This window comes from Streptomyces sp. NPDC087270 (genome assembly GCF_044744625.1).
Taxonomy (GTDB): domain Bacteria; phylum Actinomycetota; class Actinomycetes; order Streptomycetales; family Streptomycetaceae; genus Actinacidiphila.
In genome coordinates this window covers 57,672-114,051 of record NZ_JBIUYR010000017.1, presented here as the reverse complement: position 1 = coordinate 114,051, position 56,380 = coordinate 57,672, and the positions used below count along the sequence as shown (strand labels likewise).

At 72.9% G+C, this 56,380-nt stretch carries 47 protein-coding genes and 2 pseudogenes (2 of these 49 only partly in view); 23 read left to right on the top strand and 26 right to left on the bottom strand.

Annotation, left to right across the window (positions count from 1 at the left end; all coding sequences use genetic code 11):
* A protein-coding gene (locus ACIPAE_RS29510) for a Xaa-Pro dipeptidyl-peptidase (protein ID WP_402449411.1) crosses the window boundary here: on the top strand, positions 1 to 1,952 show its 3' portion. Its footprint begins 7 nt before the window's first position; 1,952 of the gene's 1,959 nt are visible here — the last part of the coding sequence; its start codon lies beyond the left edge, outside the window; its stop codon occupies positions 1,950 to 1,952.
* 337 nt (positions 1,953 to 2,289) lie between these two features.
* Here ACIPAE_RS29510 and ACIPAE_RS29505 read toward each other — a convergent pair whose 3' ends face one another.
* The 6 genes from ACIPAE_RS29505 to ACIPAE_RS29480 form a co-directional block, all read right to left on the bottom strand.
* Complete coding sequence (locus tag ACIPAE_RS29505) at positions 2,290 to 4,050, bottom strand: MDR family MFS transporter (RefSeq protein WP_402449239.1); 1,761 nt, start codon at positions 4,048 to 4,050, stop codon at positions 2,290 to 2,292.
* Positions 4,047 to 4,658, bottom strand: a complete 612-nt coding sequence (locus tag ACIPAE_RS29500; RefSeq protein ID WP_329372469.1) for a MarR family transcriptional regulator — start codon at positions 4,656 to 4,658, stop codon at positions 4,047 to 4,049. The genes ACIPAE_RS29505 and ACIPAE_RS29500 overlap by 4 nt, the downstream gene beginning before the upstream one ends.
* Positions 4,659 to 4,786: 128 nt before the next feature.
* Positions 4,787 to 5,110, bottom strand: a complete 324-nt coding sequence (locus ACIPAE_RS29495) for a plasmid stabilization protein (RefSeq protein ID WP_329372470.1) — start codon at positions 5,108 to 5,110, stop codon at positions 4,787 to 4,789.
* 249 nt (positions 5,111 to 5,359) lie between these two features.
* Entirely contained in the window at positions 5,360 to 5,749 is a 390-nt protein-coding gene (locus ACIPAE_RS29490) for a Rid family detoxifying hydrolase (protein ID WP_328460556.1), read from the bottom strand.
* Entirely contained in the window at positions 5,746 to 6,873 is a 1,128-nt protein-coding gene (locus ACIPAE_RS29485; protein ID WP_329372473.1) for an enolase C-terminal domain-like protein, read from the bottom strand. Before ACIPAE_RS29485 ends, ACIPAE_RS29490 begins: the two co-directional genes overlap by 4 nt.
* A 181-nt stretch (positions 6,874 to 7,054) precedes the next feature.
* The gene (locus ACIPAE_RS29480) at positions 7,055 to 7,819 is read right to left on the bottom strand and encodes a creatininase family protein (protein WP_328460552.1); all 765 of its coding nucleotides are present in this window, start codon (positions 7,817 to 7,819) and stop codon (positions 7,055 to 7,057) included.
* A 41-nt stretch (positions 7,820 to 7,860) separates the two neighbouring features.
* Between ACIPAE_RS29480 and ACIPAE_RS29475 the strand changes: the two genes are divergently transcribed.
* Complete coding sequence (locus ACIPAE_RS29475) at positions 7,861 to 8,820, top strand: ROK family protein (RefSeq protein ID WP_402449237.1); 960 nt, start codon at positions 7,861 to 7,863, stop codon at positions 8,818 to 8,820.
* Positions 8,821 to 8,891: 71 nt separating this feature from the next.
* On the opposite strand, the gene ACIPAE_RS29470 is transcribed toward ACIPAE_RS29475, so the two are convergent.
* Genes ACIPAE_RS29470 through ACIPAE_RS29450 form a run of 5 tightly spaced genes read right to left on the bottom strand, consistent with a single transcriptional unit; the run spans position 8,892 to position 14,134 of the window.
* Positions 8,892 to 9,833 carry an ATP-binding cassette domain-containing protein gene (locus ACIPAE_RS29470; protein WP_402449235.1) on the bottom strand — a complete coding sequence of 314 codons (942 nt, stop codon included), beginning with the start codon at positions 9,831 to 9,833 and terminating at the stop codon, positions 8,892 to 8,894.
* Entirely contained in the window at positions 9,830 to 10,720 is an 891-nt protein-coding gene (locus ACIPAE_RS29465; protein WP_402449233.1) for an ATP-binding cassette domain-containing protein, read from the bottom strand. The genes ACIPAE_RS29470 and ACIPAE_RS29465 overlap by 4 nt, the downstream gene beginning before the upstream one ends.
* Positions 10,717 to 11,631, bottom strand: a complete 915-nt coding sequence (locus tag ACIPAE_RS29460) for an ABC transporter permease (protein WP_329372479.1) — start codon at positions 11,629 to 11,631, stop codon at positions 10,717 to 10,719. The genes ACIPAE_RS29465 and ACIPAE_RS29460 overlap by 4 nt, the downstream gene beginning before the upstream one ends.
* A complete protein-coding gene (locus tag ACIPAE_RS29455; RefSeq protein WP_402449231.1) occupies positions 11,628 to 12,620 on the bottom strand; it encodes an ABC transporter permease in 993 nt (330 codons plus the stop codon). The genes ACIPAE_RS29460 and ACIPAE_RS29455 overlap by 4 nt, the downstream gene beginning before the upstream one ends.
* Positions 12,617 to 14,134 (bottom strand): ABC transporter substrate-binding protein, encoded by a 1,518-nt coding sequence (locus ACIPAE_RS29450; protein WP_329374525.1) that lies wholly within the window; start codon positions 14,132 to 14,134, stop codon positions 12,617 to 12,619. Before ACIPAE_RS29450 ends, ACIPAE_RS29455 begins: the two co-directional genes overlap by 4 nt.
* A 108-nt stretch (positions 14,135 to 14,242) precedes the next feature.
* Between ACIPAE_RS29450 and ACIPAE_RS29445 the strand changes: the two genes are divergently transcribed.
* Together ACIPAE_RS29445 and ACIPAE_RS29440 are read left to right on the top strand one after the other, a co-directional pair.
* A complete protein-coding gene (locus ACIPAE_RS29445; RefSeq protein WP_402449228.1) occupies positions 14,243 to 15,103 on the top strand; it encodes an IclR family transcriptional regulator in 861 nt (286 codons plus the stop codon).
* Positions 15,100 to 16,158 carry a serine hydrolase domain-containing protein gene (locus tag ACIPAE_RS29440; protein WP_402449225.1) on the top strand — a complete coding sequence of 353 codons (1,059 nt, stop codon included), beginning with the start codon at positions 15,100 to 15,102 and terminating at the stop codon, positions 16,156 to 16,158. Before ACIPAE_RS29445 ends, ACIPAE_RS29440 begins: the two co-directional genes overlap by 4 nt.
* Positions 16,159 to 16,198: 40 nt before the next feature.
* Here the strand turns inward: ACIPAE_RS29440 and ACIPAE_RS29435 are convergent, their stop codons facing one another.
* Positions 16,199 to 17,146 carry a YhfZ family protein gene (locus ACIPAE_RS29435; protein ID WP_329372486.1) on the bottom strand — a complete coding sequence of 316 codons (948 nt, stop codon included), beginning with the start codon at positions 17,144 to 17,146 and terminating at the stop codon, positions 16,199 to 16,201.
* Positions 17,147 to 17,345: 199 nt separating this feature from the next.
* Between ACIPAE_RS29435 and ACIPAE_RS29430 the strand changes: the two genes are divergently transcribed.
* The 4 genes from ACIPAE_RS29430 (at position 17,346) to ACIPAE_RS29415 (ending at position 22,899) form a co-directional block, all read left to right on the top strand.
* On the top strand, positions 17,346 to 18,254 hold the full coding sequence (locus ACIPAE_RS29430; RefSeq protein WP_329372488.1) for a hypothetical protein: 909 nt from the start codon (positions 17,346 to 17,348) through the stop codon (positions 18,252 to 18,254).
* Between the two features lie 50 nt (positions 18,255 to 18,304).
* Positions 18,305 to 19,702, top strand: coding sequence for an FAD-binding oxidoreductase (locus ACIPAE_RS29425; protein ID WP_402449222.1), 1,398 nt, complete (start codon positions 18,305 to 18,307; stop codon positions 19,700 to 19,702).
* A gap of 69 nt (positions 19,703 to 19,771) precedes the next feature.
* On the top strand, positions 19,772 to 21,271 hold the full coding sequence (locus tag ACIPAE_RS29420; protein ID WP_329372492.1) for a glycerol kinase GlpK: 1,500 nt from the start codon (positions 19,772 to 19,774) through the stop codon (positions 21,269 to 21,271).
* Positions 21,268 to 22,899 carry an FAD-dependent oxidoreductase gene (locus ACIPAE_RS29415; protein ID WP_402449219.1) on the top strand — a complete coding sequence of 544 codons (1,632 nt, stop codon included), beginning with the start codon at positions 21,268 to 21,270 and terminating at the stop codon, positions 22,897 to 22,899. Before ACIPAE_RS29420 ends, ACIPAE_RS29415 begins: the two co-directional genes overlap by 4 nt.
* 7 nt (positions 22,900 to 22,906) lie before the next feature.
* Here ACIPAE_RS29415 and ACIPAE_RS29410 read toward each other — a convergent pair whose 3' ends face one another.
* On the bottom strand, positions 22,907 to 23,869 hold the full coding sequence (locus ACIPAE_RS29410; protein ID WP_366411210.1) for a LysR family transcriptional regulator: 963 nt from the start codon (positions 23,867 to 23,869) through the stop codon (positions 22,907 to 22,909).
* Positions 23,870 to 24,221: 352 nt separating this feature from the next.
* Here ACIPAE_RS29410 and ACIPAE_RS29405 point away from each other — a divergent pair, with 352 nt between their 5' ends.
* The gene (locus tag ACIPAE_RS29405) at positions 24,222 to 25,334 is read left to right on the top strand and encodes an ABC transporter substrate-binding protein (protein ID WP_402449217.1); all 1,113 of its coding nucleotides are present in this window, start codon (positions 24,222 to 24,224) and stop codon (positions 25,332 to 25,334) included.
* Between the two features lie 229 nt (positions 25,335 to 25,563).
* Entirely contained in the window at positions 25,564 to 27,012 is a 1,449-nt protein-coding gene (locus ACIPAE_RS29400) for a glycoside hydrolase family 43 protein (protein WP_402449214.1), read from the top strand.
* 273 nt (positions 27,013 to 27,285) lie between these two features.
* Here ACIPAE_RS29400 and ACIPAE_RS29395 read toward each other — a convergent pair whose 3' ends face one another.
* The 6 genes and pseudogenes from ACIPAE_RS29395 to ACIPAE_RS29370 form a co-directional block, all read right to left on the bottom strand.
* Complete coding sequence (locus ACIPAE_RS29395) at positions 27,286 to 27,792, bottom strand: hypothetical protein (RefSeq protein WP_366411208.1); 507 nt, start codon at positions 27,790 to 27,792, stop codon at positions 27,286 to 27,288.
* Positions 27,793 to 27,842: 50 nt separating this feature from the next.
* Positions 27,843 to 28,673 (bottom strand): heavy metal-binding domain-containing protein, encoded by an 831-nt coding sequence (locus tag ACIPAE_RS29390; RefSeq protein WP_366411207.1) that lies wholly within the window; start codon positions 28,671 to 28,673, stop codon positions 27,843 to 27,845.
* A 139-nt stretch (positions 28,674 to 28,812) separates the two neighbouring features.
* A complete protein-coding gene (locus ACIPAE_RS29385) occupies positions 28,813 to 29,823 on the bottom strand; it encodes a heavy metal-binding domain-containing protein (RefSeq protein WP_402449407.1) in 1,011 nt (336 codons plus the stop codon).
* 282 nt (positions 29,824 to 30,105) lie between these two features.
* Positions 30,106 to 30,315: pseudogene (locus tag ACIPAE_RS29380) on the bottom strand (IS1182 family transposase); the annotation flags it as partial.
* A 65-nt stretch (positions 30,316 to 30,380) separates the two neighbouring features.
* Positions 30,381 to 30,950, bottom strand: a complete 570-nt coding sequence (locus tag ACIPAE_RS29375; protein ID WP_329372504.1) for a GNAT family N-acetyltransferase — start codon at positions 30,948 to 30,950, stop codon at positions 30,381 to 30,383.
* A gap of 100 nt (positions 30,951 to 31,050) precedes the next feature.
* Positions 31,051 to 31,689: a helix-turn-helix domain-containing protein gene (locus tag ACIPAE_RS29370; protein WP_329372505.1), complete on the bottom strand. Its 639-nt coding sequence runs from the start codon at positions 31,687 to 31,689 to the stop codon at positions 31,051 to 31,053.
* Between the two features lie 66 nt (positions 31,690 to 31,755).
* Between ACIPAE_RS29370 and ACIPAE_RS29365 the strand changes: the two genes are divergently transcribed.
* Positions 31,756 to 32,691, top strand: a complete 936-nt coding sequence (locus ACIPAE_RS29365) for a zinc-binding dehydrogenase (protein WP_402449211.1) — start codon at positions 31,756 to 31,758, stop codon at positions 32,689 to 32,691.
* Here the strand turns inward: ACIPAE_RS29365 and ACIPAE_RS29360 are convergent.
* The 4 genes and pseudogenes from ACIPAE_RS29360 to ACIPAE_RS29345 all read right to left on the bottom strand — a co-directional run bounded on the left by ACIPAE_RS29360 (position 32,675) and on the right by ACIPAE_RS29345 (position 37,391).
* Positions 32,675 to 33,235 carry a hypothetical protein gene (locus ACIPAE_RS29360; RefSeq protein WP_402449209.1) on the bottom strand — a complete coding sequence of 187 codons (561 nt, stop codon included), beginning with the start codon at positions 33,233 to 33,235 and terminating at the stop codon, positions 32,675 to 32,677. The two genes, ACIPAE_RS29365 and ACIPAE_RS29360, sit on opposite strands and share 17 nt — an antisense overlap.
* Positions 33,232 to 33,613, bottom strand: a pseudogene (locus tag ACIPAE_RS29355) (TetR/AcrR family transcriptional regulator); the annotation flags it as partial. The gene ACIPAE_RS29360 and the pseudogene ACIPAE_RS29355, both read right to left, overlap by 4 nt.
* A gap of 623 nt (positions 33,614 to 34,236) precedes the next feature.
* Complete coding sequence (locus ACIPAE_RS29350; protein WP_402449207.1) at positions 34,237 to 35,238, bottom strand: acetylxylan esterase; 1,002 nt, start codon at positions 35,236 to 35,238, stop codon at positions 34,237 to 34,239.
* A 191-nt stretch (positions 35,239 to 35,429) separates the two neighbouring features.
* Complete coding sequence (locus tag ACIPAE_RS29345) at positions 35,430 to 37,391, bottom strand: heparinase II/III family protein (RefSeq protein ID WP_402449205.1); 1,962 nt, start codon at positions 37,389 to 37,391, stop codon at positions 35,430 to 35,432.
* A 1,093-nt stretch (positions 37,392 to 38,484) separates the two neighbouring features.
* Here ACIPAE_RS29345 and ACIPAE_RS29340 point away from each other — a divergent pair.
* From ACIPAE_RS29340 to ACIPAE_RS29305, 8 genes are all read left to right on the top strand, one after another.
* Complete coding sequence (locus ACIPAE_RS29340; protein ID WP_402449203.1) at positions 38,485 to 39,183, top strand: phosphonatase-like hydrolase; 699 nt, start codon at positions 38,485 to 38,487, stop codon at positions 39,181 to 39,183.
* Positions 39,184 to 39,312: 129 nt separating this feature from the next.
* Positions 39,313 to 40,344 carry an acetylxylan esterase gene (locus ACIPAE_RS29335; RefSeq protein WP_402449201.1) on the top strand — a complete coding sequence of 344 codons (1,032 nt, stop codon included), beginning with the start codon at positions 39,313 to 39,315 and terminating at the stop codon, positions 40,342 to 40,344.
* On the top strand, positions 40,341 to 41,762 hold the full coding sequence (locus tag ACIPAE_RS29330) for an alkaline phosphatase family protein (protein ID WP_402449199.1): 1,422 nt from the start codon (positions 40,341 to 40,343) through the stop codon (positions 41,760 to 41,762). Before ACIPAE_RS29335 ends, ACIPAE_RS29330 begins: the two co-directional genes overlap by 4 nt.
* A gap of 68 nt (positions 41,763 to 41,830) precedes the next feature.
* Entirely contained in the window at positions 41,831 to 43,159 is a 1,329-nt protein-coding gene (locus ACIPAE_RS29325) for an ABC transporter substrate-binding protein (protein ID WP_366411194.1), read from the top strand.
* Between the two features lie 62 nt (positions 43,160 to 43,221).
* Positions 43,222 to 44,214: a carbohydrate ABC transporter permease gene (locus ACIPAE_RS29320; RefSeq protein ID WP_402449196.1), complete on the top strand. Its 993-nt coding sequence runs from the start codon at positions 43,222 to 43,224 to the stop codon at positions 44,212 to 44,214.
* An 11-nt stretch (positions 44,215 to 44,225) separates the two neighbouring features.
* Complete coding sequence (locus ACIPAE_RS29315) at positions 44,226 to 45,152, top strand: carbohydrate ABC transporter permease (protein WP_402449193.1); 927 nt, start codon at positions 44,226 to 44,228, stop codon at positions 45,150 to 45,152.
* A 22-nt stretch (positions 45,153 to 45,174) separates the two neighbouring features.
* Entirely contained in the window at positions 45,175 to 46,899 is a 1,725-nt protein-coding gene (locus ACIPAE_RS29310) for a family 16 glycosylhydrolase (protein WP_402449191.1), read from the top strand.
* 475 nt (positions 46,900 to 47,374) lie between these two features.
* Positions 47,375 to 49,921 carry a CBM35 domain-containing protein gene (locus ACIPAE_RS29305; RefSeq protein ID WP_402449189.1) on the top strand — a complete coding sequence of 849 codons (2,547 nt, stop codon included), beginning with the start codon at positions 47,375 to 47,377 and terminating at the stop codon, positions 49,919 to 49,921.
* A 171-nt stretch (positions 49,922 to 50,092) separates the two neighbouring features.
* On the opposite strand, the gene ACIPAE_RS29300 is transcribed toward ACIPAE_RS29305, so the two are convergent.
* Together ACIPAE_RS29300 and ACIPAE_RS29295 are read right to left on the bottom strand one after the other, a co-directional pair.
* Entirely contained in the window at positions 50,093 to 50,530 is a 438-nt protein-coding gene (locus ACIPAE_RS29300) for a hypothetical protein (RefSeq protein WP_329372531.1), read from the bottom strand.
* A gap of 98 nt (positions 50,531 to 50,628) precedes the next feature.
* Positions 50,629 to 51,204: a TetR/AcrR family transcriptional regulator gene (locus tag ACIPAE_RS29295; RefSeq protein WP_402449186.1), complete on the bottom strand. Its 576-nt coding sequence runs from the start codon at positions 51,202 to 51,204 to the stop codon at positions 50,629 to 50,631.
* Positions 51,205 to 51,274: 70 nt separating this feature from the next.
* On the opposite strand from ACIPAE_RS29295, the gene ACIPAE_RS29290 reads away from it, so the two are divergent.
* The 4 genes from ACIPAE_RS29290 to ACIPAE_RS29275 all read left to right on the top strand — a co-directional run bounded on the left by ACIPAE_RS29290 (position 51,275) and on the right by ACIPAE_RS29275 (position 55,182).
* Positions 51,275 to 52,168, top strand: a complete 894-nt coding sequence (locus ACIPAE_RS29290; protein ID WP_402449184.1) for an NADP-dependent oxidoreductase — start codon at positions 51,275 to 51,277, stop codon at positions 52,166 to 52,168.
* A gap of 347 nt (positions 52,169 to 52,515) precedes the next feature.
* Complete coding sequence (locus tag ACIPAE_RS29285; protein WP_402449183.1) at positions 52,516 to 53,229, top strand: SDR family NAD(P)-dependent oxidoreductase; 714 nt, start codon at positions 52,516 to 52,518, stop codon at positions 53,227 to 53,229.
* A gap of 119 nt (positions 53,230 to 53,348) precedes the next feature.
* Positions 53,349 to 54,110, top strand: coding sequence for an isocitrate lyase/phosphoenolpyruvate mutase family protein (locus ACIPAE_RS29280; protein ID WP_402449182.1), 762 nt, complete (start codon positions 53,349 to 53,351; stop codon positions 54,108 to 54,110).
* Between the two features lie 64 nt (positions 54,111 to 54,174).
* On the top strand, positions 54,175 to 55,182 hold the full coding sequence (locus ACIPAE_RS29275) for an RNA polymerase subunit sigma-70 (RefSeq protein ID WP_402449180.1): 1,008 nt from the start codon (positions 54,175 to 54,177) through the stop codon (positions 55,180 to 55,182).
* A gap of 94 nt (positions 55,183 to 55,276) precedes the next feature.
* Here ACIPAE_RS29275 and ACIPAE_RS29270 read toward each other — a convergent pair whose 3' ends face one another.
* Positions 55,277 to 56,380, bottom strand: the 3' portion of a protein-coding gene (locus ACIPAE_RS29270; protein WP_329372543.1) for a PhlD. It continues 21 nt past the right edge of the window; only the last 1,104 of its 1,125 coding nucleotides appear in the window; its start codon lies beyond the right edge, outside the window; its stop codon occupies positions 55,277 to 55,279.

The following is a 56,380-nucleotide window of genomic DNA, read 5'->3' as shown; positions in this document are numbered from 1 at the left end:
TCGTGGCGGTGGTCCTCACCGCCCTGATGTTCGTCCTCCTCGGCCCGGTCGCCGCGCACGCCGGTGCCGGCCCGCGGGACACCGGCAGTCAACCGGTCGACTCCTACGCCAACGCCATCCGGCAGTCCGTCTGGGTCGACACCGGCCTCGACGGCGACCGCGACGGCAAGACCGACCGGGTGGCGGCGGACATCATCCGGCCCTCGGAACCCGCGGCGGCGGGCCGGCAGGTGCCGGTGATCATGGACGCCAGCCCGTACTACTCCTGCTGCGGCCGCGGCAACGAGAGCCAGGTCAAGACGTACGACCAGAGCGGCAACCCGGTGGGCTTCCCGCTCTACTACGACAACTACTTCGTACCGCGCGGCTACGCGGTCGTCCTCGTCGACCTCGCGGGCACCGACCGCTCCGACGGCTGCGTCGACGTCGGCGGCGCCTCCGACATCACCTCGGCCAAAGCCGTCATCGACTGGCTGAACGGCAGAGCCACCGCGTACACCACACGCACCGGAAGCACGACCGCGCAGGCGGGCTGGTCCAACGGGTCGGTCGGCATGATAGGCAAGAGCTGGGACGGCACCGTCGCCAACGGCGTCGCCGCGACGGGGGTCGAGGGCCTGAAGACCATCGTCGACATCAGCGGCATCAGCTCCTGGTACGACTACTACTTCGCGCAGGGCGCGGCCCTCTACGACGGCGGCCCCGACGAACTCGCCTCCGAGGTCGAGAGCTCCGGCGCGCAGTCGCACTGCTCCGCCGAGGAACAGGCGCTGCGTGACGGCGCACCGCGCAACGGCGACTGGACCAGCGCCTGGCAGGACCGCGACTACTACGCCAACGCGTCCAAGGTGAAGGCCAGCGTCTTCGTCGCGCAGGGCATGCAGGACCTCAACGTGCGCACCAAGAACTTCGGCCAGTGGTGGAACGCGCTCGCCGCGAACGGGGTGCAGCGCAAGATCTGGCTGTCGCAGACCGGCCACGTGGACCCGTTCGACTACCGGCGGTCCGACTGGGTCGACACCCTGCACCAGTGGTTCGACCACTACCTGATGGGCGTCGACAACGGCGTGCAGAGCCAGCCGATGGCCGACATCGAGCGCACCCCCGACCACTGGAGCACCGACCCGGTCTGGCCCGCGCCGGGCACCGCCGCGACCCAGGTCGGCCTGAAGGCGAGCGGCACCAACGGCCTCGGCTCGCTGAGCGCCGGGGCCCCGCCGGCGAGCGGCACCGAGCGCTACACCGACAACCCCGCGCAGGACGAGGACGACTGGGCGGCGCAGGCGGACCAGGCGACCGCGAGCAAGGTGTCGTTCACCACCGGCACTCTCGCCAGTGACCTGCGGCTGTCGGGCGGCGGCACGGTGACCCTCACCGCGACCCCGACCACCACCAGCGCCCACCTGTCGGCGGTCCTGGTCGACCTCGGTCCGGCGACCATCCGCAACTACGAGGACGGCGCCGAGGGCATCACCACGCTCAACACCCGGTCCTGCTGGGGCGACAGCACGTCGGGCGACAGTGCCTGCTACCTCGACACCGCGGCGGACACCGAGAACGTCCAGCAGACCGTCTTCAGCCGCGGCTGGGCCGACCTCGGGCACTACGACCCGTCGCTGCACGGCGTGTCGCTCACCCCGGGCAAGCCCTACACCATCACCATCCAACTCGCCTCCACCGACCACGTGGTGCCCGCCGGACACCGGCTCGCCCTGATCGTCGCCGGCACCGACAACGGCCTGATCGTCGCCCCCAGCACGAAGCCGACGATCAGCGTCGACCTCTCCCGGTCCAGCGCCGACCTGCCGCTGGTCGGCGGGCTGCCGGCCCTCGCGCACGCCCTGCGCGGCGGCTCCGGCCACCACCACCCCACGGCGACCACACCGGCCGCCACCCCGTCCCGCGGCCCGGCGGCCGCGCTGCCCACCTCCCAGGCGGCCCGCCTCCGCTGACCCCCCCACCCGCCACCACGGGGGCCCGACCGGCACACCCCGGTCGGGCCCCCGCTCTGCGTCAAGCCGTCCGCGCACCCCACGAGTTCGACGTCCCCGCCAACTCCCGCCCCAGGCTCTGCCCAAGAACCCGGGGACCGGTCCGGATACGTGGGACACCTCCTCGACCACCTCCGGTATGCCTCGGGGGGACGACGAACACCCGCGGAACGGCCGTGACAGGTGCGATCGGCGCCGGTGGACGGGGCGTGGACAGGCGTCCGCCCCGCGGCCCGGGGGTGGGCGGCGGGGCGGACGTTCGTGGAGAAGCGATTCTCCGGTGGGGTACGGGACCGGGTCAGTGCTCGGTCGCGGTGCCCGTACGCGGGGTGTCCGGGGAGGGCGCGGCCGGGGCCCCCTGCGCGGTGTCGTCGGCGGCCGGGGCCGGGGCCGGGGCCGTGGCGGTGCCCGCGGCGCTCGCCGTGGCGGCGGTCTCCGCTTCGGTGCGGGCCTGGTTGCCCGAGACCAGCCGCAGCGGGACCTCCTTGAGCTGGGTGGAGAGCACGATCGCCGCCAGCAGCAGCACGGCCACGATCGCGAAGACCACGTCGCCGGCCGCGGAGAAGCCCGCGAAGAACGGGTGGCTGAGCGGCTTGGCGAGCCCGTTGAGGAACGAGGTGTCGTCCAGCCCGCCGCCCAGGTGCTGGTGCAGCGCGGCGAGTTGGTCCGGGTGGGCCTTGCCCGCCGCGATGAACGCCGGGTCGGTGGCCGCCTTCGTGTACTCGTGGGCGATCTTGGTGCCGGCCTGCGAGAACAGCACGGACAGGAAGATCGCCGTGCCCAGGGTGCCGCCGATGGAGCGGAAGAACGTCGACGACGCGGAGGCGACGCCCATGTCCTTCGCGGGCACGGCGTTCTGCATCGCCAGCACCAGGCTCTGCATGTTCAGACCCAGGCCGATGCCGAAGACCGCCATGTAGATGTCGGTCTGCCACAGGGCCGTGTCGGCGCCTATCGTGATCATCAGGCCCATGCCGATGACCATGAGGAAGGACCCGACCACCGGCAGGATCTTGTAGCGGCCGGTGCGGGCGACGAACTGGCCCGAGCCGAGGGAGGCGAGCATCAGCCCGGCGACCATCGGCAGCAGCAGCAGGCCGGACTTGGTCGGCGAGGCGCCCTTGACGATCTGCAGGTAGAGCGGGATCACCGACATCCCGCCGAACATCGCCATACCGATGATCGTGACCTGGGCCGAGGCGACCGAGAAGGTGCTGCTGCGGAAGAGCCGCAGCGGGAGCAGCGCGTCGTCACCCATCTTGTGCTGGACCCAGACGAAGAGCGCGAGTCCCGCCGCACCGGTCAGGTAGCAGGCGAACGAGCCGGCCGAGGCCCAGCCCCAGCTCTGCCCCTGCTCCGCGACGACCAGCAACGGCACCAGGCCGATGGCCAGCAGCGCCGAGCCCCACCAGTCGATGCGCCGCTCGCGGCGGACGTGGTCGAGGTGGAGCACCTTGGCGATGACGACCAGCGCGAAGGCCGCGATGGGGACGTTGATGTAGAAGATCCAGCGCCAGCCCGCGGCGCCCAGGAAGCTGTCCGTGCCGGAGAGCAGACCGCCCAGCACCGGGCCGAGCACCGAGGCGCTGGCGAAGACGGCCATCATGTAGCCCTGGTAACGGGCGCGCTCGCGCGGCGGGATGATGTCGCCGATCACCGCGAGGGCGAGCGGCATGATGCCGCCGGCGCCTATGCCCTGGAACGCGCGGAACCCGGCCAGTTCGTACATCGACTGGGCCAGGCCGCACAGCGCCGAGCCGATCACGAAGATCACGATCGCGAGCATGAACAGCCGCTTGCGCCCGTAGATGTCCGACAGCTTGCCGAACAGCGGTGCGGCGATCGTCGAGGTGATCAGGAACGCGGTGGTGACCCACGCCTGCGCGGACAGGTCGTTGAGGTCGTTGCCTATGGTCTTGATCGCCGTCGAGACGATCGTCTGGTCCAGCGCGGCCAGGAACATGCCCAGGACGAGGCCGGACAGGATCGTCATGATCTGACGATGGGTCAGCGCGCCGTCCGGCGGCGAGCCTGTCTGACGGGTTGCGGTGGCGCTCATGCGGTACTGCCCTCTTTCAAGTCACTGGTGCAAGCGCCCTGTCGCGCCGCGTCGGTCGTCCAATGGGCGTGGGTCGTGTCATAGGCGGCGGTGAACCGCTCCAGGAGCCGTACGAACTGGCTGCGCTCCTCGGTGGACCAGCCGCTCACCACCTGCTCGAAGAAGGCCATCCGGGCCTGCTCGTGCTCGGCGATCACGGCCTGGCCGGCGTCGGTCACCACCAGCAGGCTGGCCCGGCCGTCCACCGGGTCCGCGCGGCGCTCCAGCAGCCCGCGGTTCACCAGCGCGGCCACCTGGCGGCTGACCGTCGACAGATCCGACTGGACGCTGGAGGCCAGCGCGCTCGCCCGCAGCGGGCCGTCGATCGCGCAGTGGCGCAGCAGGATCTGCGTCGCCGAGTCGACGTCGTCGCTCGCCGCGGCCAGCAGCCGGGCCTTGGAGCGCCGTACCGTCCGCAGGAGTTCGACCACCGCGTCCGCGACCGAGGCCACGCCGGCGCCGGGTGCGCCCCCGGCCCCCTGGTCCGCCCCGCCCTGGTCCGCGCCGCCCTCATCCCCGAGGCCCGCCCCGCCCTGCCCTGCGACGGACTCCGCGCCTGTCCGGTCCACCAAAAGTGCCCACCTCCACGTGTATCGTTACTTGTATAACACAAGCGCTTGGGGTGTACAAGTAACAGCATGGAGACGGCCCCGGGCCCGGACCGCCGCGTGGCGATCCGGGCCCGGGGGGAGCGTGCTCAGCGGCCGAGTGCCCTGTTGAGCTCGGCCTTGGTCATGGTCGAACGGCCCTCGATGCCGCGTTGCCGGGCCTCGTTGTAGAGCTGTTCCTTCGTGGGGCCGCCGGACCCGGAGTGCGAGCGCTGCCCGCCCCGCCTGGACGACGACATGTCCTCGGTCGAGCTGCGGCTGGCGGTGCGCGACTCGCCGGCGCGGGCCCGCTCCTTGTTCACGGTGCGCGCCGCGATCTCCTCGGCCCGCCGCTCGGACGTGCCGCGCTCCTTCGCGCTGTCCTTGATGTGCTCGTACTGGCGCTCGCGCTTGGCGTTCGATCCTCTGGGCATGGTGCTCGCCTTCCTGGTCGGCCGGACGGGGGTACGCGACCCGCGACCGGCACCGAGCCCGGCACCGCGCCCGGCGATCGGCCCGAGGGTCGCGGACCGCCGCCGTGCGCCTGCCCACCCGGAAGCGCGGTACGCACCGGCCGCGGGGTACCGGTGGTCCTTACCCGGTGCGGCCGGTGCGGGTCCGCGGCCGGACCGGGATGCGTCCTGATGGCCCCGGCGGGGACGATCCGCCCGCGGAACCGGGCGTCAGGCGGGGATCGCCGCCACCACGTCGATCTCCACCAGGATGTTCATCAGGTCGGAGCCGACCGTGGTGCGCACCGGGTAGGGCTCGGTGAAGAACTCCCGGTACACCGCGTCGTAGGCCGCGAAGTCCCGGCGCAGGTGCTGGAGGTGGACGGTCACCTTGACCACGTCGTCCATGGTCAGCCCGCGCGCCGCGAGCACCGCCCGCACGTTGCGCAGGACCTGCGCCGTCTGCTCCGCGACCGTCTCGGGCACCGCTCCCGTCGCCGGGTCCTGCGGGCCGAACCCGGCGGTGAACAGCAGCCCGCCGGCCACCACGCCCTGGCTGTACGCCCCCGCGGGGTTCGGCGCGTCCTTCGTGCGTACCGCCTGCTTGCCCTGTGCGCTCATCCGGTCAGGTCTCCCTCTCGCTCGTTGACGGCGGCGAAGTGCCGCAGTTTCCCCTCGTCCACGCTGACGCCGAGACCGGGCCCCTCCGGCACCCGCAGCCGCCCGTTCTCCAGGTGCAGCGGCTCGATGATGTCGTCGGCGTGCAGGTAGTACATGCTGTCGATGGCGCGGGAGAGCACCGGGGTGCTGGCCACGACCGCGAGGTGCGCCGCGGTCGCGATGCCCAGTTCCCCGCCGCTGTGCAGGTTCATGCCGAGCCCGAACGTCTCGCAGTGCGCGGCGAGCGCCTTGGTGGCCGCGATGCCGCCCCACTTGTAGACGTCACCGTGGATGACGTCCACGGCGTTGAGCCGCATCGCGGGGGCGAACTCCTCGAACCGCACGACGCACATGTTGGTGCACAGCGGTATCCGCACCTTCGCCTTGACCTGGCTCATGCCCTCGATGCCGGAGCACGGGTCCTCCAGGTACTCCAGGTTCAGCTCCTCCAGGGCGATGCCCGCCCGCACCGAGTCCGGCACCGACCAGGCCGCGTTGGGGTCGACCCGCAGGTTCACCTCGGGAAGCGCCGCGCGCAGCGCCCGCAGGATCGCCACGTCGCCCCGGACGTCCGTGGTGCCCTTGAGCTTGACCGCCTCGAAGCCGCCCTCCTCGACCACCCGCACGGTGTGCTCGGCGAGCGCCTCGGCCAGTGCCGCCCCGCTCGCCCCGGGGGCGTCGGCGCGGGTGATCAGCGCCGTGATCGGGACCTCGTCCCGGACCCGGCCGCCCAGCAGGTCCGTCACGGACTGCTCGGTCGCCTTGCCCATCGCGTCCCAGCACGCCACGTCGATGGCGGCGATCGCCGCGTAGCCGAGGTAGCCGTGGAAGAAGGGCACCATGTGGTGCCTGCGGTGGAAGCTCTCCAGGGCGAACGGGCTGGTGCCGATCAGCTCCTTGCCCAGCGCCTTGACGATCGCGGCGACCGGCCGGCCCCACATGGTCTCGCCCCAGCCCTCGACGCCGCTGTCGGTACGGATGCGCACCACGGTGCGGGTCTCTCCCGTCTTCGTCTCGAACGAGCTCGTGAAGGGGTTGACCAGCGGGAGGTTGACGACCCACACATCGACATCGACGATCTTCATACGTTTCTCTCCAACTCGGTGGTGACAGGTGCGGCGCCGGCGGGCACCGGCTCGGCGGCCGAGGACCGCGTCGAACGCAGCGCTGGTCGCGTCGAACGCAGCGGTGCTCGCTTCGCACTCGGCGGTGACCGCGTCGAACCCGGCGGACGGCCGCGCCGACTCAGCGGTGCTCGCTTCGCACTCAGCGGGTGGCCTCGTCGAACGCCTGGATCGCCCGGGCCAGCCCGGCGGCTCGGTCGTCCAGCAGCCGCCGGCCGCGCGCGGCGTCGGCGGCGGAGGCGTCGTCGGTCGACCCGCCGACCCGGGCCCACTCGCCGTGGCGCTCCACGGTCAGGCCGGGGTAGGGCGGGTGGTCGAACAGGGGCGGCGGCTCCACCGGCGCGCGGGCCGGCACGGGGGTGCGGACGAGGTCCGGCCGGGCCGCGAGCATCAGCGACGTCTCGAACCAGCCGGCGTGCCCCGGGGTGACCTCCGGCCGCCCGCCGTCGTCCTCGCCGGAGGTGACCGTCCAGTACGAGCAGGCCGCCACGGTGACCTCGGTGCGCAGCGCGAACCGCTTGACGGCCAGCCGCATGATCTCGTCGTTGCCGCCGTGGCCGTTGACCACCATGATCCGGTGGTAGCCGGAGGTGGCGAGCGAGTCCAGCACGTCGTCGAGGACCGCCCCGAGGGTGGCCGCGCTGAGCGACACGGCGGCCGCGAACAGGTGGTGCGGGCTGTGGCCGAAGGGCAGCGCGGGCAGGCGCACCAGCTCCGTACCGCCCTCGTCCCGCGCGAGCAGGGCCGTGGCCCGGTCGACCACCGCCTCCGCGAGGAGGGTGTCGGTGCCCATGGGCAGGTGGGCGGCGTGCTGCTCCTGGGAGCCGATGGGCAGCAGGGCGATGCCCCGCGCGCCGGCCGCGCGCACCTCCTGCCAGGTCGACTCGGTCAAGTTCGTGTGGATCACAGCACTACCTTCCTGAAACCCGGTCGTGGCAGAGTCGGCCCATGGCCGACGAACGTTTCCCCTTGCGACTGGTGCCCGCGCTCGAACCGGAGCCGGTCGCACCGCGTGGTCCACGCAGGCTGGGGGCGGTCGAACTGGTGCCCGGCCGGATCAGGGCCGCGGTGCTGGACCTGTCCGGCACCGTGGTGGAGCGGACCGAGACCGGGTACGACGCGGCGACCGCGCTGCCCGCCGATCTCGACGCCGCGCTCGCCCGCGCCGCCCGCGTCTTCGCCGGCGGCCGTCCGGAGGGCATCGGGGTGGCGGCGGCCGGCCTGGTCGATCCCGACGCCGGGCTGATCACCGAGGTCAACGACGTGCCGGCGCTGCGCGGCTATCCGGTGGCGACCCGGCTGGAGGCGCTGACCGGGGTGCCGGTGCGGGTGGAGCACCACGCCCGGCTCCAGGTGCTCGGCGACCGGTGGTTCGGTCCCGGCCGCGGCCGGCGAACCTTCGCGTCGGTCTCGACCGGCGAGGTGCTGGGCGTGGGCATCCTCTACGCCGGCCAGGTGCTGGCCCCGCCCGGCGGCCGCAGCGGCGCCCACATGACGGTGTCGGCCAGCGGCGAGCGCTGCACCTGCGGCAGCCGCGGCTGCTGGAAGACCGTGGCCACCACCCGCTGGCTGCACGCCAGGGCGCGGGAGGCCGGCCTGGGGCAGGCGGTGTCGCTGGGTGCCCTGGTGGCTCGCGAGGACGGCGCCGCGCAGCGGGTGGTCGAGGAGTACGCGGAGAACGTCGCCCTGGGCCTGGTCAACGTCCAGCAGCTCTTCGCCCCCGGGCTGTTCGTGCTGCACGGTGAGGCGCGTGAGGGCGGCGAGCGGTTCCGCGGGCTGATCGAGGAGCGGCTGCGCTCCGGCCTGGTGGGGGACGGTGCGGAGCAGCCGCGGGTCCTGGTGAGCACGGCCGCGGTCGATGACGTGGCGCTGCTGGGCGGCGCCGGGCTGGTGCTGTCGCAGTTGTAGCGGGGGGTGCCAGGGAGGTTGTCGCGGGGGCTGCCGTGGCGGCGACGCGCGGCGGCCCGGCTCGTATCCGGTCATCGCGGGTCCCCGGAGCCGGCGGGGCCGGCAGGGCCGGGCGCGTCCGGGCCGTCAGCGGTGGTGGCGGCCGTCGAGGCCGCGGTCGCGGTCGCGGGCGGTACGGCGCGCCCGCGGCGGCCCCGGCGCGGATCGGGCACCGGCACCGCGTCCAGCAGTTGCCGGGTGTACTCGTGGCGGGGGCGGCGCAGCACCTGGTCCGCGTCACCGACCTCCACCAGCCGGCCCTGCCGCATCACGGCGATCCGGTCGGCCACCTGCTGCACGACGGCGAGGTTGTGGGAGACGAAGAAGTAGGTCAGGCCGCGCCGCTGCTGGAGTTCGGCGAGCAGGTCGAGGACGCGGGCCTGCACCGACACGTCCAGGGCGCTGGTCGGCTCGTCGAGCACGATCAGCCGGGGCTCGACCGCCAGCGCACGGGCGATGGACACCCGCTGGCGCTGCCCGCCGGAGAACTCGTGCGGGTAGCGGTCCTGGATACCGGCGTCCAGGCCGACCGACTCCAGCAGCTCGCCGACCCGCTCGCGGATGTACGCCCGCCCGCGCCTGCCGCGTGCCGCCGGGTCGTGGGTGACCATCGGCTCCGCCACGATGTCGGTGATCTTCATGCGCGGGTTCATGCTGGAGTACGGGTCCTGCAACACGACCTGTATCTGGCGGCGCAGGCGGCGCAGTTCGGCCGGGGGCAGGGCGGAGAGGTCCTGCCCGTCGAAGCGGACGCTGCCCGCGGTGGGTTCCACCAGCCGCAGCAGCAGCCGGGTCAGCGTGGTCTTGCCGCAGCCCGACTCGCCGACCAGCGCGAGCGTCTCGCCCTCGCCGACCGTCAAGGACACGTCGTCCACCGCGACGGCGCCGTGCCGCCCGCCGAACTCCTTGCGCAGTCCGGCCAGTTCCAGCAGCGGCCGGCGGGTCTGGGGTGCCGTGCCGGCGTCGGTCGTCATGCCAGCTCCAATCGGGGGGTGGCGGCCAGCAGCCGGCGGGTGTAGTCGTCGGCCGGGTGGTCGAAGACGTCCAGCACGTCACCGGTCTCCACGACCGCGCCCTGGTTCATGACGGCCACCCGGTCGGCGGTCTCCGCGACCACCCCGAGGTCGTGGGTGATCAGCAGGACGGCCATGCCGTGCCGTTCCTGCAAGGAGACCAGCAGGTCGAGGATCTGCCGCTGCACGGTGACGTCCAGCGCAGTCGTCGGCTCGTCGGCGATGAGCACGCGGGGCCGGCCGACCAGCGCCGAGGCGATCATCACGCGCTGCCGCAGACCGCCGGAAAGCTCGTGCGGGTACTGCCGGAACCGGCGTTCGGGGTCGGGAATGCCGACCTCGTCCAGCGCCTCGACGGCCGCGGCGCCCGCCTGCGCGCGGGACATCCCCTGGTGGTGCCGGAGCACCTCGGCGACCTGGGCGCCGACCCGCCGCAGCGGGTCGAGGCTGGTCATCGGGTCCTGGAAGACCATGGCGATGTCCTGGCCCCTGATCCGGCCGAGTTCCTTCTCGGGGAGGGTGAGCAGGTCGCGCCCGTCGAACAGGACCCGGCCGCCCGCGTAGACGCACGGCGGCTGCGGGTTGAGCCGCAGTACCGACAGGGCGGTGGCCGTCTTGCCGCTGCCGGACTCGCCGACGACGGCGAGGGTCTCGCCCTGCGCCAGGCTCAGGCTGACCTCGCGGACGGCGTGCACGGTGGTGGTGTCCAGCCGGAAGTCGACGCTCAGGTCGGCGATCTCCAGGACCGGCTCGCTGGTCGGTGCGCCGGTGCTGACCGGCGGGTGGCCGGTGATCGGCCGGTCATGGGGGATCGGCTGGTCAGTGCTCATCGGCTGGTCAGTGGTCATCGGCGGTACGCCTTCGGGTCCGCGACGTCCCGCAGGGCGTCGCCGGTGATGTTGATGGCGAGCGAGGTGAGCATCAGCGCGATGCCCGGGAAGACCGCGACCCACCAGGAGGTGCCCAGGTACAGCTGGCCGTCGGCGAGCATCGACCCCCAGGTGACGGTCTCCTTGGGCACGCCCAGTCCCAGGTAGCTCAGCGACGCCTCGGCGACGATCGCGGCGGCGATGTGCAGCGTGCCGATGGTGGCCAGCGGCGCCATCACGTTGGGCAGCAGGTGGCGGCGCATGATGGCGACGTCGGTGACGCCGATCGCCCGCGCCTCGGTGACGAAGTCGCGCGAGCGCAGCGACATCACCTCCGAGCGCACCACCCGGGCGTACGACACCCAGCCGGTGATGCCCAGCACCAGGATCACGTACCACAGGCCGGAGCCGAAGAACCCGACGATGGCCAGGGCCAGCAGGATCGAGGGGAAGGCGAGCTGGACGTCGGCCAGCCGCATCAGCACCCGGTCGGGCCAGCCGCCGAAGTAGCCGGCCGCCAGGCCGATCACGGTGCCGATCACGCCGGCGAGCAGCGCCGCCCCGGCGCCGACCAGGAGCGAGACGCGGGTGCCGTAGATGACCCGGGAGAGCATGTCGCGGCCGAGCTGGTCGGTGCCCAGCAGGTGGGCGCCGCTGCCGCCGTGCTGCCAGGCGGGCGGCTTGAGCCGCATCAGCAGGTCCTGCGCGTTGGGGTTGTCGGGCGCGAGCAGCGGGGCGAAGAGCGCGGCGATCAGCAGGACCGCCAGGACGACGAGCGCGACCACGGCGAGCTTGTTGCGCAGCAGGCCGGTCAGTACGGCGGAGCGCCGGCCGCGGGTCGCCGCGCGGGCGGGAGCCGCGGCGGGCGCGGCTGGTGAGGTCAGGGTCATCGGGAGTTCCTCACCCTCGGGTCGAGGAGGCTGTAGGAGAGGTCGACCAGCAGGTTGACCACGACGAAGGTGGTCGCGAAGAACAGCACGGTCGCCTGGACCAGCGGGAAGTCGCGGTTGGAGATGGCCTCGATGGTCAACTGGCCGACGCCGGGCCAGGAGAAGACCTGTTCGGTGAGGATCGCGCCGCCCAGCAGGCTGCCGACTTCAAGGCCCACCACCGTGACCACCGGCAGCGACGCGTTGCGCAGGCCGTGCGTGAGCACCGTCTTCACCGGGCCGAAGCCCTTCGCGCGGGCGGTGCGGATGTGGTCGGAGGAGAGCACGTCGATCAGCGACGAGCGCAGCAGCCTGGCGACGACCGCGATGGAGTAGACCGAGAGCGTGACGGCCGGCAGCACCAGGTTGGCGAAGGTGCCGTAGCCGGAGGCGGGCAGGGCGTGCAGGCCCACGGCGAAGACCAGGATCAGCAGGATGCCGACCCAGAACGGCGGGGTGGACTGCCCGAGCAGGACGCCGGTCATGATGCCGCGGTCCGAGGCGCGCCCGCGCCGCATGGCCGCCACGATGCCGGCGGGCACGGCGATGACGAGCGTCACCACCAGGGCCGCGGCGGCCAGTTCCAGGGTGGCCGGCAGCCGGTCGGCGAGCACGTGGCCGACGGGCTCGTTGTAGGAGATCGAGTTGCCGAAGTCGAAGTGCAGCAGGCCCCAGATGTAGTCGAGGTACTGCGTGATCAGGGGCTTGTCCAGGCCGAGGCCGGCGCGCAGCACCGACTCCTGCTTGGCGGTGGCGTCCGGCGGGAGCAGCAGCTTGACCGGGTCGCCGGAGAGCCGGACGAGGAAGAAGGAGACGGTCGCGGTGCACAGCAGGACGAGCAGTGCCGTGCCGACCCGGATCAGGACCGCGCGCAGCAGCCCGGAACGGACGTCGAGCCGGGGCCGGCCCGTCCCCGCGGCGCGTGGCGGTCGGAGGGTGAGGTCGCTCATGTGGAGATCTCCGCACTCTGCATGGCCAGCACGCCGGCCGAACCCGGCTTCCAGCGCGGGCGGCTGTTGCGGGCGTAGATGTTGTCGATCTGGTACAGCGGGACGAAGGGGGCTTCGCGCTGGATGAGTCGCTGGAGGTCGGAGAAGGCGCGCTTGCGCTCGGCGGGGTCCTCGGAGAGTTCCTCGACGTCGATGAGGTGGTCCGCGTCCTTGTCGTGCCACCTGCTCTGGCGGCGGTCGCTGCGGACGTTGGACTGGAGCATGCTCTCGCCGTCCAGCGTCCAGACGGTGCTGGCGGCCAGGTACATCGGCCCGAGCGCGTTGTGGTCGTCGGAGGTGAGCCGGTCGGCGTAGGTGCCGGGGTCCAGCAGCTGGACCTTGGCGTGCACGCCGGCCCGGGACAGCAGTCCGGAGATCGCCTCGGCGACGTTGGAGTCGATGTTGGAGGCGGTCAGCTGGGTGGAGAACCCGTTCGGGTGGCCGGCCTCGGCGAGCAGCTTGCGGGCGGTGTCCACGGAGCGGGTGAACGGCTGGACGGAGGGGTCGAAGCCGAACGCGCCGCGCGGGATCATCGCGGGCACCTCGGTGGCCTTGCCGCCGAGCACCGCCTTGATCAGCAGCGGTACGTCCACCGCGTGGTTGAGCGCCTGGCGCACCCGACGGTCCTTCAGGGGCCCGTCGGCCAGGGTGTTCAGCGACAGGTACGAGGTCCTGATGCCGGTGAAACCGTCCAGCTTGACGCCGCCGTAGCCGTCCAACTGCTGCGCCGCGTCGGGGGTCAGGCCGGCCACGAGATCGACCTGGCCGCTTTGCAGCGCGGCGAGCGAGGAGGACGGGTTGGGCTGCGGGCTGAACACCAACTCGTCGACGTGCGGCCGGCCTTGCCAGTGGCCTGGGAAGGCGCGCATCCGCAACTGGTGGTCGCGCTGCCAGCGGACGAAGGTGAACGGCCCGGTGCCGACGGGGTGTTCGGCGAACCCGGCGTCCCCGACCTTGGCCAGGTAGCGCGGCGGGACGACCACACCGCCGAAGAGCGAGAGCTTGTCCGGCAGGATCGGGTCGTGCAGGGTCGTGTGCACGTCGACGGTGAGCGGGTCGACGACGGTGACGTCCTTGACGTAACGCAGTTCGACGATCGGCGACTTGGTCGCGGGGTCCAGTACGCGCTCGATGCTGAACTTGACCGCCGCCGCGTCGCAGGGCTCGCCGTTGTGGAACGTGACGCCGGGGCGCAGGGTGAAGCGCCAGGTGGTCGCGGTGCGGGCGACCCAGGTCAGGGCGAGCCGCGGGTGCAGGAGGTTGTCCTGGCCGCGGGTGGTGAGCGTGTCGAACATGTTGATCAGGGCGTTCATCGACGTCATGTCGCCCTGTTTGTGCGGGTCCATGGTCTTGGGGTCGCCGGGCTGGGACACCCGCAGGACGTTTCCGGCGCTGCTCGCGGGGCTGGTGCCGCACCCGGTGAGCAGTGCCGGAGCCGCGACAGCCGGGATCAGCAAGCCGCCGAGCCGCAGGATGTCGCGGCGGGCCGGGCGATTGCGGTCCACGTTCCTCCCTTGACGATGTCGTTCCATTGGGCAGCACATCCGTTCCGGCAGATGGAATGATGGGCTAAGCTAGGCGACATGGCGAAGATGGTCAACACTCGGATCGGCGAGCAGGGCCGCGCGAAGGGGCCGATCGACAAGGCGATGGAAGTGCTGGAAGCGCTCGTCGAACCCGGTGGGCCGCACCGGTTGGGCGATCTCGCCCGGCGCACCGGCCTGACGAAACCGACCGTCCACCGCCATCTGCAGACCATGGCCGAGTTCGGCTTCGCCCAGCCCGTCGACGGCGGTCGCTACCGCGCCGGGCCGCGCCTGCTCGGCCTCGCCGCCGCCGCCCTGCACGACGGCCAGGACCTGCGGTCGGCCCGCCCGGTGCTCGCCGAACTGCACCGCCGCACCGGCCAGCTCGCCTGCTACGCCGTACGGCACGGCAACGACGCGGTCCACCTGGAGCACTCCGACGCGCCGCCTGAGTTCCGGATGGGCGTGCGACCCGGCGGCCGTACGCCGCTGTACCGCAGCGGACCCGGCCTGGCGATGCTCGCCGCGCTGCCGCCGGGGGAGTGCGCCGACGTGCTCGACGGCGTACCGCCGCAGGAATGGGCCGCGCACCCGCTCGGCGGCGCCGACGCGCTGCGCGCGGTGCTGCGGGAGGCCGCCGAGCGCGGCTACGCCGTCGACGACGGATACGGCGAACCCGACGTGCGCTCGGTCGCCGCGCCCGTGCTCGACGAGACCGGGCAGGTGGTCGGCGCGGTCGGCGTCAGCGGGCTGACCTTCACCCTCGACGAGGAGAGCGTGCGGCTGTTCGGCCCGATGGTGCGCGCCGCCGCCCGCGCCGTCTCCGCCGGCCTCGGCGGACGCGCGCCGTCGCTCGGCGTGGTGGGCCGGAGCGCGGAGGACGAGCGGGACCGGGGCGCGGAAGGGGAGCGGGTATGAGCTCCCTGCGCGATCTGCTCGCCGCCGGCCGGGAGCGCGAGGTCTACTCCGCGGCGGCGTGGTCCGTCGGCGACGCGGCCGGAACCCGGGACCGGGGCTGGACCGGCACCAGGAGCTGGGGCGGCGAACCGCTGGACGGCACCGACCTGTGGGACCTCGCCTCCGTCACCAAGCCCGTGGTGGGGCTCGCGGTGATGGCCCTGGTCGACACCGGCGCGCTACGGCTGGCCGACACCATCGGCGACCACCTGCCGGAGTACCGGGACGGCGACAAGGCGGAGTTGACGGTCGGTCAGCTGCTCGCGCACACCTCGGGCATCCCCGGCCAGGTCCCCCTCTACCGCGAACACCCCACCCGCGCCTCACTCCTGGAGGCGATACGCCTGCTGCCGCTCACGGCCGCACCCGGGACGCGCGTGCAGTACTCCTCGCAAGGCTTCATCATCCTGGGCCTCATCGCCGAGGCCGCCGCGGGGGAGACCCTGGACGTCCTGGTGGAGCGGCTGGTGTGCGGCCCGCTCGGGATGACCGGCACCTGCTTCCGCCCGGCCGCCGACGCCCGGCGGCGCGCGGTGGCCACCGAGGACTGCCCGTGGCGCGGCCGGGTCGTGGTCGGCGAGGTGCACGACGAGAACGCGGTGGTGCTCGGCGGCGTCGGCGGGCATGCCGGCCTGTTCGCCCCGCTCGCCGACATGGAACGGCTCGCCCTGTCCCTCGCCGGCGGCGCCCGGGAACTGCTGCGCCCCGACACCTTCCGGCAGATGACGGCCGTCCACTCCGAGGGCCTGGCGCTGCGGCGCTGCCTCGCCTGGCAGGGCCAGGACCCCGTGGACTCGCCCGTCGGCCGGTCCTTCGGCCCCCGCTCCTACGGCCACACCGGCTTCACCGGCACCAGCGTCTGGATCGACCCGGACACCACCCGCTACGCCGTCCTCCTCACCAACCGGGTGCACCCCTCCCGCACCACCGACGGCATCGTGGCGACCCGCCGCGCCTTCCACGACGCGGCGAGCCGACGAGCCGAGGCGACGCGGCAACCTGAGACGGCAACCTGACGCGGCGAGCTGATGCCGCGTCAGCTCACGTCAGCTCACGTCAGCTCGACTCGTCGCGCAGCCACTGCTGCTGCGCGCTGAAGAGGTTCGGCAGCCGGATCGAGGCGAGCACGGAGCGCAGTTCGCCGCGCTGCGTCCCGCCGACCAGGACGGCCGCCGACACCTCCCGCCAGTCCGTGACGGTGTCCAGCCGCTCCATGTCCGCGCAGCTCAGTCCGGCGAGGTCGAGGGGGATGACGGTATGGCTGAGGTGCCAGATGCCGACGTCGACCTGGCGCCGCAGCACCGCTGTCGGGACTTCCGGGAACCGGCAGTTGACGTAGGTGTACCCGCGGTCGGGGGGGAAGGCCGACTGCGTGAGGAGCACGTGGTCCGGTGAGTCGTCGTCGATCGCGACGCGGGCGCCGGGGCCGGGCGGGTCGTCGCCGGTGCGGGTGACCGCGACGAGGCGGTGGGGCGCGTAGTACGTGCCCGGCGCCAGCGTCAGCGAGGGCGCCGCGTCGGAGGCCTGGGTCGCACCGCGAAACGCTCCCGACGAGACGACGGCGAGGTCGTACGCGCCCGCGTGCAGGGCGGCGAGGCGCCGGGTGCCGCCTCGCTGGTGGCGAATGGTGTGGGGCACGCCCAGTTCGGTGAGTTCGCCGGCGAGGGCCTCGGTGAGGGCGTCGATCTCGGCCGGGCCGCTGGGCGGGAAGAGCAGCCGCAGCGGGGACAGTCCGGCGATGTGCCAGGCCGCGCCGACATGGAGCGATCCCACGGTGCGGCCCTGGTGGCCGTGTGACGCGGTGACGAGCGCTTCCTGGTCGGCGAGCGTCTTGATGGCCCGCTGGACCGTGCCCGCGCTGGCTCCCACGGTGCGCAGGTAGTGGCTGTTGGTGGGGAGCGTCTCGCCGACGCCGACCCGCAGCGCGTCCACCACGATCGCGCGCAGCACCTGGTCCAGCGGCCGACGGGCGGCCGGCGCGGGCAACTGGTTCGTGCCGTGCACCTGGGAACTCCCGCTTCTCTCGCTCGCGCGACAGGACCGCGCGGTACGGCCCCCGACTGGTCACGTTACAGCGGGCCCGTGATCACGCTCCAGCGCACACAGCGTTGACACCTCGGCTCCTCGCCCGTACCTTTGCTCCGAAATTCGAGTACTCCAAATATGGAGTACTGTGGAACGGTCATCGGCCGAGGGAGTCCGGATGCATCTCACACTGGAGGCGGTGGCGGCCGCCGCCGCGGGCGGCCTGTTCGCCGCCGCTGTCGGAGCCCTGGCGGCATTCGTGCTGTGCGGGCTGATGATCCTGGTCGGTGTCGCCGCCGTGATCGGCGCGGGGAACCCCTGGTTCCTGGAGCACGTCGCGCTGGGGGAGTGGTTCGGGCCGCACATCGCCTTCGCCGGCGCGGTCGGTGCGCTCGCCTACGCGGCGCGGCGCGGCAAGACCGCCACCGGTCGGGACATCGTGCCCGGGCTGCTCGGCCTCGCGGACCCGGGCACCCTGCTCGCGGGCGCGGCCTTCGGGGTACTCGGCCTGGTCGTGCAGAGCGCCCTGAACGCGAGCGACTGGATGACGCAGTACGCCAACACCACCGCCCTCACCGTGGTCGCCTCGGCGTTCGTCGCGCGGCTGGTGTTCGGCCGGACCGGGCTGTTCGGCCACGCGGAGGTCAGCCGGCTCAGGGACCGCTTCCGCACCACGCGGACCGCGGCCTGGCTGCCGGCGCAGGAGAAGCCGGTGATGGCCGCGCTGCTCGGCCTCGCCGTCGGGTTCCTGGCGTCCTGGTCGGCGGTCGAACTGGTCCGGACCGAGCCGTCGCTGAGCCTGGCGGCCGGCGTCCTCGCCTTCGGCGTCTCCGCGCTGTCCCTGGTCTTCCTGGCCACGCCGGTGACCGTTCCGGCCACCCACCACATCACGTCCGTCGCCGCCGCGACCGGCCTGGCGTTCTCCTCCGTATGGGTGGGCGCGCTGGCCGGCTTGGCCACAGCCCTGGTCGGCGAGGGAGCCTCGCGGGTCTTCTTGATCCACGGCGACACGCACATCGATCCCCCGGCCGTGGCGATAGCCGTCATGACGCCGGCCTGCCTGACGCTGGCCACCGTGCTCACCTGACGGCGCCTGCCCGCCACCGCTCCGCACCAACAGAAGGAACAAGGAACACCGTGCCTGACATCTCGCCCCTCCTGGACCGGCTCGCCGACGACCTCGGGATCGATGCGATCAGTACCGACCCGGCGGCCCTCGCCGCCACCAGCCACGACACCTGGCCGGTCGCCACCAAGTGGAACCGGCAGGACAAGCACCCGTACCAGGCGCAGGCCGTGGTCAGGGCGGCGACCGAGCAGGACGTCGTGACGGTGCTGCGCGCCGCCGGCGCCACCGGCACACCGGTGACGACCCGGGCGCTGGGCTCGTCCGTCACCGGGCAGCCGCTGCCGACCCGCGGCGGCATCGTGCTGGACGTCTCCGGCCTGGTCGGGCCCCCTGTCGTCGACGAGATCGACATGACGGTGACCGTGCCGGCCGGCAACAACGGCGGCGAACTCGAGGACGCGCTCAACGCGGCCGGATGGACCATGCGCTTCTCCCCGCAGTCGCTGTACCGCTCGTCGGTCGGCGGGTGGCTGGCCACGCTGGCCACCGGCCAGTTCTCCTCCCGCTACGGCGGGGTCGAGGACCTGGTCGTCGGCTACCGCGTGGTGCTGGCCACCGGCGAGGCGGTGGAACTCAAGGCGTCCCCGAGGGCGGCCATGGGGCCGGACCTGCGTCAGCTCTTCCTCGGCTCGGAGGGCACCCTCGGCGTGGTCACCCAGGTGACCTGCAAGATCGTCCCGCTGCCGAAGGAGCGCCTGCTGCAGACCTTCCGGCTGCCCGACCTGGCGGCGGGCCTGGACGTCATGCGCGGACAGGCCGCGCTCGGCCTGAAGCCCTTCCTGCTCCGGCTCTACGACGTCGACGAGGCCCGGCACGCGCTGGACGACGAGCACATCGACCGCCCCGTGCTGTTCGCCGGCACCGAAGGGGAGCCGGCCGTCGCGGCCGCGGAACTGGAGGTCCTGACCGGTCTGGCCACCGCGCGCGGCGCCGACCTGCTCGGCCCGGAGCCGGCCGCGGCGTGGATGGCGCGCCGGTTCGACTTCTCCACCGTGGAGAGGCAGCTCGACACACCCGGCGGCTTCGCCGAGACCATCGAGGTCGCCCACACCTGGCGGCACGTCCTGGAACTCCACGCGGCGCTGAAGGAGGCCCTGAAGCCCTTCGCGGACGAGGTGCTCGCGCACTTCTCCCACGTGTACACGCAAGGGACCTCGATGTACCTCATCCTGCTCGGCCACGCGCCCGACGACGCCGCGGCCACGGAGCGGCTGGAGACGATCTGGGCGACCGCGATGGAGGTCTGCCTCCAGCACGGCGCCGAGCTGTCCCACCACCATGGCGGCGGACTCGCCCGCTCGCCCTACTCGCGCCGCTCGCTGGGATCGGCCCACCTCGTGCTGCGCAAGCTCAAGCACGCGCTGGACCCCGACGCCCTGCTCAACCCCGGCAAGCTCGGTCTGTGACCGGCCGGGCCACCCCCCCTCCCGGCGCCGCCCCGACAGCGGCGCCCTCCCAGGACATGGAGCTCGACGATGAGTGACCCATCCCGCCTTCTCGTCATCGACGAGGGCACCACAGGAACCCGCGCCCTGGTGTTCGACGGCGCGGGCGCCGTGCGCGGCCGCGCCTACAGCGAGTTCACCCAGTTCCACCCGGCCGCCGACCGGGTGGAACACGACCCCGAGGAGATCTGGCGGCTCACCTCCGCCCGTATCGCCGACGCCCTGCGCGAGAGCGGCACCCGGGCCGGGGAACTGTCCGGCATCGGCATCACCAACCAGCGCGCCACCACGGTGCTGTGGGACCGCGGCACCGGCCGGGCCGTCGCCCCGGCCATCGTCTGGCAGGACCTGCGGACCGCGGCGACGGCGGACCGGCTGCGGCCCGAGTGGGGGGCGGCCGTCCAGGCCCGCACCGGCTGGACGCTTGCGCCGGTCTACTCGTCGCTGTCGCTGTGCTGGATGCTGGAGCACGACAAGGACCTGGCCCGGCGCGCCGAGGCCGGCGAACTGGCCTTCGGCACCATGGACTCCTGGCTCATCCACCGGCTGTCCGGCGGCGCCGTCCACGCGATCAGCGCGTCGAACGCCGCCGTCACCGGCTCCTACGACCTGCTCACGGACTCCTGGTACCGCGACTGGCTCGGCGCGCTCGGCCTGCCGATGAACCTGTTCCCGCAGGTCGTCGACGACTCCGGCCACATCGCCACGACCGACCCGGCCGTCCTCGGGGCCGAGGTGCCGATCACCGCCGCGGTCGCCGACCAGTCGGCGGCACTGTTCGGACAGGGGTGCGTCCACCCCGGCGACGCCAAGACCACCCACGGCACCGGGACCTTCCTCGACGTCAACACCGGCAGCACCCCGGTGATCTCCCGGCACGGGCTCAGCACCATCATCGCCTGGCGCCGCGACGGCTCGACCACCTACGGCCTGGAGGGGTACGCCCCGGTCACCGGCGCCGCCGTGCAGTGGCTGCGCGACGGGGCCGAACTGCTCGGCAGCGCCGGGGAGACGGAGGAACTGGCCCGCGGCGTCGACGACAACAACGGCGTGTACTTCGTGCCGGCCCTGACCGGCCTCGGCGCCCCGTCCTGGGACGCCGGCGCGCGGGGCCTGCTCATCGGCATCTCGCCGGGCACCACCCGCGGCCACCTGGCGCGCGCCGCGCTGGAGGGAATCGTCTACTCCATCAAGGACTTCATCGAGCTGATGTCCGAGGAGTCCGGACGCGCCGTCACCTCGATGCGGGCCGACGGCGGCGCCTCCGCCAACGACTTCCTGCTCCAGTTCCAGGCCGACATGCTCGGCGCGGTGATCCACCGGCCCTCCAACGTCGAAGCAACCGCGTCGGGGGCCGCCTACCTGGCCGGGCTCGCCGTCGGCACCTGGTCCGACCCCGAGGACTGCTTCCGGGCCACCGGCGACGACGCGGTCTTCGTTCCGGCACTGGACGACGCCTCCCGCGACGCCCAGTACACGCAATGGAAGCGCGCGGTCGAGCGCGCGAAAGGATGGGTCGTCCAGCAATGAAGCGATTCTCGCCGTCAGAACTGCCCACCGAGGCCGACCTCCTCGTCATCGGCGGGGGCATCACCGGGGCCTCGGTCGCACGGGACGCCGCGCTGCGCGGGCTGTCCGTGGTCCTGGTCGACCGCGACGACTTCGCCGGCGGCACCTCCAGCCGGTCGTCGAAACTCATCCACGGCGGCCTGCGGTACCTCCAGACGTACCAGTTCAGGATGGTCCACGAGTCGGTCCGCGAGCGCGAGGTCATGATGCGCATCGCGCCCCACCTCGCCGACCTCCAGCCGTTCATGTACCTGGTCTACGACGGCTACCCCGAAGGACGCGCGCTGCTCAACCTCGGCCTGACCTTCTACGACGCCTTCTCCCGGGCGCCGTTGAAGCGGTGGCACCGCATGCTGGGCCGCGACGCGGTGCTGCGCCGCGAGCCGCACCTCAACGCCACCGGCCTCAAGGGCGCCGGGCTCTACCACGACGCCCTCACCGACGACGCCCGCCTCGTCATCGACGTGCTGGAGTCCGCGTCCCGGGCCGGCGCGCTGCTGGGCAACCACCGCGAGGTCACCGGCTTCCTCCGGGACGGCGGCCGGATCGCGGGCGCCGAGATCGTCGACCGGCTCACCGGCGAGCACATCACCGTACGGGCCAGGACCGTGGTGAACGCCGCCGGTCCCTGGGTGGACCGGGTGCTCGGGCTGGAACGCGCACCCGAACACCCCACGCTGCGCCCCACCAAGGGGGTGCACATCGTGCTGCGCACCGAGGACTTCCCGCTGCGCACCGCCGTGTTCCTGCGCTCCCCCTCGGACTCCCGCGTGGTGTGGCCGACCCCGGCGGGCGACGGCCGGCATGTGTATGTCGGCACCACCGACACCGACTTCAGCGGCTCCCTGGACGAAGTCGTCGGCGACGAGGAGGACTTCACGTACCTGCTCGAAGCGGCCAACCACGCGCTGCCCGGCGCGCACGTCGACAGCAGCCACATCGTCGCCTCCTGGGCGGGCCTGCGCCCCCTGATCGCACCCCTGCCGGGAACGTCGAACTCGGCCGCGTCCCGCGAGCACAGCATCACCGTCGGCGACTCGGGCCTGATCACCGCCGCCGGCGGAAAGCTGACCACCGCCCGCCTCATGGCGGCCCAGATCGTCGACACGGCCGCCGGGCAGCTCGCCGACCGGTGGGGGCAGCGGGGCCTGCCGCCGTCCACCACCGGCAAGGTCCCGATCTCCGGCGGCGACCCCGGCGAACTCGCCGATGCCCGGCAGGCGTTGACCACGGCACCCGTCGCGGAGGCCACCCGGCAGCGATGGCTGCGCCGGTACGGCGGCAACGCGGCGCTGCTGGCCCGCGCGGCCACCCGGCACGCGGCGGACGGCGAACCGATCGGTGACAGCGTGCTCACCCCGGCCGAGATCCGGCACGCCGTCGTCCACGACATGGCCATGACCGTGTCGGACGTCCTCGTCCGCAGGACCGGCTCCTTCTTCTGGTCCGCCGACGGCGACGCCGCCGCCGTCGAGCAGGTCTCCGACGCCCTGGAAGCCGCACACGGCTACTCGCCGCACGACCGGGCCCGCCAGCAGGCCGACTACGCGCACTGGGTCGCCCGCAACCGGGGAACCCGGCCGCGCTGAGCGACGATCACGGCCCCGGGGACACCGACGGGGAGCGGTGCGGGGGGACCCACGGGGGAATCCAGGTGCCCGGGGCGCCGGGGGTGGGGGCGGTGGCCGCGAGGTGGGTGCGGAGGGTGGCGAGCGCCGGGTGGGGGTTGTCGCGGTGCCAGAGGAGCGAGTGGGGGTAGACGGGGGTCGGGTCGGTGATCGGGATGCGGCGCAGGTCGTAGCCGGCCGGCCAGACGAGGCGGGCCCGGGTGCCCATGAAGGTGGCCAGGGCCGGGGTGTCGGCGATGGTGTCGAGGAGCGCGTCGGAGCCGAAGTTGGGGCCGGTGGCCTCGATGGTGAGGTCGTACGCGGCGAGGAGGTCGTCGTAGTAGGCGGCCCACTCGGTGCCGGGGGTGATACCGGGCATCCAGATCCGGTGCCCGGCGAGCTGGGCGACGGTCACCGACCGGGCGTTCGCCAGCGCGTGGGCGGGGCCGGTGAGGAGCTGGAGCGGCTCGTCGAGCACCCGGACGGACTCGATGCCCTCGGGAAGGGGCCGCCCGGGGGCGGCGACGGCACGGAAGGACGCGTCGATCGCGCCGGACCGGATGGAGGCGACGGCCGTCTCGATGTCGAACAGCATCAGCACGTCGAGTTCGATCTCGGGGTACGCGCGGTGGAAGTCGCGCATCAGGCCGGACGCCGCACCGCGCGAGGAGATGACGTCGACCCGTAGTTGCCGTCGGCCGGTGCCCACGGACGCGACGGCCCGCTCGGCGACGCGCAGCAGTTCGCGCGCGTGGGGCAGGAACGCCTGCCCGTCGATGGTGAGTTCGGCGCCGCGCGCGGTCCGGGTGAACAGCCGCACGCCGAGGGTGCGCTCCAGCGCGGCGATGCGCTTGGAGACGGCCTGCTGGGTGACCGCCAGTTCCGCGGCGGCCTCCTGGAACTGCCCCGCGTCGGCGGCGGCGACGAAGGTCCGGACGGCGGCGAGATCCATGGCGACAACCCTAGCCCCACAACCAGTGGTTGTGGGACGGCGATCCTTCGGCGGCGCTCGGCGCTCGGCGGTCCTACGGCGGTGCTCGGCGGTGCTCGGCGGCGGCAGCCGCGTTCCCGGTGACGCCTCCGGTCGCGCCTCGGTTGTGCGGGCCGGCGGCGACGCCACGACCCGCCCTTCGGCGATCGGATAATCGGTTGCCCGCCGGCGCCGGCGGCGGATGCAATGTCCACCATGGCCATCCAGGTGCGCCCGCCTGGTGACAGCGGCGGCGCGCCACCCGGCCCCGCCGAACCGCGCTCCGCGACCCGGGCGCACCGCACCCGACTCGTCACACGGGAGACGCCGGCGCATGAACACCCCACCACCGCGGCCCGAAGCGGACCGGACCGACGGATCACCGGTCCGGATCGGCGCCCTCGTCCCGCTGACCCCGCCCGGCTGGGTCGAGGCGGGCCGGCACCTGCTCGCCGGGCTGGAACTGGCCGCCCGCGAGGTCAACGACGCCGGAGGGATCGCCGGACGGCCCCTCGAACTGCTGGTCCGGGACACCGCGGCCGATCCGCGGCGGGCCGAAGCGGCCATCGACGAGCTGGCCGGCCTGGGGGCGGTCGCCGTCGCGGGGGAGTACCACAGCGTCGTCGCCCGCGCCGCCGCCACCAGGGCCGACGCCCTCGGCCTGCCGTTCCTCTGCTCCTCGGCGGTCCTCGACGCGCTCACCGAGCAGCCGACGCGCTGGGTCGCCCGGCTCGCCCCGGCGCAGTCCCACGGCTGGCGGATCTACGCCGACTTCCTGCTCGCCGCGGGCCACCGCCGGATCGCCGTGGCGACCCAGCCGAGCGTCTACTGGGCGGCCGGCACCCGCATCCTGCGGGACCACCTCGCGCCACGCGGCGGCACCGTCCTCGAACTCGACGCCGCCGCGCTCGACCCCGCCGCCCTGTGCGACGGTCTCGCCGCCGGCCGTGCGACCGCCCTCCTCCTGCTGGTCGGCCACCCGGAACCGGCGGTGCCGATCGTCAGGGCGGTCCGCCGCGACCCGCGCCTCGCCGGGATGCTGATCGGCGCCCCGGCCGGGCAACCGGAGTTCGCCGGTTGGGAGACGGTGCTGGGCGCCGACGGCGCCGCGGTCCCGTTCCTGCGCTACCTGCCGGAGCGACTCGGCCCGCTCGGCGTACGCGTCGGGGCCGCGCTGCGCGAACGGCTCGGCGAAGCGCCCTCCTTCGTCGCGTTCGAGGGCTACGACACGGTCACCGTCCTCGCCGACCTGCTGCGCGCGCACGGCACGGACCGGGCAGGTATCGCCGAGTCCTGGCCGCACGTCGCGGTCGAGGGCACCCGCGGGCTGATCCGGTTCACCCGGACGCCCGGGATCGGCGTGTGGCAGTGGGCGTGGCCGCCGGTCCGCGTCGTCGACCGGGACCCGGCGGCACCCGACCGCTTCCGCGTCCGCCACGCCGGCTGAGGGGGGTCCCGCCGGAGGAGAGCGGGCGGCGCTGCCCGCGCGCCAGGGCCGACACCCCGGTAGTCACGTACAGCTCATTCGCCTCGCGAACCTCGTACACCTCCCGCACCCCGGCGGAGCAAGTGCGGCACAGAGGTGTCGCGGGCCGTGTGCAACGTTGTAATCTCGGCTCGGCTCGAACGTGATCAGACGTGTTCACCCCCCTCAACCGTCTATCAAGGAGGCGGTCATGCCCCGCACAGCATCCAGCCGTCCGCTGCGAACCGCCGGGAACGTCGCGCTCGTCCTGCTGCTCACCGTCCTGTGCTGCATGGGCCTGAGACCGTCGAGCGCGCACGCGGCCGGCGGCACCTTCCGCAACCCGCTGGGCACCAGCCCCGACCCCTACATGACCTACTACCAGGGCAACTACTACCTGGCCGCCACCGAGGGCGACGCCGTGCGCGTCGCCGTCGCGCCCACCCTCGGCGACCTGCTCACCGCGCCGCGCGTGACCGTCTGGCAGGACCCCGACGCCTCCCGCAACCAGCAGGTGTGGGCGCCGTCGTTCTATCTGATCGACGGGCACTGGTACATCTACTACACCGCCGACAACGGGGTGGACGACAACCACCGCCTGTACGTCGTCGAGTCCGAGGGCACCGACCCGCTCGGCCCGTACCACTTCAAGGCCGAGCTGCAACCGCCGAACGCCCCCGACGAGTGGGCCATCGACCCGGTGCTGCTGCGGCAGAGCGACGGCAGCCTCTACCTGCTGTGGTCCGGCGCCGGCACCGAGGGCCACAACCTGATCTACATCGCCCCGATGTCCGACCCCTGGACGGTCTCCGGCGACCGCGTGTACCTGCCCTCCGACGGCGGCTGCTCCACCATCCGCGAGGCCCCCTCGATCCTGCAGCACGACGGCACCACGTACCTCGTCTACTCCACCTGCGACACGGGCCTGCCGGACTACCAGCTGTGGATGAAGTCCATTCCCAGCAGCGCCGATCCGCTCCAGCCGGGCAACTGGACCCAGCACGCGGGAGCGGTCTTCTCCCGCGACGACGCGACGGGCGTGTGGGGCCCCGGCTCCAACGGCTTCTTCAAGAGCCCGGACGGCACCGAGGACTGGATCGTCTACCACGGCAAGAACACCTCGGACTACACCTACGACGGCCGCACCACCCGTGCGCAGAAGATCGGTTGGAACGCCGACGGCACCCCGGACTTCGGTGCGCCGCTCGCCGCCGGCGCCACCCAGGACCTGCCGTCCGGCGACCCCGGCGGCGGCTCGTACTGGATCAACGACACCGGCAGAAGCAGCGGTTCGGGCTCGATCGCCTACACCGGCGACTGGAACTCCGGCAGCGGCTGCGGCGTCCAGTGCTTCTGGGGCGACGACCACTGGAGCGCCGAGCCCGGCGCCACCGCCACCTGGACGTTCACCGGCACCCGGATCGCCCTGCTGTCGGTGCGCGACACCGGCAACGGCATCGCGGCCTTCTCCGTCGACGGCGGCCCGGAGACGACCGCCGACTACTACGGCGCGATCCGGATGGGGGAGCAGCTGAACTACGTGAGCCCCCAACTCGCCTACGGGCAGCACACGTTGCGGGTGCGGGTCACCGGCGACAAGAACGCCTCCTCCGGTGCCGCGTACATCTCCATCGACCGCGCCGAGGTCTACTCCAACTGACCTGCTTGCCGGGGCTGTTGAGCGGTGCCAGGTCCGTTGGACCGGCCGCGGGGGGGGGGGGGGGGGGGGGGGGCGCCGGCCGCCCCCCCCCCCCCCCCCCCCCATAGAGGGCCGCGCGGGGCCCCCCCGAGGCCGCGCCCCCCCGGCCCCCCCCCCCGCCCCCCCCCGGCGAGGCGGTAGAACACACGTCCGGGGTTGGGGGGGGTGGTGGCGGGGGCCGTGGGCTTGGGGCGCCGCGGGCTCCCCCCCCCCCCCCCCCCCCCCCGCGGCCGGTCAGTCGCCCAGCACCAGCCGTTCGAGCGCCGCGCGGGCCCGCGCGTCGGCCTCGGCCCGCTGCGCCAGCGCCGCGGCCAGCTCGGCCGCCCACGCGTCCAGCGCCACCGGAGTGCGCGACAGCACCACACCGCGTACCACCGTGGCCACCTCGCCCTGCGGCCGTCCGTGCGCCAGGGTCAGGATCAACCGCCGGTCGTCCAGGGCGACTTCGAGCCGCTCGACCCGTCCCTCGCGTCCCGCGAGCCGGTCGCTCATGGTGCGCTTGCGCTCGGAGGTCACCGAGCCGGCCGGCAGCGCGTCCGCCAGCGATCCGGTCAGCACCTTGGCGTAGATCTCCAGGTCGGCCGAGTCACGGCGCAGCGCGGCGGCCACCATGTCGATCGACGCGCCGGAGGCCGGCTCCCCGCCGTCGCGCGTGCCGCCTTCGCCCGTACCGCCGGTCCCGCCTTCGCCCGTACCGCCTTCGTTGCCCGCCCGCCCCTGGAACGGGTCCTGCTCGCTCATCGTCGTCCCCATGCTCGTGAAGTCGTCCTGTCCCGCGGATGCCGAGCCTGTCACCCGTCGAGACTGAGCACCATCGTGGGCCGCTCGATCTCGTGGTCGGGCCGCAGCGGCCGGACCGCCGTGCCGATCGAGAAGAACTCCGTGGTGTGGCCGCCCCACCGGTGGTTGTGCGCGTTGAGCTGCACCCCGACCACCCCTTCCGCCTGGAGCGCCTCCGCCTCCGCCTGCATCCGCGCCATGGCCAGCTCGCGGGCGTCGTACAGCGCCTGCGTGAACTGCTCGATCTCCACGTTCCGGCCCATGTTGGACATCACCGAACCCATCTTCTGGTGCGCGATGTGGTAGACGCAGCTGCCCATCACCATGCCGAGCGGCGCGTAGCCGGCCCGGATCAGCGTCCAGAAGTCCTGTCCCGACAGGTCCGAGGTGAACGGCTGCCCCTTGTTGTTGCGCCAGGTGCCGCCACCGGGAGGAGCGGCGTCGCCCTTGACGGCGGTGCCGATCGCGATGAACTCCGCGACGTCCTTGCCGAACTCCCGCGCCTCCACGGTCAGCCGGACCCCGACGATGCCGTCCGCGCCCAGCGCCGCGGCCTCCGCCTCCATCCGGGTCATGGCCAACTCCCGGGCGTGGTACATCGCCTGGCTGAGGGTGTCCAGCTCCTGGTTCTTGCCCCAGCGGCCGAACTGGATGCCGACGTGGTAGATCGAGCTGCCCAGGACCAGACCGATCGGCTTGAAGCCCGCCTCCCGCACCAGCAGGAACTCGTTCACCGACAGGTCGCTGGTGAAGATCGACCCGGCGCGGCCGGGCGCCAGCTCGGACAACCGACGCATCGCGTCCGCGGGAACGCCCTCGGCGCTCGGCTGTTCGTTCGTCATGTCAGTACCCCTCGTCAACCGTGCGATGGTGCGATGCGAAAGCGGTCAGGGATGGTGGCGGCTCCGCGGCCGGCCGTCCGTCCCGGTCGTTCTGGTCGTCCTCGTCCTCGTCCTCGTCGTCGTTCTCGTCCTCGTCGTCCTAGTCGTTCAGCTCGCTGATCTCCTGGACCAGCCGCCGGTACTCCGCGCGGTCCGCGTACGGACTGGACGCGACCGTCGCCAGCCGCTTGCGCAGCCGGACCCCGCGGTCGCCCAGCGGCATCACCGACAGGGTGCGCGGCGGCTCCTCGCGGACGTGGAAGCGTGCGACGCTGGTGCCGATCATCGTCGCCTCCGCGACGTGGTCCTCCTGGTCGGAACTGCCGGACCGCAGACAGCTCTCCGCCCACACGCGCAGCTCGCTGTCGGCCATGATGACCCCGTCGCCGCCCCGCCGGCTGCTCTGCGCCCTGAGCTGCTGCCGGGCGTCGGAGCGGACCGCGTGGACCAGGTCGCTCCACCCGCTCACCTCGATGTTGGACCAGGAGAACGTCTGCGACGCGGTCCGGTAGTCGTCGTGCCGGACCCCGATGGACATGCCCACCAGCAGCTCGACCGGCACCCACCCGGCACCGATCAGCTTCGCGAAGCCCTGCCCGTCCAGATGCGAGGTGAAGGGCTGCTCCACGTGGTGGTTGCCCCGCGCCCGCACCGCCGTGCCGATCACCTTGAACTCCAGGCAGTTGGCCTGGCCGATGAACGGGGCCATGGTCAGCGCGGCGGCCACCACGCCGTCGCCCCCGAGCGCCCGGCACTCCGCGGACATCCGACCGAGCGCGGTGCGCCGGGCCTCGTCGAAGACGCCGACCAGCGCCTGCGACGGGGAGCCGCCCCCCGACAGCGCGACCGGGGCGCCGGTCCTCGAACCGAAGGCATAGCTGTACCGGGCGCCCGGGTACTGGCAGTCGTGATAGCCCCAGTACCTGCCGCTGCGCCCGATGTGGAACACCGCGGAACCCATCACCTGGCCGACCGGTTCGAAGCCCACGGAGCGGATCGCCGCGAACTCCCCGGTGGACAGCGCGGACGTCCACGTCCCGCTGCCCCCGGCCGAGGCCAGCCGCTCGGCCGCGGCGGGCGGAAGGCCCTGCCCGCTCCATGACACCGACATCGGTCCCCCGTCTCCCACTGGGCGTAGCAGCGATGCTCTGCCCTGAACCTTAGAGGCTCCCACCCCCACCCCGCCCAAGGACGCGCTCCACCATGACGACGGACCTCGCTGCGGCATGGTCGGGGATTCCGTCAGGGATTCGCCCCAGGTGCCCCCCGCGGCCGGGTTGCACCTGCTCCCGGGCGCCGGCCACGTGGTCCAGGAGGACGCCCCGGGCGAACTCACCGCGGCCCTCCTACACTTCCTCGCCTGACCGGCCCCCCGGCCCGTCCGTCCGACCCCGCGCCCGGTCGCCCGCTGCGAGCGCACCCCTGTCGTGCAGCCGTGGACCGGCAGCCGGACCAGCAGACGCCGGCCGTACGGCGGGGACCCGCGCTTGTCGGCGCGGGCCGCCGGAATCGGGGCCGGGTCCAGGACCTCGTCGACCAACTCGGCGACGGACCGCGCCAGATGGTCCCGCGGCAGCCACTCATCCCGCGACGGCGGCAGCAACGGCTCCACCACCGCCGCCGTATCCCACCGCGAACATCCACCACGAACAGGGGGCGGTGGCGGCCTCAACTGCCGGATCGACCGCGCAGGTCCGCGGCCAGCGCCGCGTAGATGTACTCGCTGCCCCAGCGGTCCCCGTCGAGGTCGTTCTCGACCAGGTGCGCCTCCCGACGCATCCCGAGGCGCTCGCAGACCCCCACGGACCCGGCGTTCTCCACGTCCAGCCGTGCGTAGAGCCGGTGCACGCCCAGCCGGTCGAAGGCGAACCCGGCCAGCGCCGCGGCCGCCTCGGTCGCGTAGCCGTGCCCCTCGTGACGCGGGTCGAGGGTCCAGCCGATCTCGGCCTGGGCGGCGCGGGCGTCGGCCAGTTTGAGCGTCACCTCGCCAAGGACGCCGGGCTCGTCGTGCCGGCACACGGCAAGCGCCAGCTTGTCCCCGTCGGCGCGCCACACGACGCCCGCCGCGCGCTCGGCCACGACCTGCTCGCTGCGCTCCCGGGTGTGCGCCGGCCGGTACAGGTAACGCGCCACGCTCGGCAGGCTCTGGTAGGCGTACAGGTCGTCCACGTCGCCGGGAGTGAACAGACGCAGCGACAACCGGGGCGTGGTCATCGGCAGCAGCGGGGCGATGTCCATGCGGACCTCCGGAACGCGGATGTGGATCAAGATGCGGACCGATTGTCACATCACGACTGGCGGGCGGCCACGCCTTTTCCCCAGCGGCGCCCGGCACGCACTAGCTGTCCTGTGCCGCCAGCGCGGCGACCGTGGGGATGGCCGCGAACGCTTCGTGCGTGTGGCGGACGAGGGCCGCGCGGTCCTGGCGGCCGGTGGGCGAGGTGGTCCAGGTCTCCAGGGCGCGGTGCCAGGCGGCCAGCATGAGGTCGAGCAGCAGGCGGAGTTCGGTCGGGCCGGGGGCGTGGCCGGCGAGGCGGTCCGCCACGATCCGGACCACGTCCGCGGAGACCTCCGAGCAGTGGCGCAGGCTGTGCGCGGTCAGTGCGGGGGTGCGGTCGGCCAGGTTGCGGCTGGCCAGGAAGCGCCGTTCCCAGCCGTCGGCCATCTGCTCCAGCGCGGCGAACAGCGCGTCCTTGTACGCGCGGAACAGGTGCGCGCCGGTGAGGGGACGGGTCGCGATGTCCGCGCGGTAGGCGGCCCACAGCTCCTTCTCCGGGGCCAGCGCCACGTCTTCCTTCGAGGTGAACGTGCGGAAGAAGGTGCGCTTGGAGATCTCCACCGCGTCGACGATCTCGTCCAGCGTGACCGCGGTGAAGTCCCGCCGGGAGAACAGTTCGAGGGCCGTGTCGACCAGCGCTTGGCGGGTGCGCAGCTTCTTTCGCTCGCGTAGCGGCAGCTGCCTCAGGTCTCTCTCCACGGGTGCAGCGTACCCGTCGCATGTGCCCCTTGAACGCTTATGCCACTCAGTGGCAGTATCGCGGCCATGAAGGCTCTGACGATCGACCACTCGGCTCCGGGGCACCTCGCGCTCGCCACGGTTCCCGACCCCGAACCCGCCGCCCACCAGGCCCTGGTGCGGGTGCACTCCTTCTCCCTCAACGCCGGCGAGGTCCACCATGTGGTCCCCGGAGGTGACCCCGGCGCGGTGCCCGGCTGGGACGCCGCGGGCGTGGTGGTCCAGCCGGCCGCCGACGGTTCCGGCCCCGCGGCCGGCACCCCCGTCGTCACGCTCGGGGCCGACGGTGCCTGGGCCGAACTGCGCGCCGTCGACACCGCGTTGATCGGCACCGTGCCCGAGGGGGCCGACCTGGGCCCGATGAGCGCGCTGCCGGTCGCGGCGGGTACGGCGCTGCGCGCCCTGCACCGGATCGGCCCGATCCTGGGACGGCGCGTCCTGGTGACCGGCGCGGGCGGCGGCGTCGGCCGCTTCACCCTGCAACTCGCCGCCCGGGGCGGCGCGCACGTCATCGCGCTGACCGGCGACCCGGCGAAGGAAGAGGCACTGCGCGGGCTCGGCGCCCACGAGGTCGTCACCGACCCGGCCGCGCTCCAGCGGCTCGAACCGGTGCACGGCGTGGTCGAACTGGTCGGCGGCGCCCACCTGGTCGCCGCGCACGGCGCCCTGGCCGGGAGCGGCGTGCTGGTGGCCGCGGGGCACGTCTCCGGTGCGGGCGAGCAGTTCCCTCACGGCGCCCTCTTCGGTGACGGCGGGCGCCACAACCGCCAGATGGCGACGTACTTCCTGCTGGACGACGCCGCAGGACTGGGCGCCGACCTCAGCTGGCTCGCCGCGCTCACCGCCCGCGGCGAGCTGGACCCGCAGGTCGCCCTGCGCACCGACTGGACACAGGTGGCCTCGGCAGCCACCGAACTGGCGGGTCGCCGCGTGCCGGGCAAAGCCGTCATCGACGTCCGGTAGACCGATCCGGCCGATCTGACCGATCCGGCCGATCTGACCGATCCGGCCCATCCGCCCGATCAGGCTGAGGGTCCCGGGGTGCCGAGGCGAGGCGCCTGATCCGCTTGGTGCGGCCCGCCCGCGCGAGCCGGTGCAGTACGGCCGGCTCGGTGGAACGTTCCGCGAGGAGCAACTGCAACCAGTCGGACCAGGTGTCCTGGACGTTCTCGTCGACGAGCAGCGGTGTCACGTCACGGCTCTGGTGGATGCCGATCTCCCGCGCGCGGCGAATCGCGTAGTCGCGGTTGTCCTGGAGCGGGAGCCGCGCGATCCAGGAGGGGCGGGCGGCCTCGGGGAGCGTCCCCAGCACGTGGAGGACGATCCCCAGCGCGACGCTCGGCACCGGTTCGAGGGCCACGGCGCTGAAGAGCAGATCGAAGCACTCGCCCTTCCCGCACGCGGCCATGTACAGCGGCCACCGTTCGTGCTCGTCGCCGGTGTCGGTGACCGGCGTACCGGTGCAGCGCACCAACGCGGCGAGCACGTCGTCGAGTCGGGCGCTCACGGGCGGGCCTTGAGGCCGTCCAGGGTGAGGTCGAGGAGGCGTTCGGCGCGCTGCCGCCGCTCCGGGCTCGCCGAGGTGAGGGCGATGCCTTCGAGGTCGGCGCCCAGCTCGGCGGGGCCGCTGCCGGTGCGGATCGCCCCCGCGGCCACACACGCGTCCATCAGGGCGGCGATGGCGCGCAAGGCGTCGGCCATGCCGTACTTCGCGGTGACGTGGTCGAGGAAGAGCCGGGTCCGGGCGCGCAGCGCCTCGCGGGGCGGGCGCGCCGCGAGCAAGTCGGGTACGGCGTCGCGGAGTGGGGCCACCTCATCACGGTAGACCCGCCTCGATCGGGACTTCCCGGGTGGGGAAGTCGCGGTACGGGGTCGCGCTGTTCACGCAAGGGAGCGGCGGACCCGCGGGCGGTGGCGGAGGCGGTCCGGCTGCGCGCCGAGATCGCCGTACCGCCCTCCTCGATCGCCTCCGCCCTCGGTTACGCGATCGAGCAGCCCGACGGCATCGACATCAGCGAGATCGTCGTCCGTTCCCGTTCCCCCGTCCAGGCCCGAACCCGGCCCAGCCTGTCGCGGCGTGGCTCCGGGCCGGGTGCGTACTGCCGCCGTCCCACAGGGTCCGGCCCGCGCCGGCGGTGGCTTCCGGCGCGGGCATCGCCACACGGCTCCTCCCGACGGCGCCGGGCCACGGCCGGCGGGCCCGGACAGCGACGATGCGGGCGTGCGGCGCGCCGTGGACGCCCGCCACGGCGAGGTGCGGCGCGCCGGCGCGCACCCGGGCACGGCGTGGACGTGGCGGACGTCGTCCGGGCCGGTGGCATCCACCTCGCGCGCGGGGCGCCGCACACCGTGTGCGGTCGCCCCGCACACCCGGACCCGTATACCTGGTTGCGGGAACTGCCGCCCGGCGCCGGCCGGTTGTGCACCAACGCGACCGTACGGCCCGGCCGCGCCGCGTACACCCCGGCCGGGCTCCCGCCGACCGCCATGGCGTCGTGGCGGCGCTCCTCAGCGAGCGCTGCCGGTCTCCGGTCCGGTGGTGGGCGCGAACCGCGAGGGCAGCCAGTGGAGTTGGCGCAGCGACTGGAAGGGGCCGCCGCCCTCGTGGTCGTTGAAGGGGTAGACCTCGATGGACTTGTCGGTGCCGCGGTAGGCGTTGAAGGCCGCGAAGACCGTCGAGGGCGGGCAGGTCTGGTCCTCCAGGCCGACGGAGAACAGTGCCGGGGCGGTGGCGCGCGCGGCGAAGTGGACCCCGTCGAAGTACGACAGGGTGCGGAAGACCTGGTCGGTGTGGTCGCGGTGGGCGCGCAGGTAGCGGGCCACCTCGCGGTAGGGGTCGCGGTCGGTGAGGCTGACGGCCCGCTGGAAGTGGCACAGGAACGGCACGTCCACGGCGACCGCCGCCAGGTCGGGGACGAGTCCCGCGACGGCCAGGGTGATGCCGCCGCCCTGGCTGCCGCCGGCCACCGCGACCCGCGAGGCGTCCACCCGCGGGTGGCTGCGCGCGGCCTCCACCGCGCGGACGGCGTCGGTGAAGACCCGCCGGTAGTAGTAGCCGTGCCGGTCGCCGATCCCGCGGGTCATCTGGCCGGGCTGGGCGGGGGTGCTGCCCACCGGGTCGGGGGTGTCGCCGACCGACCCGCCGCTGCCCTGGCCGCGGGTGTCCATCACGAAGCAGGCGAACCCGGCCGCGGCCCACAGCAGATGCTCGTGCGGCAGGCCGCGCCCGCCGTTGTACCCGATGTACTTCACCACTGTCGGCAGCGGTTCGCCGCCGCCGGCCGGCAGTATCAGCCAGCCCTTCACCGGGTGGCCGCCGAACCCGGCGAACGTCGCGTCGAGCACCTCAACGCCCGGCAGCGGAAGGTCGACCGGCGTGAAGCTCGCGTCGATCGCGGACGCGCGGGCCTCTTGCAGCGTGCCGTCCCAGAACGCGTCGAAGTCGTCGGGCGCGGGCAGGTCGGGCCGGTAGCTTCGGAGTTCTTCCAGGGGCAGGTCGAATCGCGACATCAGTGGCTCTCTGTGGTGGGTGGGTGGGTGCGCTGTCGGTCGGCGGAGCAGGGTGCCAGGGCGGTACGTGGTGGCAGGTGGCGGAACGTGTCGGTACGTGGTGGCGGGTGGCAGTTGGCGGCTGGGCGGCGCGGCGCAGGCGGGAGCCGGGCTCGCGGGGGCGGGCGGACACGGGTGCGCGGGGCGGCGGATCAGGGCCGGTCGGGCAGGCGGAAGCGGGCCTCGATCCGGGCTCGTCGGGCGCGGCCGCGCAGCAGCACCACGCCGAGCGGCAGCCCGGTCGGGTTGCCGTCGGCGACGGCCGCGTACGCCACGAAGCCCTGCGGTACGTCGAGTTCGAGCACGGGCGACCCGGCGGCGTCCCACGCACCGGTCAACCGGCGGTCGGCAGGAACGGGCAGCCGGCGGACCTCGCGCAGCCAGCCGTGGCCGGTGTCGTGCTCCGGGTCCCGGGGGCTGCCCCCGGCGGCGGTGGATGCCGAGCCGGCGTCCTGGCCCAGGGCGTCCCGGTCCGAAGCGTCCTGGTCCGGGCCGTCGTCGGTGAGCAGGGCGGGGTGGCCGGCGCCGGGGGCGAACGCGCCGTCGCCGTGGAAGACCCACTCCAGCAGGCCGGTGGCGGGTGCCTCGGCCTCGAAGACGTCCGTCCAGCCGTCGTCGGCCAGTTGGAGCGTGCGGCGCAGGGTGTGGCCGTCCCAGGCGGACTGCGCCGACACCCGGTGCTCGGAGGCGTGCAGCAGCCGGCCGGTGTGGGCCGGCTGGCGCCGCCCGTCGCAGATCATCAGGTTGTGGGCGACGGGGGAGCGCATCCAGGCGGTGAAGCGCGCACCGTAGCCGCTGGTGCCCAGGTCCAGGCTCTGCCAGCCGCCCGCGGTCTCGGCGTCGACGGCGAGCTTGTCGCGGTGGTCGTGCCACCCGCCGTCCGGGCCGAACCGCAGGGTGAGCCGGGCGCGGTCCGAGCGCAGCACCGCCACCCCGGCCTCCGGCCAGACCAGGGACCGCTCGTCGTCGCCGGGCGGGGAGACCAGCTCGTCCGGTCCGAAGACCAGGGCCGCCACCGAGCGGCGCGGGCCGAGCACGCCGACGCCACCGGGCAGGTCGGCGCCGCCCCACAACCGCACCGGCCCCGGCCGCGGCACGCGGTAGTACGGCGCGGGGTCCACCGGCCGCTCGGGCAGCAGCGTCCAGGCGGCTTCCGCGTGCGGGGCGAAGTCCGCGGTCCAGCAGTCGGGCCACCCGTCGCCGTAGGCCGGCAACCGGGTGTCGGAGTACGCCAGTCGGGGCGGGGCGCTGACGGCGCGGGACAGGCGGGCGGCGGAGTCCTGGTCCAGGCCGTCGGGGCCGGTCGCCTCGCGATACGACAGCAGCGCCGCGACGGCGTAGTAGTGGTAGTGGGCGTTCGACTCGAACCACAGGCCCTCGGCGTGGAAGCCCCGGGCGATCTGGGCCCGGGCGCCGAACTCGCCGTCCCGGCACCAGTCGAGCAGTTCGCGGTCCGCCAGCAGCGCCGCGCACTCGGCCACCGCGGCCAGCAGCCAGCAGTGGATGTTGTGGATCGCGGAGATCTGGGGGCGCAGCAGGTCCGCCACCGCCCGGGCGAACCGCGGCAGCGCGGCGCGGGTGCCCGCGCTGAGCGCGTCCGGCCCGGCCCAGCGCAGCGCGCGCAGCAGCAGGACCGCCCAGACCGCCTCGTCCAGCGACTGCGGCTGCACCCGCCCCCGGCCGGCGTGCACGCCGTGCGGCTGGTAGGCGGGGTAGTCGCGGGTGTACGTCGCGAAGATCCGCTCCAGTGCGGCCCGGGCCCGCTCGCGCTGTGCGGGTTCGGGTGACAGGCGCAGCACCAGTGCGGCGCGCTGGGCCTGCGCCGCCACGCAGTTGTGCACGGTGGTGCGCCAGGCGCCGTCCCACGGTTCGCCGCGGTAGACCCGCCCGCACGAGGCGCAGACGTGCCGGTGCGGGGAGTCCGGGGCGAAGGTGAGGGCGGAGCCGTCGTCGTCGCAGAAGTAGTGGTGGGTCCAGGCCGTCGGGGTGGCGGGACCGGGGATGACGAGGCCGGGCTGCCAGCGGTCGAAGTCCGCACGGACGTGGTCGGTGATGTCGCGCGCCCATGCGTGGTCGTCGACACGTCGGACGACCTCGGGCCAGTCGGGGGTCATGGAGTCTCCTCGTCCCGGAACGCTAGGAGAAAGCGGTTTCTTGTGTCAATGGCCCAGCACGGAAACGGTCTACGGCGAGCGGCGGGTACGCATGTTACGAGAGCGCTTTCTGCGCATCGAGGCGCCGGCCTCGCCGACACCACTGGACCCGGCCGTCGGCATCCGTCACCTCGGCCTCGTGCTACTTGTACGTACAAGCGGTTGATTCCTGCCCCTCGCTTATAACAAGTTCGGGGCCATGCGTGCTTCGGAGGAGACGGCCCCGGTAGGTGCGCGCGGGGAGGCGTCGGCCCCGAGCCTGGCCCGACTCCGTTCGCGGAGCGAGGAGTTGGCGCTCGGGAGCCGGGAGCCGGGAGCCGGGAGCCGGGAGTCGGGAGTCGGGAGTCGGGAGTCGGGAGTCGGGAGTCGGGAGTCGGCAGCCGGGAGCGAGGAGCTGGAGCCGCCTCGCCGACCGCGCCGCGCAGGTGTTGTTGACGGTCGCCGTGGCCACGTCCGACCGGTTGCGGTCCTCGGACCACTCGATCGGCCCGTCCGGCGCGTCGACGGTCAGGCGTCGTTCCCTCGGCGGGGGTGTCCCCGGCGCGAGGTCGAGAACTCCGCGCGCAGGTCGGCCTTCGACGGCAGACGATCGCCGACCTGGACCTCGCCGCTTCGGATGCGCCGGCGCGACCGGGCCGCGATGGCGCTGCGCAAGGGCCCCTGCACGCACCTGACGGTACAGGTGTGTTCGCGTGGTCGTGCGTGCGGGTGGCGGGGCCTCGGAGCCGGTCGGGGTGTCATGACACAGCGGGCCGCGGGTCGCCGAGCGCGGGTGGATTCGCCCGGATCGCGAGCCGCTGTCCGCTCGCCGAAGGGGCCGTCGAGGTGAACGGTCGATGTCTTGTACGTACAAGTCATTGACGCGTTCCCGAGTGGGCTGGGAGAGTTTCGCCAAGCTCGACATGAGAAGGCCGAGCGGACTCCCCGGGTTGTCCCGGCCCTCGCTCGCGTACCGGATCGGAGCGCGCACGGCAGGTCGGCGCGGGCTGCGGGGAGCCCGGCGGCCGTGACCGAAGTCCGGTCACCTCAGCACCATCCCTAGCGAAGGACAACCATGCCCGAATCCGTACAGCTGGTCTGCCTCGACATGGCCGGCACGACCGTCGAGGACGGCGGCGCTGTGCTCGCGGCCTTCCACGAAGCGCTGCCCGTGGCCGGGTTCACCCCGGGGAGCCCCGAGCACGCCGCCGCGGTCGCCTACGCGCTGGAGACCATGGGCCAGTCGAAGATCGCGGTCTTCCGGGTGCTGACCCGGGGCGACGAGGACCGCGCCGCCCGGGCGAACCAGGCGTTCGAGCAGGCGTACGCGCGCTCCGTGGCCGAGAACGGCGTCGCTCCGCTGCCGGGCGCGGCCGACGCCATCGAGCGGATGCGCGCCGCCGGCCGCCAGGTCGTCCTCACCACCGGCTTCTCCCCGGCCACCCGTGACCAGATCCTCGACGAGCTGGGCTGGCGCGACCTGGTCACCCTCGCCCTGTCGCCGGTCGACGCCGGCCGCGGCCGCCCCTACCCGGACATGCTGCTCACCGCGCTTCTGCGCACCGGCACCGAGTCCGTCACCCGACTCGCCGCCGTCGGCGACACGACCAGCGACCTGCTGGCCGGGCACCGCGCGGGTGCGGCAGTGGTGGCGGCGGTGCGGACCGGCACCCACACCGACACGGACTTCGCGACCGTGCCCCACACGCACATTCTCGACAGCGTGGCGGACCTGCCCGAACTCCTCAACGCCTACGACGGGGCCCTCGTGTGACCGCTGCCCCGCGGTGGTCCTCGGCGCGGCGCACCCCTCACCCCTCCTCAGCTCCCCTCCCCAGTACCGACAGTACCGACGTTCCCGGCGCCGCCCGAGACGTGCTCAGCCCGGTGAAAGGCCCCTCCCGTGCCGCTCTTCGACCTCCCACCGTCCGAACTCGCCGGCTACCTCGGCGACCTCCCCGAGCCCGAGGACTTCGACGCCTTCTGGGAGCGGACCATCGCGGCCACCCGCGCGTTTCCGCTGGACCTCGCCCTCGCCAAGGTGGAGACGCCGTGGTGGCTCGTCGACACCTATGACGTCTCCTTCGCGGGATTCGGCGGCGCCCCGATCAAGGCGTGGCTGACCGTGCCGGCCGGGGCGACGGGCCCGCTGCCGGCGGTCGTGCAGTACCACGGGCACACGCGCGGCCGGGGCTTCCCGCACACCGACCTGCTGTGGGCCACGGCCGGATACGCGCACTTCTCGATGGACAACCGGGGCCAGGGCAGCGGCTCCGGCGGGCCCGGCGCCGGCACCCCCGACCCGGACGCGGCGGCGGGACTGCCGCACGCCCCGGGCTACCTGACGCTCGGGATCACCGACCCGGAGACGTTCTTCTACCGCCGCCTCTACACCGACGCCGCCCGCCTGCTCCAGGCCGCCGCGGCCACCGAACTGGTGGACCCGGCCCGGATCATCGTGACCGGCGCCAGCCAGGGCGGCGGGATCGCCCTCGCCGCGGCAGCGCTGGCCGCGCACGTCGACGTGGACCTGCTGGGCGTCGCGGCCGACGTGCCGTACCTGTGCGCCTTCCCCCGCGCGGTCGCCCTGGCCGACCGGCGGCCCTACGACGAGGTGACCGCGTACCTCGCGGCGTGGCGGGACCGGACCGAGACCGTCTACCGCACCCTGTCCTACTTCGACGGCGCGCTGCTCGGCCGGCGCGCGAGCGCCCCCGCCCTGTTCTCGGTCGGGCTGATGGACCGCACCTGCCCGCCCTCGTCGGTGTACGCCGCGTTCAACCGCTACGGCGCGCGCTCCGCGCGTCCGGTCGAGAAGTCGATCAACGTCTACGGACACAACGGCCACGAGGGCGGCGGGGACTACCAGACCGCGGCCCAGGCGGAGTTCTTCGCCCGGCTCGTCCACCAAGCCGCGAGGAGATCCCACGGATGAGCACCCCCCGACCCATAGCGGACCCGACCACCGCGGGCCGGCGCCCGAAGGCGCTGCTGATCGTCGTGGACGGCACCCGCTACGACCGGCTGACGGCCGCCGGCACCCCGGCGATCGACTCGGTCGGTCAGGCCGGCGTGCTGGCCCCCTCCCACATCACCGACACCGCCCTCACGCTGCCGGTGTCCGGCCCCGGCCACGCGAGCCTGCACACCGGGGTCTGGCCGGACAAGCACCTGGTGTTCGACAACGAGTTCGCCGGCCACGACCTCACCCGGTACCCGCCGCTGTTCACGCGGATCGGCCGACTGCGGCCGGACCTGGTGACGTTCAGCAGCGCGGACTGGGCGCCGATCAACGACTTCCTGATCGCGTCGGCCACCACCAGGCTCCAGCCGGAGGAGGGCGACCCGGTCCGCAACGACGCCGCCACCACCCGGGACCTCGTGCACGCCCTGAAGGACCGGGAACTCGACCTGGCCTACGCCTACTTCCACCAGGTCGACGCCACCGGTCACGCCGTCGGGTCCGACTCGGACGCGTACGGCGCCGCGATCGAGCGGGTCGACGGCCACATCGGCGACATCCTCTCCGCCGTGCGGGCCCGCCCGACCCACGCCGAGGAGGACTGGCTGGTCCTGGTCGCCACCGACCACGGCCAGACCGGGGATCTGCACGGCGGCGACGAGGAGACCACCAGGACCGCGTGGATCGCGGCGAGCGCCTCCTGGATCGACACCGGCACCGCCCGCGCCCGCACCTGGCGGCAGGTGGACGTCGTCCCCTCGATCCTGCGGCACTTCGCGATCCCGGTGGACCCCGCATGGGGCCTGGACGGCGTCCCGATCGGCACCCCCGGCCAGGACCCCTTCGACACCGTCGCCGTCCCGGACGGCGCGACCTCGACCGGGCAGCTGCCGGCCGGCTGGTCCCGGCTGGAGCGCACCCCGGACTCCGGCGATCCCGGATACCGGGGCTGGCGGCTGATCCGGCAGCAGGACTGGGCACGCGAGGACGGCGGCCGGGGCCGGGGCTCCTTCGTCCGCAGCCGGGACATGATCGCCGTCGCTGACTCCCGGCGCTGGGGCGGCACCGGCGACTTCGACTCCACCCTCCGCTCGCCGTGGACCCCGGTCACCCCGGGGGCGCGGTTCACGGTGTCGTTCCTGAGTCACTACCGCCTGTGGAACGCCATCCCCGAGTTCGGCGCCACCGTGCACGCCGAGTTCGACGACGGCAGCACCCACCGGCTCTGGCTGCGGCTGCGGCCCGAGTCGCAGCTCAGCACGCCGCTGACGCTCACCGGACACTGCCCCGACGGCGCGGGCCAGGTCCGGATCGCCTGGCGGCTGGTCGACCCCGGCACCCGCGGCTACTGGGCGATCAGCGCGCCCGAGATCGCCGTGGCCACCACCTGAGGCGGCCCCGGCCCCGGCATCTTCCGCACCACCCACTCACACGCCCCATTTCCCCTTGAGGACAGCTCATGCCTGAAACATCTCGACGCGCCTTCGCCGCCGCGGTCACCGCGCTCGCCGCTGGCCCGCTGCTGGCCGGTTGCGGCCGCGTGGTCGGCGGCAGAAAATCCTCCGGCGGCTCCGCCAAGGGCTCCTTCACCTTCTGGTCGAGCTGGAGCGAGGGCGAGCCGCAGCAGAAGGTCCTGGCCCGGCAGATCGCCGCGTTCACCCAGGACACCGGCATCAAGGTCGACGTGCAGTGGGGCGGCCGCGACGTCTTCGCCAAGATCTCGCCGACCCTCAACGCCGGCACCACCCCGTTCGACCTGATCGACGGCGCCCAGCGCAACGTGCGCTCGGTGCTGGTCAGCACGGGCAACGCGCTGTCGCTGAACGACGTGCTCGGCAAGCCCGCCGAGGGTGAGACCCAGCCGCTGTCCGCAGCCGTCAAGCCCGCCTACACCGACCTGGTCACCACCGGCGGCGACACCTGGATGATCCCCTACGAGGTGGCCTCCTCCGGGTTCTGGTTCAACGCCGCCGCCCACCCCGACATCGCCGCCGACCCGCCGAAGACCTGGGACGAGCTGACCGCCCTGTTCCAGAAGGCCAAGGCGGCCGGCCGCGCGCCGATCGCCCAGGACGGCGACATCGCCCTGTACAACCTCTACTACTTCGCCGAACTGGTGGTGAACCAGCTCGGCCCCGGCAAGCTGCGTGCCGCGGCCGGCGACAAGACCGGCGACGCGCTCAAGGACCCGGCGATCCTCGCCGCCGCCCAGCGGATCGAGGAACTGGTCACCCGGCACTACTTCGCGCCCGGCTACAGCAGCAGCAAGTTCCCCGCCCTCCAGCAGAAGTGGGCCGCGGGCAAGGCCGACTTCCTCTACTGCGGCTCCTGGATTCCGTCCGAGACCGCCTCCTACCTGGCACGCGGCTTCAAGCCGGGCTTCTTCCCGATGCCGAACGTCGCCGCGGGCGACGGCGGCAGCCCCGAGGCGTACCTGATCGGCTTCACGGTGCCGAAGAAGGCGGCCCGCGCCACCGAGGCCAAGCAGTTCATCAGCTACTTCATGAACAAGCAGCGGCTGGCCGCCATCGCGACCGACACCGCCAACCTGACCCCGCGCTCGGACATCGCCGCCCCCGCGGTGCTGGCCGGCGTGCAGAAGAACCTGGACGCCGCGACCAAGCCGCTGCACGGGCAGTACGACGGGCTCGTGGACTACCAGAGCGACTGGACCACCAAGGTGCTCGAACCGCTGGTGAACAGCCTCCTGTTCGGCAAGACCTCCGCCAAGGACTTCGCGGCCAAGCTGCCCGAGCGGAGCGCGGCGTACTGGTCCAACAACGGCTGATCCGGCCCCACCGCAGCGGCCGTACGTGCTGCGGGCTCGAACCCCCTTCCGGAGGTACCCCAGTGACAACGACCATCCGCGGCGCCGAGGACCGCCACCGCACCGTCCGGAAGGGGACGGCCGGGAACACCGACCAGGACACCCCGCCCGGACGCTCGGCACCCACGAACCCGCTCGAACGCTCCAAGCGGCGCCTGTTCGGCTGGTTCGTCGTCCCCGCCGCCCTGCTCTACGCCGGGTTCCTGGTCGTCCCGGGCCTGATCACGGTGGGGCTCGCCTTCACCAGGTGGTCCGGCTCCGGGCCGGTCAAGCCGGTCGGCTTCCAGAACTTCCGCATGCTCTTCCACGACCCGACCTTCCGGTCGTCCTTCACCCACACCCTGATCATCCTGTTCGGCGTCGGCGCGGCGACCTTCGTGCTGGCCTTCATGATGATGCTCGCCCTGCGGGACATGCGGGGCCGCAAGTTCATCCGCATGGTGGTGTTCTTCCCGAACATCGCGCCGGGCGTGCTGCTCGCCATCGTGTGGGGATTCCTCTTCCAGCACGACGGCATGATCAACCAGATCCTCGGCTGGAGCGGATTCCACCACCCGCCCCAGTGGCTCGCCGAGGACAACCTGTTCGCCGTCGTCCTGGTCGGCCTGATCTGGATCAACACCGGCTTCTACACCACGATCCTGATGGCCGCCGCGGACCGTATCCCGCCCTACCTGTTCGAGGAGTGCGAGATCAGCGGGGCCAACGCCTGGCAGCGGTTCCGCTATGTCATCCTCCCGCTGACCTGGGACGCGGTCGGGGTCGCGGCGATCCTGTGGGCGATCAGCTCCGTCAAGATCTTCGAGTTCCTCTACGCCTTCGCCGGCGGTGGCGGCTACCTGCCGCCGCTGAAGATCTGGAACACCGCCGTCTACTCCTACTCCGAGGCGTTCGCCTCGGTCGGCACCCCCCGGTACGGAACCGCGGCGGCCTCCTCCGTGGTGACGATGCTGCTCGCCGCCTGTGCCGTCGTCCTGCTCAGCCGCGTCTTCCGCCGTGAGTCGGTGGAACTGTGAGGTCCACCGCCGTGACACCCCGCCAGCCCGCCCGCGCCCGCTTCTCCCGCTCCGCCCGCTTCTCCCGCTCCGCCCGGTCCCCCCGCCCTTCCCGCTCCTTCCCCGCGCTGGTCGGCAGCACCGTCACCACCGCGGTGCGCGCCGCCACCTGGATCATCGCCGGATTCAGCATCTTCGTGGTCCTCTGGATTCTGCTCGCCTCGCTGAAGACCACCGACGAGATCTTCAGCAACCCGCTGTCGCTGCCCCACACCTGGCGATGGGGCAACTTCGCCGACGCCTGGCAGGAGAGCAACTTCGGCGTGGCGCTGGTGAACACCGTCGGGCTGGTCACCGCCACCGCCCTGGGCACCGTACTGTTCGCCGCGCCGGCCGCGTACGCGCTCGCCCGGTTCAAGGTGCGCGGCACCCGGGCCATCTCCCTCGGCTTCGCCCTGGGCCTGGGCGTCCCGGCCCAGATGGTGGTGCTGCCGCTGTACGCGGCGATGAACCAGGCCGGCCTGGTGGACAGCTTCCTCGGGCTGTGGCTGATCTACGTCGGCACCTCGCTGCCGTTCGCCGTGTTCTTCCTGACCAGCTTCTTCGCCTCGCTGCCGCGCGAACTGGAGGAGGCGGCGTCCCTCGACGGCGCCTCACCGCTGCGCACCTTCCGCTCGATCATGTTCCCGCTGGCGCGATCCGGGATCGTCACCCTGCTGATCCTCAACGTCGTCGCCCACTGGAGCGAGACCACCTTCGCGCTGGTCTTCCTGCAGAGCTCGATCAACGACACCCTCCCGCTGGCGCTCATCCAGTTCATGCAGCGCCTCCAGTACACCGGCGCGGACTGGGGCCAGCTCTTCGCCGGGATCGTGATCGTGCTCCTCCCGCTGCTCCTCATCTACATCTGGCTCGGCCGGCGAATCATCGAGGGACTCACCCTCGGCGCCGGAAAGTAACGGAAGGGAGCACCACCCCTCCATGAGATCACCGCTGCGCACCCTCACCACGCGCGCCCTCGCCTTCGCGCTGCTCGGCACCGGCCTCATACCCCTCACCGTCGCCGGCGGCGCCACGCCCGCCACCGCCGCCGACCCGCTGCCCGTCTCCGACCCGACCGGGTCCGGCAACTGGGTCTACTCACCGGCCTACTCCGACGACTTCGGTGCGACCAGCGTGGACACCGCCAAGTGGCAGCCGATGCCGCTCACCTACAGCGACGTGTGGCGCTGGGACGCCGGCGACATCGCCGAGTCCGGCGGCAACCTCTCGCTCAACTCCGAGTACGCGCCGAACGACTCCTTCAACGAGACGCCCGCCGGCTGGCAGACCGTCAGCGCCGACTCGTGGTCGCCGCTCGCCGACTACGTCACCACCACCCAGCACCGCTCGGGCTCCTCGGCGCTGGTGCACTACAACTACTGGAGCTACGACGTCACCACCCGGCAGAAGGTGAGCAGCCTCGCCGACGGCACCTACACCTTCTCGGCCTGGGTGTGGACCGGCGGGGCGAACGACCAGACCCAGTCCCTGGTCGCCGACAACTGCGGCTCCACCAACACCGCGACCTCGCTGTCCATCCCCAGGTCCAACGGCGCGTACACGCTCTACACCCTCAGCGGCATCAAGGTGACCGGCGGGTCGTGCAGCGTCGGGCTCAAGAGCGCCTCAAACCAGAAGGGCTGGACCCGGCTCGACGACGCGAGCTTCACCGCGGACGGCGGCAGCACCAACCTGCTCACCAACCCCGGCTTCGAGACCCGGGTGAACACCCCCTACCAGTCGGGCGGGGTGATCAGCCTCGACACGATCAAGTACGGCTACGTGGAGGCGAGCATCAAGGCGTCCGCCACGGCGTTCCCCGGCACCTGCCCGGCGTTCTGGCTGGAGCACATCGACCCGGTCTGGGGCAACGAGATCGACATCGAGGAGATCGGCCAGAGCACCAGCTCGCCGAAGTGGGTCAGCATGACCGACCACAACTGGAAGTCGCCGACCTCCACGACGCTGACCAGCCACACCGGTGACCACACCGCCGGCAGCAGCCTCAACGGCTCCTTCCACACCTACGGCCTGGAGTGGGGGCCGGGCTACCTCAAGTTCTACGTCGACGGGGTGCTCGCCCGCACGTACGACAACACCGACTACAACCAGACCGGCATGAACATCATCCTGTCCCAGGGCATCCGCTCGCCGTACACCTCCAGCCCCACGGCGACCGGGTTCCCCGCCACCAGCCAGATCGGCTACGTGCACGTGTGGAAGAAGGCGGACATGGAAGTGGACGACGCCGACATGGTCCGCGGCGCCACCGCCACCCCGCAGGTGCCCGGCGACGGCCAGGGCGAGGACCTCTTCCGCTACGGCGGGACGTGGGCGCAGAACAGCGACAGTTCGGCCTACACCTCCACCACCCACACCTCCTCCTCGGCCGGGGCGACCTCGACCGTCGAGTTCTACGGCACCGGCGTCTCGCTGGTCGGGGCCACCGGCCCCGCGCAGGGGCAGGCCGAGGTCTCCGTCGACGGCGGAACTCCCGTCGGCATCGACGAGTACGCGGCCACCGCCGCGGCGCAGCAGACCGTCTTCAGCAGCACCGGCCTGAGCGCAGGGCACCACACGCTGACCCTCACGGTCAGCGGCACGTCCCGGTCGGCCTCGACCGGGACCGCGGTCAGCGTCGACGCGGCGCACGTGCTCAACTGACCTTCGGAGCACGCCTCCCGGCCACCACCGGGGAGGTGCACCAGGGCCGCCCCTTCCCGTCGGAGGGGGGCGGCCCTGTTCCGTGGCGGCTGAGGCAGCGGTTCCATACATGAATTCAGGTCGGTTCATTGAACGTCGAGATGCCAAGACGTCGCTCTGGACTGCGAGTTGAGGTCACTCCCTGATCCGTGCTTCACATGAGTGAACCAATGTGGGGAAGTGTTTCCTCGTCTTGAGTCTTGACCTCAAAAGCGACACCACTGCACACTGAGCGTCATCCCCTCACCGGGCGCACCGCATCTTCACGCAGCGGACGGGCCGTTGCCGCGCTCCGGTGCCGCGTTCACGGCGTACGACCTTCGCGTGACCTTCACGCGCGTCTTCCTCAGCACCTCACCAGCACCTCAGCGAAACACGGCCGCCTGCCCCCACCGCGCGCGTTCCGCTGCCCGCAACGAGACGAGGAGCACCCCCCATGACCGGTTTCAGTCGTCGCGTCTTCCTCAGGGCCACCGGTGTCGGCTCCGCCGCGCTGGCCCTTCCCCTGGCGGGAGCGGTCGGGCGGGCGAGCGCGAGCAGCGCGGCACCGTCGAGGCCGGCGGTGCTGCGCGGAACCGTGAACGCGTCCGGCACGTGGCAGGTGACGGCGAGCGTGCTGGGGTGGACGTTCAGCGGTTCGCTCGGCTCGGCGGCGACCGGGATCGCCACCCGCTCGGGGTCGGACGCGCTGGGCGGCTACACGGAGACGACGTTCACGTTCCGCTCGGGTGCGCGGAAGGGCGGTATCCGGGTCTACGACGGTGCGTCGGCGGTGGTCTTCACGGACACCTACGTGACGGCCGCGGCGAACGCGGGGCCGTTTCCGACGTTCACCGGATACCCGCGGCTGGCCCACCAGTTGAGCCACCGTGACTGCTTCGGGCGGGCGCAGTTCAACACGTTCGAGGGCGCGTCGGACAGTCCCTGGGTGTTCTTCGACGACGCGGGAGACACGTTCGTGGTCTCGGCCGCGAACCACTTCCAGGAGGCGCAGACCTCGCAGGGCGCGGACGGGTCGATCGCGGCGGGGGTGCTCGGCTCGATCGGGACGCTGCCGGCCGGGTACTCGCGGCAGACGGTCCTGTCGGTGAAGGCGGGGGTGGGGGCGGCGTACCGGGCGTGGGGCTCCGCGGTGCGGACCCTCGCGGGCAAGTCCGTGCCGGCCAGTGACACCGGGGTGGTGCTGAGCACGCTGGGGTACTGGACGGACAACGGCGCGGACTACTACTACACGTTCGACCAGGCCAAGGGGTACACGGGCACGCTGCTGGCGGTGCGGGACGAGTGGGCGGCGCAGAACATCCCGATGGGCTACATGCAGTTGGACAGCTGGTGGTATCCCAAGGGCCCGGACGGGAAGTGGGACGACCTGCCGGACGGCACGTCGCTGTACGAGGCGGACCAGGAGCTGTTCCCGGACGGACTGGCCGCCTTCCAGCAGGAGTTGGGGATGCCGTTGGTGACGCACGCGCGGTGGATGGACCAGTCCAGCCCGTACCACGGCCAGTACCGGTTCTCCGACAACGTCGTCATCGATCCGGCGTACTGGCAGAGCGTCATGGCCTACCTGCGGGAGGGGGGAGTGGTCGTCTACGAGCAGGACTGGCTGTGCAACAACGCCAAGCCCGCGGAGAACCTCACCGACGCCGACGCCTTCTTCGACAACATGGCGCACCAGGCCGCCGGGAACGGGATGGACCTGCAGTACTGCATGGCCCTGCCGCGCGACTACCTGCAGAGCGTCCGCTACCAGAACCTGACCACGATCCGGGTCTCGGACGACCGGTTCGACCGGCCGAAGTGGGACGAGTTCCTGTACGACTCGCAGTTCGCGGGGGCGTTGGGGATCTGGCCGTGGGCCGATGTCTTCCTCAGCGGGGAGATCGACAACCTGCTGCTGGCGAACCTGTCGGCCGGGCCGGTCGGTGTCGGCGACGCGCTGGGCAAGGTCGACGCCGGCCACCTGCGCCAGGTCGCCCGCGCGGACGGGATCATCGTCAAGCCCGACACGCCGATCGTGCCCACCGACGCCACCTACGTCGCCGAAGCGGCCGGGAAACTCCCCCCGATGGTCGCGGCGACCCACGTCCAGCACGCCGGCGGCCTGGGGTACGGATACGTCTTCGCCTACGCCCGCCAGACCCCCACCCCCCAGCAGCTCTACCAGGCCGAGGACGCCACGCTGTCGGGGGCGGTCGTCGGCAGCGACGAGGACGGCTACACCGGCACCGGCTACGCCGACTACCAGAACGCCGCCGGCGACTACGTCCAGTGGACCGTCCAAGCCGCCGCGGCCGGCACCTACACCCTCCAATTCCGCTACGCCAACGCCTCGTTCACCGACCGCCCGCTGGCGATCAGCGTCAACGGGGGTGCGTCGCGGGCGCTGTCGTTCCCCTCGACGGAGTGGTGGACGAACTGGACCGTGGTCGGGCTGACCGTGACCCTGGCCAAGGGCGCCAACACCGTACGGGCGACCGCGACCGGCGCCAGCGGGGGGAACATCGACTGGCTCGGCGTCACCCCCGGCACGATCCCCACCGGCCCCGTCCAGACCGCGTCCTTCACCCTCGCCGAACTCGGCATCTCCACGGCCGCGTACGCCTACGACTACTACGCCGGCACCGGCGCGCTCATCTCCGCGGGTGGCAAGGTGAGTTCCACGGTGACCAGCGGAACGTACTGGGTGGTGGCCCCGGTCGGCCGGTCCGGGATCGCGTTCCTGGGCGACGCGGGGAAGTTCGTCGCGCACGGCGACAAGCGCATCCCGCACCTGAGCGACGACGGAAGCGTCCACACCACGGTCGCCTTCGCCGCGGGCGAGGGGCCGGTCACCTTGCACGGCCACGCGTCCCGCAAGCCGACCGCCACCGCCACGACCGGAAGCGTCGGCACCGTCACCTACACGGCGTCGACCGGCATCTTCACGGTCACCGTCACCGCGGGCGCGGGCAACCAGGCCGTCGTCACCCTCGCCCCCTGACCGCCGCCGGCCTCTCGGACGCGCCGCACCCGAACGACGGCGGCTACCGCAACCCGCACTCCGGCCGCTGCCTGGACGACCCCGGCTCGTCCACCGTGGACAACACCGGCGCGCAGAAGTGGACCACGCTGTTGGCGATCTGATCCCGCGTCGCCCCGGCACCGGTCCAGGTCAGTAGGGATTCCCGATGTGCCAGCCCGCGGCGATCAGCTCCGCCACGGGCGGGTACTCCGTCGGCTCCTTCCTCGGGTGGCGCCACATGATCAGCCGGGCCGGGACCAGGACGACCAGCAGCGCGGCGGCCATGAACCCGGCGACGACCAGCGCGCTGTAGTGATGGACGACCAGCGCGGCGATGGCGCCTGCCGCCGCGAGGAACCCGACGAACCCGCCGCCGATCCTCAGCACCGAGTGGTACGTCGCGTAGGCGAGGTTGATCCGCCGGCAGCGCGGGCAGCGGGGCACCGACACCTCCCGGGACCGCCACTCGTAGTGGTGCCCCACGACGACCCAGCTCCTGCGCACGTCACGGCTCAGGCGCACCCGGTGCGCGGCAAGCGGGTGCGCGGGCCTGGCCCGGCAGTTCCAGCACACCGACGCGTCACTCATCGCCCCTCCGAAGCCGCCACCGCGGTAGGCGCGGTACCCCGATTGTGCCGCCGGCCCGCGGGAGGGGTCCCGCCCGCGCGGCCCGTTCTGGGGGGAGGCTACGGGCTGGTGACCTTCCAGGCCGCCTCGATCATCCGGAAGATCTCGTCCACCGCGGCCTGCGGGTCGGCCTCCTCGCGGGCCACCGCGTAGGCGTCGATCGCGAACCGTGCGAGCGTCCGGCAGGCCGTCGTGCTCTGCGGCAGGTCGGGGTCGGCGGCGATGGCCGTCGCCAGCGCCTCCGCGTGGCGCAGCCGCATCGACTCCTCGTACTCCCGCAGGGCGGGGGTCTCGTCGATCATCCGCCAGATCGGGGCGGCGCTGTCCGCCGTGCAGTGCCGGACCATGGCCTGGATCTCGCGGTGCAGTGCGGGGATCAGCGGCTCGTCCGGCGCGCGGCCGGTGACCGCCTGGGCCAGGCGCTGCTCGAAGTTCTCGTCCTGCTCGAAGATCAGGGCCTCCTTCGAGGCGAAGTGGGAGAAGAGCGTGGTGACGGCGACGTCGGCCTCGGCGGCCACGTCGCGGATGCCCACCGCGTCGTATCCGCGATCCAGGAAGAGCCGCAGGGCGGTGTCGGCGATCTTCCGGCGGGTCGCGGCCTTCTTGCGTGCACGGCGTCCGGGCTCCACGGTCATGCGCTCACGCTACCAGATACGAAACTGAAGCTGTTTCTAAAAGCTAACGGTTAGTGTTACGGTCGCCGGCATGAAGAAAGTGAGCTTCGCCGAGTTCGGCGGTCCGGACGTCCTGCACCTCATCGACGCCGAGGAGCCCCACGCGGGCCCCGGCCGGATACGCGTCGCCGTACGGGCGGCGGGCGTGAACCCCGTCGACTGGCGGCTCCGGGAAGGCCAGGTCCTGGGGGCCCATCCGATCCGGTTGCCCGCCGGAGTCGGGCTGGACGCCGCCGGGGTGGTGGACGAGGTCGGCGCGGGCGTCGAAGGGGTCGAGGTCGGCGACCGGGTGTTCGGCGAAGGCACCGACACCTACGCCGAGTTCACCGTGCTGTCGGCCTGGGCCCGGATGCCCGAGGGCCTGACGTTCGAGGAGGCGGCCGGGTACCCCTCCGTGGTGGAGACCGCGCTGCGCATCCTCCGCGAGGTCGGGGTGCGGTCCGGGCAGACGCTGCTGGCCAGCGGCGCGGCCGGGGGAGTCGGATCGGCGGTGCTGCAGATCGCCCGCGACCGCGGCATCACGGTGATCGGCACGGCCGGCGCCGCGAACCAGGAGTACCTGCGGAGTCTGGGCGCCCTCGCCACGACCTACGGCGAGGGCTGGGTCGAGCGGGTGCGCCGGCTCGGCCGGGTCGACGCGGCGCTCGACCTGGCCGGCTCGGGCGTGATCCGCGAACTCGTCGAGCTGACCGGCGATCCGCGGAAGGTGGTCTCCATCGCGGACCTCGGTGCGCCGGAGTTCGGCGTGCGCTTCTCCGGCGTGGCCGGGAGTGTGCCGGACGCGCTCGCCGTGGCCGCCGACCTCATCACGCGGGGCAGGCTGCACATCCCCGTCGAGAGGGCCTACCCGCTCGCCGAGGCCGCGACCGCCCACGTCGACAGCCAGGCGGGCCACACCCGCGGGCGCCGCGTCCTGGTCGTCTGAGCCGCTGCCCGCGCGGGGCGGAGCGCAGCGGTGGCAGGTCGGCGGCACCACGGACGGGCGCCCCACCCCCCCAGTGGCCCCGCCTCGAAGCGGGGCACCGCGACGACCTCGGCGGCTCCTGACGGCCACGGCACCCCTCGCTCCGCCCCGGACGAGGGGTGCCGCACACCGGTGACCAGGTGGAACGCCCCACGCGAGCCGGACTCTCCCGCCGACCGATCACCGGGTGCCGCGCGGCGCGTCATACAAGTGACGCCGATGTCGTACGCGAGCGAGCATCGCGACGGCTGACCGGCGCCGCTCAGCCGTGAACACCACGGAGCCGTGCACACCACAGAGAGCTGGCCATGTCACTCACAGGCAAGACCGTCCTGATCACCGGCGCCAATCGCGGTATCGGCGAGGCCCTGGTCCGCGAGGCCCTCCGCCGCGACGCCCAGCACGTGTACGCGGGCACCCGCCGACCGCTCACCCCTCCCGACAGCCGGGTCACGCCGCTGACGCTCGACGTGACCGACACCGAGCAGGTGCGGGCCGCCGCCCGGAGCGTCGACTCCCTCGACCTCCTCGTCAACAACGCCGGCCTGGCACTGCACGACGACCTGACCGATCCCGACCTCCTGGAACGGCACTTCGCCGTGAACCTCTTCGGCACCCACCGAGTGACCCAGGAGTTCCTGCCGGCGCTGGTCACCTCCGGTGGATCGGTGGTCAACGTGCTCTCGGTGGCGGTGCTGGCCGCACTGCCGGTGCTCCCTTCCTACTCCGTCTCCAAGGCCGCCGCGTTCTCCATGACCCAGTCCCTGCGCGCCCTGCTGGCGAGTCGTGGGGTCAGCGTGCACGCGGTGCTCACCGGTCCGGTGGACACCGACATGTCGCGGGACCTGCCGATCGCCAAGGCGTCGCCCGGCGCCGTCGCGCGCGCGATCTTCGACGGAGTGGCCGCCGGAGAGGAGGAGATCTTCCCCGATCCCCTGACCGAGCCGCTCGCCGCGGGCTGGCGCTCCGGCGCCGTCAAGGAACTCGAACGGGCGAACGCCGCACTGCTGGGCGCGCCGTAGGGACGCGAGTCCCCAGTGGGGACACGCAGTTGGACCTGTGTGCGCCGGTTCGTCCCGGCGCGCCCGCGAGGAGCTCACCGCCTTCGCGACGTGATGTGCTGTGAAAGAGGAGGAAGTTGATGACCGTTCAGGTGGCGACGCTGAAAGCCCGCGCGGAAAGGCTGCGCGCGCTGCACACGGGCGAGCTCCTGGTACTGCCCAACGTGTGGGACGCGGGGAGCGCCGCGGTCGTGGCGGAGGCGGGATTCCCCGCGGTGGCCACCGCCAGCGCGGCCGTCTCGGCGACGCTCGGCCATCCCGATGGCGAGCGCGCGCCGTGGCAGGAGATGTTCGCCGCGGCCGGGCGGATCAGCCGCGCGGTGGAGGTCCCCGTGACGGTGGACGCGGAGGCTGGATACGGCATGCGGCCACGGGAGTTGGTGGACCGGCTGCTGGACACCGGCGCGGTCGGCTGCAACCTGGAGGACACCGACCACCGGCAGGGCGGCCTCGCCGACGCCGGTGCCCAGGCGCAGTGGCTCGCGGATGTCCGCGCCGCCGCCGACGACGCGGGGGTCCCGATCGTCATCAACGCCCGCGTCGACACGTTCCTGCCCGTGAGCAAGCTGACCGGGCAGGCGCGGGTCACCGAGGCCGTACGACGCGGCCGGCTCTACCTGGAAGCCGGCGCCGACTGCGTCTACCCCATCGGGGTGCGCGACAGGGACGACATCGCCGCCCTCGTCAGCGGGCTCCCGGGCCCGGTCAACGGCAACACCGGTGAGGGCCTCGACCTGGCGGCGCTGCGCGAACTGGGCGTGGCACGGGTGTCGTACGGCCCCCGCTTCTACCGCGCGGCCCTGGCCGATCTGAAGACCGCGGTGGAGAAGCTGCTGGTGTGATCGCGCGCCGCGGGGAGGTGCGGACCCACCGATGAGTCCGCACCTCCCCGCGCGTCATACCTGTGTGGAGCAACCAGATGTCGACGCCGCGCGCGCCGGGAGCGCAGACGCCTTCGAGCGGCTGGCCGAACCGTACCGCCGCGAGCTGCAGGTGCACTGCTACCGCATGCTCGGCACCATCGAGGACGCCGAGGACGCCGTCCAGGAGACCTACCTGCGCGCGTGGCGGCGGCTGGACAGCTATGCCGGGAGCGCGCCGTTCCGGGCCTGGCTGTACGGCATCGCCACCCACGCGTGCCTGGACGCGCTCCGCCGGCGGAAGGCGCGGGTCTGGCCCACCGACGTCTCCCCGCCGGGCGATCCGCGCCGGGGGCCCGCCCCGCCGGTCGAACTGCCGTGGCTGCAGCCCTATCCCGACCGGCTGCTCGAAGCGGCCGCGCCCGCCGAGGACGAGCCGGAAGCGTTCGTGACCGCGAAGGAGACGATCGAGCTGGCGTTTCTGGCGGCGATCCAACGCCTTCCGCCGCGCCAGCGAGCCGTCCTGGTGCTGCGTGACGTCCTGGACTGGTCGGCCAAGGACACCGCGCTCGTGCTCGGCTTCACCCGGGCGGCGGTGAACAGCGCGCTGGCGCGGGCGCGGGCGACCCTGGCCGACCACCTGCCCGCCGGCCGCGGCGAATGGACCCGGCGCTCCAGCGCGGCCGAGGAAGGCATGCTCCGGCGACTCGTCGCCGCATGGGAGTCGTCGGACGTCACCGCGCTGGTGGCACTCCTGCGCGCCGACGCGCGACTGGTCATGCCGCCGAGGCTGTCGTGGTTCTCCGGGCGGCCGGACATCGAAGTGTTCCTGCGCGAGCACGTGTTCGGCGTGATGGGCGACGGGTGGCGGCTCCGGCCCACCAGGGCGAACCGTCAACCGGCGTTCGCGCTCTACTGGCGGGCGCCGGGCGAGGTGGAACACCGGCCCTTCGGCATCGGCGTGCTCTCCGTCGAGGACCGGCACATCACCGAACTCGCCGTGTTCATCCAGCCGGACCCGTTCCGGCACTTCGCGCTCCCGGCCCGGCCCTGACGGACGACGCGGGGGAGGGGGACGCGCGGGGAGGGCACGGGGGAGGTGGCGACGCGCGGGGAGGGGTGGGGCCCGCCCCGCGCGTCGTGCCGGCTCAGACCGCCGGGGACTCGTCGGGGACGTCGAGGAATATCGCGTCGGCGACGAAACCGGGGCCGTAGCTCACCAGCGCGCCTGGGCCCCGCGCCGGGCCCTCCTCCAGGGTGCGGCGCAGGACGTCGAGCACGGCGCCGCCGCCGAGGTTGCCGCCGGTGAGGGAGTCCACGGAGTGCCGGCCGGCCTCCGGCGGGAGGCCGAGGGCGTCGACGGTGTCGGTGATGATCCCCGGTCCGCCCGGGTGCACCACCGCCCACTCCACGCGCCTGCCGTCCAGCCACTTCACCAGGTGGGGCATGGACTCGCGGGCGCCCTTGGTGGCGTCCCGGTTGGACTCGAACGTGATCCGTCCCGCGCCCGGCACCCCGGCGGGGTGAAGCTCGCCCCAGTAGGGACTCTCGCCGGGCTGCAGCCACTCCCAGCTGTCGACGTCCGCGATCAGGCCGCCGCCCGCGGCGACCAGCCGGCGCGCGGATTCCTCCTGCCCGGGCCCGGCGCCGGCCATGACGGTGGCGGCGGCGGAGTCCCCGAACAGCGCCCCGTAGAGCACCCCGGTCCTGGTCGGCTCGCGCCAGGGCATGTGCAGGATCGACAGTGCCTCGCCCGCGACGACCAGGACCACACCGTCGGGCCGGTCGGCCAGATACCGCTTGGCCTGGATCAGGCTGTGCGCGCCGCCCGCGCAGGCCAGGGTGGCGGCCGGCACCCGCGCCACGTCCCGGCGCAGGCCGAGCCGGTTGACCAGGGCGACGTCGAGCTGCGGAATCGTCCAGCTCGTGGTGTGGGTCGTCACCACGCAGTCGACGTCCTCCGGCGCCAGCCCGGCCGCCTCCAGCGCCTGGAGCGAGGCCGTCGCCGCCATGTCCACCACCGCGGCGAACGCCTCGGCGTAGACCGTGCGGGAATCGCGCTCCCCGTCGCCGACGACGTCCAGCGGCGCCACCCACGGCCGCGACGTGACGCCTGTCGAGCGCACCATCCGCAAGGCGGCGGCGAGCCGCCGGCGCCGCTCCGGCGGCTGGGTCTCCAGCGGCCACCTCTCCAGCCAGTCCGCCTCGATGGCATCGGTCGACACCTCGTACGGCGCCCGCACCACCACCGG

What these genes read in the sequence shown, in the direction of transcription:
- ACIPAE_RS29505 (WP_402449239.1), bottom strand. Translation starts at nt 4,050, where the DNA reads ATGAGCGCCACCGCAACCCGTCAGACAGGCTCGCCGCCGGACGGCGCG.
- ACIPAE_RS29495 (WP_329372470.1), bottom strand. Translation starts at nt 5,110, where the DNA reads ATGCCCAGAGGATCGAACGCCAAGCGCGAGCGCCAGTACGAGCACATC.
- ACIPAE_RS29490 (WP_328460556.1), bottom strand. Translation starts at nt 5,749, where the DNA reads ATGAGCGCACAGGGCAAGCAGGCGGTACGCACGAAGGACGCGCCGAAC.
- ACIPAE_RS29485 (WP_329372473.1), bottom strand. Translation starts at nt 6,873, where the DNA reads ATGAAGATCGTCGATGTCGATGTGTGGGTCGTCAACCTCCCGCTGGTC.
- ACIPAE_RS29475 (WP_402449237.1), top strand. Translation starts at nt 7,861, where the DNA reads ATGGCCGACGAACGTTTCCCCTTGCGACTGGTGCCCGCGCTCGAACCG.
- ACIPAE_RS29470 (WP_402449235.1), bottom strand. Translation starts at nt 9,833, where the DNA reads ATGACGACCGACGCCGGCACGGCACCCCAGACCCGCCGGCCGCTGCTG.
- ACIPAE_RS29465 (WP_402449233.1), bottom strand. Translation starts at nt 10,720, where the DNA reads ATGACCACTGACCAGCCGATGAGCACTGACCAGCCGATCCCCCATGAC.
- ACIPAE_RS29460 (WP_329372479.1), bottom strand. Translation starts at nt 11,631, where the DNA reads ATGACCCTGACCTCACCAGCCGCGCCCGCCGCGGCTCCCGCCCGCGCG.
- ACIPAE_RS29455 (WP_402449231.1), bottom strand. Translation starts at nt 12,620, where the DNA reads ATGAGCGACCTCACCCTCCGACCGCCACGCGCCGCGGGGACGGGCCGG.
- ACIPAE_RS29445 (WP_402449228.1), top strand. Translation starts at nt 14,243, where the DNA reads ATGGCGAAGATGGTCAACACTCGGATCGGCGAGCAGGGCCGCGCGAAG.
- ACIPAE_RS29440 (WP_402449225.1), top strand. Translation starts at nt 15,100, where the DNA reads ATGAGCTCCCTGCGCGATCTGCTCGCCGCCGGCCGGGAGCGCGAGGTC.
- ACIPAE_RS29430 (WP_329372488.1), top strand. Translation starts at nt 17,346, where the DNA reads ATGCATCTCACACTGGAGGCGGTGGCGGCCGCCGCCGCGGGCGGCCTG.
- ACIPAE_RS29420 (WP_329372492.1), top strand. Translation starts at nt 19,772, where the DNA reads ATGAGTGACCCATCCCGCCTTCTCGTCATCGACGAGGGCACCACAGGA.
- ACIPAE_RS29415 (WP_402449219.1), top strand. Translation starts at nt 21,268, where the DNA reads ATGAAGCGATTCTCGCCGTCAGAACTGCCCACCGAGGCCGACCTCCTC.
- ACIPAE_RS29410 (WP_366411210.1), bottom strand. Translation starts at nt 23,869, where the DNA reads ATGGATCTCGCCGCCGTCCGGACCTTCGTCGCCGCCGCCGACGCGGGG.
- ACIPAE_RS29405 (WP_402449217.1), top strand. Translation starts at nt 24,222, where the DNA reads ATGAACACCCCACCACCGCGGCCCGAAGCGGACCGGACCGACGGATCA.
- ACIPAE_RS29400 (WP_402449214.1), top strand. Translation starts at nt 25,564, where the DNA reads ATGCCCCGCACAGCATCCAGCCGTCCGCTGCGAACCGCCGGGAACGTC.
- ACIPAE_RS29395 (WP_366411208.1), bottom strand. Translation starts at nt 27,792, where the DNA reads ATGAGCGAGCAGGACCCGTTCCAGGGGCGGGCGGGCAACGAAGGCGGT.
- ACIPAE_RS29390 (WP_366411207.1), bottom strand. Translation starts at nt 28,673, where the DNA reads ATGACGAACGAACAGCCGAGCGCCGAGGGCGTTCCCGCGGACGCGATG.
- ACIPAE_RS29385 (WP_402449407.1), bottom strand. Translation starts at nt 29,823, where the DNA reads ATGTCGGTGTCATGGAGCGGGCAGGGCCTTCCGCCCGCCGCGGCCGAG.
- ACIPAE_RS29375 (WP_329372504.1), bottom strand. Translation starts at nt 30,950, where the DNA reads ATGGACATCGCCCCGCTGCTGCCGATGACCACGCCCCGGTTGTCGCTG.
- ACIPAE_RS29365 (WP_402449211.1), top strand. Translation starts at nt 31,756, where the DNA reads ATGAAGGCTCTGACGATCGACCACTCGGCTCCGGGGCACCTCGCGCTC.
- ACIPAE_RS29350 (WP_402449207.1), bottom strand. Translation starts at nt 35,238, where the DNA reads ATGTCGCGATTCGACCTGCCCCTGGAAGAACTCCGAAGCTACCGGCCC.
- ACIPAE_RS29345 (WP_402449205.1), bottom strand. Translation starts at nt 37,391, where the DNA reads ATGACCCCCGACTGGCCCGAGGTCGTCCGACGTGTCGACGACCACGCA.
- ACIPAE_RS29340 (WP_402449203.1), top strand. Translation starts at nt 38,485, where the DNA reads ATGCCCGAATCCGTACAGCTGGTCTGCCTCGACATGGCCGGCACGACC.
- ACIPAE_RS29330 (WP_402449199.1), top strand. Translation starts at nt 40,341, where the DNA reads ATGAGCACCCCCCGACCCATAGCGGACCCGACCACCGCGGGCCGGCGC.
- ACIPAE_RS29325 (WP_366411194.1), top strand. Translation starts at nt 41,831, where the DNA reads ATGCCTGAAACATCTCGACGCGCCTTCGCCGCCGCGGTCACCGCGCTC.
- ACIPAE_RS29310 (WP_402449191.1), top strand. Translation starts at nt 45,175, where the DNA reads ATGAGATCACCGCTGCGCACCCTCACCACGCGCGCCCTCGCCTTCGCG.
- ACIPAE_RS29305 (WP_402449189.1), top strand. Translation starts at nt 47,375, where the DNA reads ATGACCGGTTTCAGTCGTCGCGTCTTCCTCAGGGCCACCGGTGTCGGC.
- ACIPAE_RS29300 (WP_329372531.1), bottom strand. Translation starts at nt 50,530, where the DNA reads ATGAGTGACGCGTCGGTGTGCTGGAACTGCCGGGCCAGGCCCGCGCAC.
- ACIPAE_RS29295 (WP_402449186.1), bottom strand. Translation starts at nt 51,204, where the DNA reads ATGACCGTGGAGCCCGGACGCCGTGCACGCAAGAAGGCCGCGACCCGC.
- ACIPAE_RS29290 (WP_402449184.1), top strand. Translation starts at nt 51,275, where the DNA reads ATGAAGAAAGTGAGCTTCGCCGAGTTCGGCGGTCCGGACGTCCTGCAC.
- ACIPAE_RS29285 (WP_402449183.1), top strand. Translation starts at nt 52,516, where the DNA reads ATGTCACTCACAGGCAAGACCGTCCTGATCACCGGCGCCAATCGCGGT.
- ACIPAE_RS29280 (WP_402449182.1), top strand. Translation starts at nt 53,349, where the DNA reads ATGACCGTTCAGGTGGCGACGCTGAAAGCCCGCGCGGAAAGGCTGCGC.